Below are 57,671 nucleotides of genomic sequence, written 5' to 3'. Positions count from 1 at the left end.
CGGCCATGCCGGCTGTCGGTTCGGACAGTCTCCCCTGCCGAATCAAGCCGCGGACTTCTTCCGGGCGCATCATTTGTAAATTTCGCAATGAAATCATCCCCATAATTTTGGAATTTCATTGATCAGTGTATAGCCTCCCATAATCGCCATCACAATCACGACGATTATGCCGGGAATCGTCAGCCAAACCGGATGTCTGTAATCGCCGACAACGTTCTTTTTATGGGCGCCGATTAAGAGGGAGCCGAGTGCGATCGGCAGGATCAGCCCATTTAGGGCACCGGCAAGAACGAGCAGGTTGACAGGCTTTCCGATTGTTATAAAGCAAAGCGTTGAAATCACAATAAAAGCGATAATAATGACGTTCGAATTTTTTTCGATTTTCGGCGAGAACGTTTTAAAGAATGAAACCGATGTATAAGCGGCGCCGATAACGGATGTTACAGCAGCCCCCCACATGACGAGACCAAAGATTTTATAGCCGACATTTCCTGCGGCAAGCTGGAATACGGAAGCCGGCGGGTTATCAGGATTAATCTGCAAGCCTTTCGATACAACGCCGAGGACAGCCAAAAAAAGCGCGATCCTCATGATAGATGTAATTAAAATGCCGGAAACAGAGCTTTTCGTCACTTCAGGAATGGAATCTTTTCCTTTCACACCTGCGTCAAGCAAACGGTGTCCGCCGGCAAACGTAATGTATCCGCCGACCGTTCCGCCGACAAGCGTGACAATTGCAACAATGTCGATTTTATCAGGCATCACCGTTTTTGTGAGCGCTTCGCCAACGGGCGGTCCCGTCGTGACAGCGACATACACGGTTAACAAAATCATGACAAAGCCCGCAATCAGCGTAAACCGGTCCATCGCTTTACCCGCTTCTTTGATGACGAAAATAAGAATGGCAATGACGGCGCTGATAATGGCTCCTGTCTTTGGTGAGATTCCGAATAAAACCTCAAGCCCGAGACCCGCGCCCCCAATGTTTCCGATATTGAAGGCAAGCCCGCCGAGGACGACGAGGAAAGCGATCACATAGCCGAGACCCGGAAAGACAAGGTTGGCGATTTCCTGGCCTCTTTTTTCAGAAACAGCAATAATTCTCCATACGTTCGTTTGAGCGCAAATATCTAAAATAATCGATACCAGGATGACAAAACCGAAACTTGCGGCCAAACTTTGGGTAAATACTGTTGTCTGTGTAAGAAAACCGGGTCCGATTGAGGACGTGGCCATTAAAAATGCCGCTCCCAATAATAGTGTCCAGTTGCTTGAAGCGGCCTTCGTTTTTTTGTTTTGCTTCAAATTGTATTCCTCCTTTTGTCGGCAATCATGTTGAGAATGCTTGTACTTTTATATCTGATAATTCCAGTTCACGGCGGATTTTTTGCGCAAATTGAAGCGCATGCGTACCATCGCCGTGAATACATACGGTATCTGCTTTCAGACTGACATCCGTTCCCTGCAGACTGCGGACTTTTCCTTCCTTGACCATACGGATGACTTGAGCGACCGCTTGATCATCGTCTTGAATCAGCGCGTCATCCTGCAGGCGGGAGGTCAATGTCCCGTCTTCCTGATATGTACGATCGGCGAACACTTCATGAGCCGTTTTCAAACCGGCTCTTTCCCCGGCGAGTACGAGCTCGCTTCCCGCCAATCCGAACAAAATCAGCTCGGGGTCTGTGTTATAGACGGCTTGAGCGATCGCATCCGATAATTCCCTGCTTTTTGCCGCCATATTATAAAGTGCACCATGCGGTTTAACATGCTGCATGTTGACACCTTCTGCTTTTAAAAAGCCGGACAGTGCGCCAATTTGATATACCACGAGATCATATGCTTCATCAGGTGTAATGGCCATATTGCGGCGGCCAAATCCCGCCAGATCCGGAAGTCCGGGGTGAGCGCCGATTTGAACGCCTTTTTCCGCCGCCATCGCCACGGTTTTCCGCATAACACCCGGATCTCCGGCATGAAATCCGCAAGCCACATTGGCTGATGTGACAAATTCGAGAATATCCTCGTCCAAGCCTATTTGATAGGCGCCAAAACTCTCTCCGAGATCACAGTTTAGATCCACTAGATTCATGTTAATCCCCCCTGTTTATTGATGCCGCAATTCGCCGATTTTTAGTATATCCCCTTTTTGTTCCGATTTTCGGAACCTTTATTCCGAATAATCAAACTTAACATAGATTATAACAGGGATTTACCGTCTTGGCATCATATTGTTAAGAAACCTGACATATGTCCTAATCATATACCGGCCGAAAGGGCGCTATCATAAAGGATTTTCAGGATATTTTATTTTTCGAAATTTTTTATTTCTAAATAAAAAAGAGCCTGTCCGGCCCTTTTTTTCATATATTCATCCTCTATGACAATACCCAATGTCTGATCGCTTTTGCGACACCATGTTCTGTATTGGCATCCGTAATCCAATCAGCTGTTTCTTTGACGATGTCCTGGGCGTTTCCCATGGCGACACCCAGCCCCGCTTCTTTGATCATGGCGATATCGTTTAAACTGTCGCCAACCGCCATCACATGTTCCATTGTAAAGCCGAGGCGCTCGCAAACCTTCGCCAAAGCCGCCGCTTTATTGATGCCGATGGCGTTGACTTCGATATTGGTCGGGCTGGAGTTGGTGACTTCCAGTTCCTTGTTTTTTTTCAGCTCCTCGAGCACCCGGTTTCTGACTTCGTCATCCGGAATGTCAAACCCGAATTTCAGCCATTCATACGACTGTATATCATCAGGAAACTCGCCTCTCCACACTTTATCGACGCTGGCCGCCCAAAAATCGGTTTGATGTGTATTGCGCAAATCCCACATCATCTGCACATGATCGGGGTGAAGCAGCTGGCGTTCAACCAGCTGAAAGGAAGAATCCCAGATTTCACTGCCATTAGCCGTGATCAAAAATGAAGACAGCTCCAACGACTCCGCCAATTCGCGGCACGTCATCAGCGTCCGTCCAGTGCTGAGCACGACATATACCCCTTTCTCTTCGGCTTCTTTAATCGCTTTTCTGTTTTCATCTGAAATGGTCTGCTCATCGTTCAACAACGTCCCATCCATATCCAATGCCACTAGCTTCACATCGACTCGTTCTGTTTGATTGACTGACACGATATTAAGATACCTCCAGTTTTTATAGGCTTCTATCTATTCTAATATAAAAATCGGCCAGGACAAAGAAATCGTTAAGTCTATTCACTTGGATAAAGATGTTATCATCTTGTCAAATTATTCTAAAAAAATAAACGTAAGCAGCGCTACAATAAGAATTGATCGTGCAGTCCATCAGGAAAATCGGAGGTCATAAAAAAAGTATTGATAGTGGTTGCAATCGGTACAGCCGTTTTGTTCGGAACCTGTTCAGCAGGTATTCCAGGACTTCCCGGCGCACACGCTCAAGTCGCAAAAGCAGCCAACAAACTGCCTAAAGGAATCGGGGGCCGCGCCTATTTGAACAGCACAGGTTCGATTTTTACTGCAAAAATCCAGCTTCCTAACACAATGAAAGTCTCTAACGCAACTGCTTATATTTATTCGGGCTTTCGTGCAGTCAATGGAACTGAAGCAGATATCGGTCTTCAGTACAGCAGCACCTATAACATTTGGAAACCGGTGATGAAGGTCGGGGCAAAAAATGAGGAAACCTATATTGAAGGGGAAAAGCAATTTACATACAAAAAAGGCTTCCGTCCTGGCAGCACAGTGCAAATGACCATCTATAAAAACTTGAATGGCAATACACGAGCTACATTTTGGGGAACAAACAACCACGGCTATACCGGACGCATTATAGCGGAAATCAAGGGATCAAACATCGGCTCCATCTCGAAATGGAAAACACCCGCCACCGCAGCCGTCTCAACTGAAAGTCAGCGATCCGCCATTATCGCGAACTTTTCAACCTCTTTCACTGGGATCAAGATCGATCATAAAACGGTCACACCTGTTGTGGACATTGAAGACTGTGCAACGGTTAACGCTTCTGCCGGCAGTGTCAGCATAACCGTCAAGAAAACGAAATGAACAATAGCGCCGAGCAATGCGGCTCTTAAACAATCTAAAACATAAAAAACGGTGAACTGCCTTAAGCGGTTCACCATCTATTTGTCGGGACATCCCCTAATATCCTGTTATCCAAATGTAAGCTAGCATATAAAGCAGACTTGATAATATGAAATATATCGTTGTTGGAATCGCTTTTTTCTTAGAGCCATCGTATTTATGATTCATGAATAACTCAAAAGAAAATATGTTCAATACCATTAAAATAAACAATATCAAAGTAGGGTATACATCTCGTGTACGATACAAAAGAGTTAAACAGGTAAAAAGTGCAATAGGAGTAAAATTAACAGTCAGTTGGTATCTTTTTAAAACAGGCTTTAGTTTGGACATGCAAGCGAACCTAGGTCATAAGCTGTTGCCATGCCAGTGCCGACTGCCCAACCTGCTGGTCCTGATGCTCCTAATAACACTCCAGCCCAGCGCTACAACCCAAAACCAAAGACAACGTGACGACAGTTAATTTAAATTTTCTTTTTGAAAACAAAACATCATCCTCTAGTCTAAGATTTAATAAACAGAAACCCCAATACAGAATTCTACCATTTTAGTAACAAATGTCATTTTATCATATATTTTAAAACTACAAAACAGATTAAAAAAGAGGAGGCACAATGCCCGCTCCTGTATTTTGCAATCATGTCATTCTCAGCAATCAGTCATCACTTGAAAAGCTTCATTTGCATCCTCATCTGTCTTCCTCTTCACATGATCACCGTTTTCAGCATCCTTTGATTCACTTGCCGCTCTCCATAAAGATTCCCAGCTCAGCTTCCGCTACTTTTGTTCCGTTAACAGAGGCCATTCCTTTTCCGAATAAAAATCCCCGTTTATAACGGGCAACTTCAAAATACAGATCAAGCTTGTCTCCCGGAACCGCCCTGCCGATGCATTCGGCTTTTTTCACAGAAGAAAGAAAGCCGATCCCAGTGCTGTCTTCCTGTGCGGTAAATGCAGCAACCTGAGCGAGAGATTCAACCATGATGGAAAATGGCATGTCCTGTTGGCTCTCCGTGATAAACCAGTCATTTTCCGTGATCAATTTATACCCTCTCGCCCATTTTCCCGGCTCAGTATCAACAATGCAGTCGACAAATAAAAATGGATATTGATGCGGCAGTCCAGACTTGTTCACGCTTATCATCCTTTTTTATCATGATTATACCGCAATTTGGTTTATTTCTCCTGTATTTGCATCAACCTAAATATGTTGATCCGAAAAAAGGAGGGACTTCCATTGAAAAGCGCAAACCCTTATCTCTTTATTGAGAATTGCAAGGAAGCGCTCAGCTTCTACCAGGAGACACTGGGCGGAGACATTCAAAATGTGCTGCTGGCCGATGACATCGAGATGTTTAAAGGAGATGAAGGAAAATTATCTGCACGCCGAACTTCATCTCGGAAACAGCATCATCCATTTTTCTGATGTGTTCGGAAAGGAGAACAGGGACATGCTGAAAAGCCATCGAAAACAAATTGCGGAGGACATTGGCAGACTGCAGGCCAATTTAGAAAAAATCGATGCCAAAGTCGAATATTATGAGTCTCTTCAAAAAGAAAAAGACAAACACGAATAAAGCCGGGCTTATGTCAGCCCGGCTTTTGTTTACCGCTTCAACTGGTCGGGAAAGATGGTCAGATCGACTCCCCACAGGTGAGGAAGGATATAGAACACAGCTCCGACAATTAATATCAGTGTGAAGATGTTAATGATAAATCCCGTCCTGACCATTTCGCTGATTTTTATTTTTCCCGAAGCGAAAATAATCGCATTCGGCGGTGTCCCTACAGGAAGCATAAACGCGCAGTTCGCCGCCATCGCCGCAGGCACCATCAGCGCAAAAGGATGGACGTTGAGCGCCAGCGCAAGCGACGCCAGCACCGGCAGAATCATCGTGGCCGTCGCCGTATTGGATGTGATTTCAGTCAAAAACAGCACCAAAGCCGCTGAGACGACGACGATAATAACAAAATTAAATCCGTCTAATATTGTCAGCCGTCCGCCGATCCACTCGGCCAAACCCGTTTCTTTAAAGCCTGTCGCAAGGGCGAGACCTCCGCCGAACAACAGGAGGATGCCCCATGGCAAGTCTTTTGACACCGTCCAGTCCAATACCCTTCCGCCTTTATTCAATGATGGAATGAGGAAAAGCAGTGAAGCTGCAAAAATTGCGATCATCGTATCAGAAATGCCTGGTATGCGATCGTCCCATAAAAATGTTCTTGTCACCCACATAAACGCGGCGAAGCCGAACACGAGCAGCACCATTGTTTCTTCAAAGCTGATCGTTCCAAGCTTTCTTTTTTCTTCAAGAATCAATTCTTTTCCGCCCGGCAGCTGTTTCATTTTGATCGGGTGGGCGACCTTGGTCAAGTAAAGCCATACCGCCACAAGCAAAATCACAACAACCGGCACGGCAAAGGCCATCCAGCCGGCGAAAGAAATTTCCGCTCCGTACAGCTTTTGAATATTGGCCGCCAAAATAATGTTCGGCGGTGTACCGATCAGCGTTCCGAGTCCGCCGATCGTTCCCGCGTACCCGATGCTGAAGATGAGGGCCTTGGAAAATTTCTCTTCCTCGCCGGCGAAATCTTTTCCTTCGGATTTCATAACCGCAGACACCTGATGGATAATGGCCGTTCCAATCGGCAGCATCATCATCACCGCGGCCGTGTTGGAGACCCACATCGACAAAAAGCCTGTCGCCGCCATAAACCCAAGAACAATTCTTGATGTGCTTGTGCCGACGATGGATATAATGTTGAGCGCGATCCGTTTATGCAGATTCCAGCGCTCCATGGCAAGGGCAATCAGAAATCCCCCTAAAAACAAAAACACAATCGGATCGCCATAGCTTGCTGTGACAGCATCTCCTTCCAGCGCTCCCGTCAGCGGAAGCAGCACAATCGGCAGCAGGGATGCTGCAGGAATCGGCACGGCTTCGGTAATCCACCAAACCGCCACCCATAATGTGGTCGCCAAGACCATTCGGCCTTCATAGCTCAACCCTTCGGGAAAAAAGAACAAAATAACGGCGAAAAACAGTGCAGGGCCAAGCAGCAAGCCGATTTTTTGCGGCGTTTTATAGCCTGGCGGTTTCTCTTCCCGCGTGAGCTGATCCGCCTTGAACGGCAATCCGGCATCCTTTCCGGATTTGGCGGGTACGGAGAACATCAGCAGCCTTTTGGCTTCCCTGTGTGACCTCCAAAGCATATCCCAAGCTGATGCAACATTTGATTTCATTAATATTTCCCCCTTCCCTTCTATCAATAAAGCGCTTACAATAGTAATCAATGAACAACCCGCCGACTGTCGACAGGTATAATTTAAGTATAACGGACACGGAATAGCAGTCAACACTTTTTTGTCACAAATTGATCAAGATTATGGAAATATAAGGTTGAAGGTTTTTGAAGATTTTTGCTAGACTATTAATGATTTCGGCAGTGAAAAACAAACGAGGTGAACAGCGTGAAATTTTCCATACAGCGTGCAGTCTCTTACTATGATCAAGTCCACCATTATTTAAAAGACATGATTATAAAAGGGGAATATCAGCCAGGGGAACGAATCTATGAATCGCAAATTGCCAGAGAACTGGAGGTAAGCCGCAGCCCTGTCAGAGAAGCGATTCGGACGCTTGAACAAGAAGGCCTGCTTTTCGTTGACGACAAATCGAGAATAACCGTATACGAGCCGACAATCAAAGACCTGGAGGATATTTATCAATGCCGCCAGGCGCTCGAATCACTGGCCGTAAGCTTGGCGACGCGCCTTGCATCCGCTGAAACCCTTGACCTTATAGCCGATACATTGCGCGAAGCGAATCACCAATTTGAAAAGCAAAACGGGGAATCGGCCAATGCCCTGCTTCACTTGAATACGAAGTTTCATGATTTGATTATAGAAGCGAGCGAAAATGTACGCCTGCAAAAGCAGCTTCTCGATTTGCGGTCTCTCACCTTTTTTTATCGAAGCAAAAACCTTGAAAAACGGGAGCGCAGTTTGGACATCATCGGCCAGCATGAGGAGATTTTTAAGCATATGCGGGACAGAAACCAACAAAAAGCGGCCGAGTCGATGAAAAGGCATATAGAAGCTGACCTTGATTATTTAAAAACCGTTTTGTTCGGTTAGCCATGAAAAAGGGCAGAAAGCGTTTTAAGAGAAAAGCTTGGTGGATGGTCCTCTTATTCATTACCTTTATCTATTTCAACAATTCTTCTTTTCTCGCAAACGACCGAAGCGGAAAGCCGGTGCTGCTGGCGCATCGGGGACTGTCACAGACCTTTCCGATGGAAGGGGTTGAAAGCGATACATGTACGGCAGAGCGGATTGACCGGCCTGAACACTCTTACCTTGAAAACACATTGCCGGCAATGGAAGCAGCTTTCCGGGCCGGGGCCGATGTTGTAGAACTTGATATTAAGCCGACAAAAGACGGACAATTCGCCGTGTTTCACGATTGGACGCTCGATTGCCGGACAAACGGCACAGGGATGACAAAAGATTATACAATGGCAGAATTAAAAAAGCTTGATATCGGTTATGGCTATACCGCCGATCATGGAAAAACACATCCTTTTCGCGGCAAAGGCATCGGCCTTATGCCGTCCTTCACCGAGGTTCTCGAACATTTTCCAAATCGCGAGCTCCTCATTCATATCAAAAGCCATGACCCGAATGAAGGGGTTCAGCTGGCCAAAATACTCGACAGCCTCCCGCGAAAACGGCTCCGCAAGCTGACTGTATACGGCGGCGATGGACCGATTGCAGCGTTAAAGAAAACGCTTCCTGAGCTTAGGGTGATGTCAAAAAAAACGATGAAAGCCTGTCTCATTCGATATATGTCTGCCGGATGGACGGGGTACATTCCGGACGGTTGCAAACACACACAGCTGCACATTCCTGAAAAAGTTGCGCCCTTTTTGTGGGGATGGCCGGACCGCTTTTTCAATCGGATGGATAAAGCAGATACGCGGGTGATTGTGACAGGCGGAAGCGGACTTGGTTTTTCAAGCGGATTTGACACGGTTGAAGACATCAAGCGACTGCCTGAAGATTACACAGGGGGAATCTGGACAAATCGGATTGACCGGATTGCGCCTTTATACGGGAAACCATAACAAACAGCAGAAAGCAGGGGAATTCCCCTGCTTTTTTACCGATTTGCGATAGATACTTGCGGTCTGGCAGTATTCAGCTCATGTAAATAGTCTTCCAGGGGGACATCCTCTCCGGGCACATGAACGAGCTTAAATCGAGCCTCGATAGCAGCTCTTTCCGCTTCATGACTGAGGCAGACAGCATGGATATGATCAATGGCATCGTCAGGCGATATCCCGATCTCTTTTGCCTCGCTCATGAAAAGCTCGACACATTTCCGATTCGCAAACAGGATGATGTCGATGGAAAATTCATTGATTTCCCTTTTCATCATCGAGGTGAAGCGGTTATCGATCATCTGCTCATGTGTGATAAACGTCTCGCATTCAGGATGCGGTTTTGCTTCAACCGCCTGAGGGCTGCCGATCAATAAACATCTGCCTGAATCGGGCAAATCTTTCTGCTGGTCAGCCATAAGCCCCCGTTCTTGGAGTGCGGCTTGGACAAGCGGCTCTGATGCGTAAAGCCGGGCGCGAATCCGTCTGATATCGATTTTCAGGGCGTTCAGCCGGCTAAAAAACAGACGCACCGATTTCTGTGATGTAAACAGGATGCTGTCAAAGCGGTCGATCCCGTTTAAGACGGCATCATCAGCGGCCGTTTCAAGCGGTTTCCACCTGGGCCATTCCATGACTTCAGCGCCCCGTTCCCGCAGAAGGCCGGTCGGCAAGTGTTCTTCTTCTCCGCTTTGTACGGCCAAAATATTCATCCCGATACAAGGCTTTTCCTCAAACCAGCTGTGCTGCCGGAATGAGATGATATCGCCGATGACGATGATCGCAGGATTTTGAATATGATGCGCCGCGATTTTTTCCCGGATGTCGCCCAATGTTCCTTTGACGCTTCGCTGACGGCCCCATGTGCCCCATTGGACCACCATCACGGGAACGAAAGGGGACTTGCCGTTTTTGATCAGCTGCTCGCATATATAGCCGAGGTTTTTGATACCCATATAAAAGACGAGGGTTTGAACGCCTCTGACAAGGCCTTCCCAGTCCATATCTGGTTTGCCTGACTTGTCATGAGCGGTCACGACAGCAAAGGATGAAGCAAAATCGCGGTGGGTCACAGGCAATCCGGCATACAGAGGCGCCGCGATTCCAGAGGTAATCCCAGGCACCATTTCGTACGGGATGCCGTGTTCAGTAATGGCGGCCGCTTCTTCGCCGACTCTGCCGAACACGCTGGGATCCCCGCCTTTCAGCCGGACGATATTGAGACCTTGTAAGCTTTTTTCGATCAGGAGTGCGTTGATTTCACTCTGCTTCATATAGTGCCGGTTTGGAAGCTTTCCGCAATAGATGAATTCACACGTTGCTTTTGCATGCTCAAGCAGCCGGGGGTTAACCAGTCTGTCATACAAAATAACGTCGGCCGACTCAATCAGCGCCTTCCCTTTCAATGTGATCAGCCCGGAATCTCCCGGACCGGCTCCCACAAAAAATACTTTCCCATTCCCCATCAACTGTCATCCTTCCATCTGCCGATTCTGTGAATGCGTCCGCTGGCCGTGTAAGCACAAACCAGCCATCAACTTAATATACGATAAACAGGTCTTCCCCTTCAATCACTGTCTCATATGTCTGGATGCAGCCTGTATCCGGCTCTTGAACTTTTCCGTCTTCAAGGCTGATCTTCCAGTCGTGCATTGGACAGAATACGAATTCGCCGCTTACCATTCCTTCGGCAAGCACCCCTCCTTTGTGGGGGCAGCGGTTTTCAACCGCGCGGACGCCGCCGTTTGAAAGCCTGAAAACCGCGATTTCCTTTCCTTCAACAACCACTGTCTTTCCGAGCTGATTCGGCAAATCGCCGACCTTTGCCACATATACCTTTGTTAAGCCTTTGTTCACCATGCGAATTCCTCCTTAAGGATTATTTAAGAAGTGACGACATTTTCAAAAAGCTGCTTCGTTGTCTTTTCATCTTCCAAAAAGTTCTTCCACGGATCTTTGTGGATAGACAGCGCTTCATTCATCCGGTCATTCAATTCTTTGCGTTTCTCTTTATCATTCAAGACGGACTGGACATGGGACAGGCCGACCCGTTCGAGCCATGCGGACGTCCGTTCTAAATAGTTGGCCGTTTCTCTGTAGTATTGGAGATAAGCGCCTGTGATTTCAATGACTTCCTCAGACGTTTTGACTTTCATCAGCAGATCGCCGGCGCGAAGATGTGTACCTCCGTTTCCGCCGACATAGATTTCCCAGCCGCCGTCAATGCCGACGACACCGAGATCTTTGATGCCGGATTCGGCGCAGTTTCTCGGACATGCTGAAACCGCCATTTTAATTTTGTGAGGGGTGTAAAGGCCTTCGAATTTTTTCTCAAGGTCGATCCCGAGAGCCATTGAATCCTGCGTTCCGAAACGGCAGAACTGTTCACCTACACATGTTTTTACCGTTCTGAGCGTTTTGCCGTAAGCAAATCCAGAAGGCATATCAAGATCAGCCCATACTTTCGGAAGGTCTTCTTTTTTGACACCGATCAGGTCGATCCGCTGTCCGCCCGTCATTTTCACAAGAGGAATGTCATATTTATCGACGACATCGGCGATGCGCCGCAAATCGTTCGAATTGGTGACACCGCCATACATCCGCGGGACGACGGAATATGTGCCGTCTTTTTGGATGTTGGCATGCATCCGTTCATTGACGAATCGGGATTCTCTCTCATCTTCGTATTCTTTCGGATTGATCATGCCAAGATAGTAGTTGAGCGCAGGGCGGCATTTGGAACAGCCTTCCGCCGTTTTCCAGCCGAGCACATTCATAACTTCTTTCGTATGTGTCAAACCTTTCTCTTTGATTTCTGCCACCACTTCATCTCTGGACAGGTCGGTACATCCGCAAATCGCTTCTTTTTGGGCGGCTGCGTCAAAGTCTGAACCGAGCGTATGCTGAAGAATCTCGGCCACAAGCGGTTTACAGCCTCCGCATGAACGGGATGCGCCCGTGCATGACTTGATTTCATCCACTGAAGAACAACCCTGCTCTTTAATGGCCTGCACGATCATTCCTTTTGAAACACCGTTACAGCCGCAGACGATCTCATCATCGCTCATGGCCGCCGTGATGCTCATGCCTTCCTCCTGATTCAAAGGCTGCAAGATTGAAACTTTGGAAGTTTCTGAAATGTCTGCTCCTTTTTGAATCATCGAAAACAGCCTGTTTCCTTCACTGCTGTCGCCGAACAATACGGCCCCGATGATTTGATTTCCGCGGAGCACGATTTTTTTATAGATGCCATCCTGTTCGTCAAACACCTTGAGCGCTTTTTTGCCTTCGTCATCATCCTCATTGAAGTCGCCGGCAGAGAACACTTCGACTCCGGAAACCTTTAACTGTGTTGACAAAACAGAACCTTCATACGGTTTCGTCTCAATGCCGCAGATTTTTTTGGCCATTACTTTGGCCTGCTCGTAAAGAGGAGCGACAAGTCCATAGGCAATTCCTCTATGTTCGGCGCATTCCCCGACGGCGTATATGTGAGGGATTTCAGTCTCCATATAATCATTGACGATCAGCCCTCTGTTGACAGGGACGCCGCAGTCTTTTCCAAGCTGAACGTTCGGCTTGATCCCGACCGCCATGACGACTAAATCTGCCTCAAGCGTTGATCCGTCTTTGAATTTCAATCCTTCTACACGTTCGTCTCCGCAGATTTCTTCCGTCTGCTTTTCAAGCAAAAACGTCATGCCCTGTTTTTCCAATTCTTTTTGCAAAAGGCGTCCCGCTGTCGCATCAAGCTGACGTTCCATCAGATATGGCGCAAGGTGGATGACGGTGACGTCCATGCCGAGGTTGAGCAGCCCGCGCGCGGCTTCCAGACCGAGCAGTCCGCCGCCGATAACAGCCGCTTTTTTGTACGTTTTCGAAGCCTCAAGCATGACATCGGTATCCTTGATATCACGAAAAGCTGTCACACCTTCTTTATCCACCCCGGGCAATGGCAGGATGAAAGGGAGAGAGCCGGTCGCCAAAATCAATTCATCATACGGCTGAACCCTGCCGGAGTCAGTCGTTACCGTTTTGGCTTCAGGATCGACTTTGACAACCTCTTCACCCGTATATAGCTGAATACCGTTTTCTTCATACCAAGCCCAATCATTCAGTGTAATGTCTTTTACGTCCGTATCTCCCTGCAGCACCTTGGAAAGAAGAATCCGGTTATAGTTTGGATGCGGTTCTTTTCCGAAAATCGTAATCTGGAATTGGTCGTTTGAAATGTTGAGAATCTCTTCGATGGCCCTGACCCCGGCCATACCGTTCCCCACAAGAACCAGCTGCTTTTTTTCCACTATGATCCTCCCCTTTTTTTAAACAATTCACGCGATCGTCCAAAAAATGTATTTCATCTACATCTTTAAAACTATCACAAATTATATTTAATTTTGTTAACTTTTTATGACTTTTTATGACAGTTTATTCACAATTTTGTCATCAGCAGGGCGAATGCGGACAGAAGTGACCTTAAAACCCGGCATTTTGCAAGACGGGTCCAAATCTTCCGCCACCAGACTGTTCACATTTTGCGAATCGGCCCAATGCATCGGTACAAAAACGGTGTCCGGCCTGATCGACTCTGACCATTTGCTTCTGACGACCATGCTCCCTCTTTTTGATTCAACCTTTACCAAAACGCGGTCTTCAATCTTATACTTGGCCGCTGTTTTCGGATGGATTTCCATAAATGATTCAAAGTGCCTCGCCCTGAGCGCAGCGCTTTTTCTTGTCTGCACACCTGTTAAATAATGGGACATCACCCTTCCCGTCGTTAAACAGAGCGGGTATTCTTCAGTCGGCTCATCTTTTTTGACCGCCGGTTCATTAGGGACGACACACATTTTTGCTTTTTTGTCCGGATGGGCGAATTCCGTTGCAAACAGGCGCTCTGTCCCCGGGTGCCCCTGTTCGGGACAAGGCCATAAAATGCCGCCTTCCCGTCTGAGCCTGTCATAGGTGATGCCCGAATAATCGGCGATTCCGCCACGGCTTGCTCTCCGCAGTTCATTAAAAATCTCCTCGGCAGATTCATAGGAGAAAAAGCGGCCTTTTCCTAAAATCTCAGCAATGTCGCAAATGATTTGCCAGTCATGCCTCGCTTCCCCCGGGCAAGGCTTTGACGCCTCCCTTAATGTGACCCTGCCTTCTACGTTTGTCATCGTCCCTTCGTCTTCAAGGTAGGACGAAGCGGGCAAAATGACATCGGCCAGCCTTGCCGTCTCTGACATAAACAGGTCAACGGCTGCAAAAAACTTGAGCTGTTTTAAAGCGGCTTTGACGAAATTGGCGTTCGGGCTGGATACGACAGGGTTTGAACACATGAAAAACATGCCGGTGATCCCACCCTCATGAATTTTTTTCATCATTTCGTAAGCGGAGACTCCTTTTCGCGGCAGCTCATCTTCCGCGATTCCCCAGACATCTGCTATATAGGCGCGGTGTCTTTCGTTTTCAATGGAACGGTATCCGGGAAGCTGATCCGCTTTCTGGCCGTGTTCCCTCGCTCCCTGTCCGTTTCCTTGACCGGTGATCGCTCCGTAGCCGCAGCCGAATTTGCCGATCTTCCCAACTGATATTAGAATATTCAGTAAATTCCTGACAGCCGCTGTTCCATCTGTCTGCTGTTCAACTCCTCTTGCGGTAAACAGCATCCCCGTTTCCTCGCGGGCGAATTTCACGGCAGCTTTTCTGATCTGATCGACCGGCACACCGGTCTTTTCTGATATATCCGCCAATGACAATGAGGTCACATAGCGCTTCACATCCTCAAAGCCTTCCGCCCTCTGCCTGATGAATGTCTCATCTGTCAGCCCTTCTTCTATAACGATCTTCAGCATGCCGTTTGCAAGTGCGGCATCTGTCCCGGGCTTGATGTTCAAATGCAGATCGGCGATGCCCGCCGTCGCCGTTTCGCGCGGGTCAATGACGATGATGTAGGCTCCGTTTTCCTTCGCTTCTTCAAAGTAAGGCATGATCGTCGGCTGGCATTCGGCAATATTCGTCCCGGCAAGGATGATGACTCTCGCGTGGGGAATTTCGGAAAGCGCATTTGTCAGCCCCCGGTCCATCCCGAAGGTTTGATTGGCTGCCGTGGCCGCGGCTGACATGCACAGCCTGCCATTATAGTCTATATGCTTCGTTTTCAAGGCGACGCGGGCGAATTTACCGAGCAGATATGCTTCTTCGTTTGTCAGTGACGCGCTTCCGTAGACACCTACGGCATCACAGCCGTTTTCACGTTGAATGTTTGTCACTTGCTCCCTGATGTATTGAAGCGCTTCTTCCCACGATACACGCACGAACTCGCCGTTTTGTTTGAGCAGCGGATGTGTGATGCGCTCCGGATGGAATGCATGCTGATGGGCGTTCATTCCTTTCATGCATAAGCGCCCCTTTGTCGTCGGATTGTCTTTCCCAACCGCACTGTACTTTTTCCTGGTCACAATCGTTTGTTCGATGAGCTGTATTTTGCATTGCATGCTGCAAAACGGGCATTGCGTGTCATACGTTTTTTCCGCTTGCACTTCCTTCTGCTTTTCGCGAAAGTATTTCAATAATAATTCTGTCACTTCAGATCAGCCCTTTTATCATTTCTTGCTTCAGCAGCCGTTTCTCCCCTTCAAGCCGTTCGATCAGCTGCCTTCTGAGTCCGTTGTCAAATAGAACTTCCCGAATATGAATGATGCCGGCGCGTTCGATCCATCGCCCGATGTCTTCAAGATAATTCGCTGTTTCCCGGTAATACTGCAGAAAACCTTTAATGAAGTCACCCGCTTCCTCCAGCTGATCGGTCACAAAAATCAACTCCCCGGCAGCAGCGTTCGGTCCTCTTTGACCGCCGGCGTATATTTCCCAGCCCATGTTCGCCTTCAGAATGCCGATATCCTGTACCGCTGCACGAATACAATCATCCCGGCATGCCGATATTCCGATCGAGACCTTTGCCGGAATCAGCAGCGACCCGGCCGTTTTCTCCAAATCGGCAGCCGCTTTATGAACCATCTCCATATGCCCGCAAGTGCATGCTTTCACAGCGGCGATTGTCTGTTTCTCCTGCGGGACAACCGGCAAGTGGAGCTCTTCTTTTATGCTTTGGAGATCCTCCTGTCTGATCCCTGAGAGCCTCAATCTTTGATCATGTGTGATAAACACCTTGGGAATCTGATATTTTTCCATCACGCCGGCCAGCCGTTTCAGCTCATCTGCACTTGTCAGACCGCCGTACATTTGCGGAACGAGCGAGCATGTGCCATCTTCCTGCTCCTGTGCCTCCGCCAGGAGACCCTCATTGACCTCCGGCCTGATCATCCTTAAATAATAGTCAATCGCCGGCACGCAAACAGAGCACCCGCTGCTCTTTTTCCACCCCAGAGCCGTGATGACGTCCTGAACGGAAGAAAGATGCTTCATCTGTATTTCGTTCACGACTTCATCTTCCGTTAATGATGTGCAGGAGCACATCGCTTGTTTCAGCGTCTGCTCCTCAAATTGCTGGTCTGCAGCCACAGCCAGCAATTCTTCTATTAACGGTTTGCAGCCTCCGCAGGAGCCGGAAGCCTTTGTACAGCGCTTCACATCGTCGGCCGTTTTTAAACCGCGGACGCGGACGGCCTCGATGATCGTTCCTTTTGTAACCGCGTTGCATTGGCAAATCGTTTCCCCAGGCGGCATGGAAGCGACTGAGCTTTTTTCATCCCCCGCTTCAAACAACGCTTTTTTTATAACTGAAATATCCCTTTGTTTGACGATGCTTTCCAGCAGCTTCTCTTTGCCGCTGGTATCCCCGTATAAGATCACACCGGCCATTTTGTCGGCTTGAAACACCGCCTTTTTATAAATGCCGGCTGACTCGTCTATCAGTTTGATAGCGGTTGTCGTTTCATCTTCTTTGATTTTGCCTGCTGAAAATGCGGCGATGTTTGAGATTTTCAAGGCTGTGGATTGAACGGACCCTTGATAGCCGCCGCATGCCAAACCGCAAATATGCTTTGCCAGCACTCTTCCCTGCTCATATAAGGGATTAATCAGACCGTAAACCGTTCCATTATGCTCCGCGCACTCCCCGACGGCATAAATGTTTGGAACATTTGTCTGCATATAGTCGTTGACAATGATGGCTTTGTTTACTGAAATGCCGCTCGTCTTCGCCAGCGCGACATTCGGCCTGACGCCGGCCGCCATGACGATCAGATCGGCGCGGGTCTCCGTCCCGTCTTTGAACCGCACCCCCTCGGCGCGTTCTGCTCCCAGAATCTCTTCCGTATCTTTTTCTAAAAGAAAATGAATGCCTTGGCGTTCTAGATCATTCTGGAGCATAGTTGACGCTGGGCGATCAAGCTGATGTTGCATGATATAGGAAGAATGATGAATCACTTCAACATCCATGCCTAAATTCGCAAGCCCTGAAGCCGCCTCAAGTCCTAAAATGCCGCCGCCGATGACGGCGGCTTTTTGGTACCGCCTTGATGCATCTATAAACGCCCGGCAGTCTTCAATCGTCCGAAATCCGTACACCCCTTCTTTGTCCGCACCCGGAACCGGGAGGATAAACGGGGAAGAACCTGTTGCGACAATCAGCTTGTCATAGGCGATTTGACGGTTCTGATCAGTTGCCACCGTCCGGTTTTCGGTATTGATCATGACAGCCGTTTCTCCGGTATAAAGAGTTATCCCGTTCTCTTCATACCAGCTGTGGGTGTTCAGGAAAATATCTTCCATTCGAGCCTCGCCCTGAAGAACGGAAGACAGCAAAATCCGGTTGTAATTCAAATGGGGTTCGCTTCCGATAATGACGATCTCAAACCCGCTTTCAAGCTTTAAAATCTCTTCAATCGCACGAACCCCGGCCATGCCGTTCCCTATTAAAACCAGCCTCTGTTTCCCCATGTTCTCCCCTCCCCTCTGTGATTATTATTCCACATTGCTTCGCTAAAGCGTTCAAACCTGTGATATTTCCTGACAAAGGAATTTCGAAACAGTGCGGTTTTACTATTTCCCAATCAGGTCATGCGAACTAAAAAAATACCATTTTAACTTTTGTTAAAGTTCAACATTTCATCACATTTTTTATCATCATCCCGCTTGTTTCTTTTCCTTCAATTTAATAGGCTTATACATATACGAATCAAGAATGGAGGGGGAGAATGCTACCAATCAAACGGAGGCAGCAAATTTTGGTGTGGATCAAAGAAGAGGAAACCATGCGGATTTCCGACATTTCAAAAAGGCTGAACGTCTCTGAAATGACGGTGTACCGCGATATCAAACCGCTTATTGAAAACGGCCAGGTCATCAAAACGGCCGGCGGGATCGCTTTAAACCGGCCGAAGCAGCCGCAGGGCCAGCTCTGTCTCGTCTGCGGAAAACCGGCGGCGAATCAGAGGCTGTCCGTCCAAATCGTGAAAGCCGACGGCGGAGTTGAACAATTTTGCTGCGCCCACTGTGCCATGCTCCGCTATGAAAAGGTAAAGGATGATGCAGCACAGATCATCTGCCGCGATTTTTTATTGGACACGACAATCAGCGCCAAAATGGCCGTTTTTCTGCTTGATGCCGATCTTCATTTGCATTGCTGTGAGCCGCAGGCAATCGCGTTCGCCTCAAGATCCGACGCGGAGAAATTTAAGAAAGGGTTTGGAGGCAGGCTTTTGTCGTTTGATGATGCGGCACAGGAGATTCAGAAAAACATGAAGGAAGATTGCTGCCGCCTGAAAACATGAAATTTTTAATGAAAGATTGGATGAATATGAAAAAAAGAGCTTCACTTTGGACAGTCATGGCTGTTCTCTGCTTCTTCATGGTGCCAAAAGCCGCCTTTGCCCATGCTTATATCGTCGATTCGGCGCCGGCGGCGAATCAGGAGCTGGAAAAAGCGCCGAAAGAGGTCAAAATCGAATTCAATGAAGTGATTCAGGAAGGATTTCACTCGATAACGGTCAGAAATTCTTCGGGTGAGCGCGTCGATTCAGGGGAAACGCAAATCGATCCGGACAACCGAAAAATCATGACCGTCAGGCTGAAGCAAAATATCAAGAATGATATTTATTCAGCTGAATGGCGTGCTGTATCGGCTGACGGCCATCCCGTCTCAGGCACGATCCCCTTCAGTGTCGGCAACGTTCAAGGCGGTTTGGCAAATGAGCAAACAAGCGCCGCAAAAAGCCTGCCATCGGCCGATACCGTTATGAATCGAGTTCTTCTTTACACAGGTTTTTCCCTTTTCATGGGCGCTGTTCTTTTCAGGCTCGTCTGGCACCGCCCTGAAAACGGATGGCCGGCCAACAGGCGCCGCCGCGTGAACCGGGTCAGGAACATCGCGCTCCTGTTCATCAGCGCAGCTATCATCATTCAGCTGCCGCTTGAGACAAAGGCAAATGCGGGAGTTTCATGGACGGAGGCTTTTCAGCCTGGACTGTTAAAGGAAACGCTTTTTCATACAACAAGCGGGATGCTGTGGATCGTCAACATCGTCCTCGTCGCTCTGCTTGCCGTTTTCTCGCTGAAAAACGGACGATTGAACAGCATTTTAGGGTTGATCCTGTTCATAGGGCTTTTATTTGTCAAATCGTTTTCCGGCCATGCCGCTGCAACGAGTTACAGCTATATGACGACAGCGATGGATTTCATCCATTTGACAGCAGCATCCGTTTGGACCGGGGGACTTGCCTCCATTGTGCTGTTCTTCGGGAAAGACTGGCTCAAGCCTGATAAAGACCCCATATGGGCGACGATCCGGCGCTTTTCGCCGTGGGCGCTCGTTTCAGCGGGGCTCCTGATGTTTTCGGGATTGCTAAACAGCTTTTTCATTGTCCATACATTGAACAACCTGTTGGAGACCCTTTACGGGAAAACGCTTCTGCTCAAATCAGGGCTCGTCCTGTTGATGATCGGCTTTGGGGCGTTTCATTATGTCCGCTTCAGAAAAAAACCGAAACACTCAAGGCACACGATCAAAGCCGAATGGGCAGCCGGTCTTCTCATCCTTTTGACAACAGCGGTTTTCACCAACATACCAAGCCCGCCGGCGCCGCTTCCGCAGCCATTTAATGAAACAAAGCAGCTGACTGACGGTCAAACTCTGTCACTAAGAATCAGTCCGAACATGCCCGGAGCCAATACATTTGAAGTCGTTGTCAAAGACCGAAGGGGAGAAGTGATCAAAGATATTCAGAAAATCGACTTAACGGTCTCCAAAACAAGTCTTTTCGGCGACAGCAAGGAAAGCACCTTCACCCTTTCCAAAAAGGAAAAGGGCGTATTCCGAGCGAAAAATTTAAACCTGAATGAAGAAGGCATCTGGAAAGTCCGGGTGCATGGCTTAACAGCATCATTTGAGGAAATCAGAACGGTTTTTAATGCAAAAGTCAATAAAAAGGAGTCTTGATAGCATGTTTAAACAAAACTTGTTTTTAAGCGCCGTATGCGCAGCACTTCTGCTTTTTGCCGTACCGGTGAGCGCACACGTCACCGTCAAGCCCGCCGAATCCGCGGCAGGATCATGGGAAACATATACGATCAAAGTGCCGGTTGAAAAAGATATCGCAACGACTAAAGTCGTTCTCAGCATGCCTGATGGCGTTGAGTTTCAGCAGTATGAACCTGTTCCCGGCTGGAAAACGAGCACCGAAGAAAAAGACGGAAAGGTCACAAGAGTGACATGGGAAGCTGAAGACGGAGGCATTCAGCCGGGAGAGTTCCAGCAGTTTACCTTCACGGCGAAAAACCCCGACAAACAGCAGCAGGCCGCATGGGACGCCTACCAGTATTATAAAGACGGAAGCATTGTCGAATGGACCGGTGATGAAGACGCCGATACCCCGCACTCGATCACAAACATCGTCGATGCTTCCAAGCTCGGACACGAAACCGTTGATGAGCATGGAGCGACAACAAAAGAGACACCGCAAGAAGCTCAGGGAAATTCAGGGATTCAAACCGCTTCTCTCATTTTGTCAATCCTTGCTGTTTTACTCGGGGGAACGGCACTGTTCGTGACAGTGCGCAGAAAGAAATCGTAAAAAGACTTATGCTGCCTGAGAGGATCTCGGGCAGCTTTTTTTGCGGAAAAGAAAACCCCCGTTATCACGTCGTTATGATTGGTTCACCAGGGGTTTAGTGATTCTGCCAAAATATAATAGGACATACCCGTTTTTTCTTCCGTTTCAAGTAAATTCCGGCCGATCGGCAACTCCTGTGTACAGCTTTTCGGTATGCCTTGAATGGCTTCATCCGCTTCCTCCATGAATGGATTGATCACCTATGATATGATTTCGCCAAGGGTGTTGACCAGTTCCTTTTTCAGGAGCGGAGTAATCGCATTGCACATCATCATATGATTTAAAAAACGGCAAACTTGTCATACAATAGAAAAAGTGAAATTGATCGGTATTTTGACCTGAGGGAGAGATCGGAGCATGAAACTATCGATTCTATTTGTCTTGCTGGCTGCGGTTTTATGGGGAACGACAGGAACAACCCAGGCGTTTGCGCCAAAGGAAGCGGCGCCTCTTGTTTTCGGTGCCGTCAGAATGGCGGTCGGCGGCTTAACCTTGCTGCTTTTCGCGGCCGGACGCGGGCGGTTGACACGCGCAGGCTGGCCTGTACGGCCGTTGGTCATCGCAGCCTTGAGTATGGCATTCTATCAGCCTTTCTTTTTTTCGGCCGTCAGCTTATCCGGGATTGCCGTCGGAACGGTGGTCGCCATCGGCAGCGCACCGGTTCTCGCAGGTTGCCTTGAGTGGCTGACCCACCGCAAGATTCCCGGCAAAAGATGGTGGATTGCGACGATGGCGGCGATCTGCGGTGTATCCTTGTTATTTATCCCATCCGCTTCCTCAAAAGGCAGCTTCTTCGGCATTTTGCTGGCGCTTGGGGCGGGGCTCTCTTTTGCCGTGTATACCTTGACGAGCAAACAGCTCCTGCAAAGGCAGATGCCCGAGGCCGTAACCGGGGTTGTCTTCTCCTTAAGCGCTGTGATGCTCTCTCCGTTATTGTTTCTGTATGATCTGAGCTGGATCTTTTCCGCCCGGGGTGCGGGGGCCAGCCTTTATATCGGAGTGATCGCGACTGCTGCAGCATATCTCTTGTTTACAACAGGCCTGAAAAAAGTGCCCGCTTCAACGGCCGTCACCCTGTCCCTGGCCGAACCGCTCACCGCTTCGCTGTTGGGGACCGCGCTTGTCAGAGAGTCCCTTTCTCCCGTGTCATGGGCGGGGATCGCGCTTTTGTTGCTGGGGATTTTTTATGTATCGTATACACCTAAAAAGAAACGGAGTTTCGGAGTCTATGAAAACGTATAGCGGTGTGCGTTTTCACAGCACATCAATTCGTCCGAAGGTATCGATCGTAAAACGCGCAAGCTCCTCCATATCATCTTGAGAAGTGACGTCTGTTACTTTATATTCAACTGTGCCGCCCTGTTTTTCAAGTGCCAGCTTAAGATTCCGCAGACGGCCTTCACGCCTCGCCGTAAGCACAACCTTGGCACCATTGCTTGCAAGTTCTTTGGCAACAGCTTCTCTGATTCTGCTGGATGCTCCGGTTAAAATAACGACTTTCTCTTCAACTGTCTTTATACATCAAAAAACTGCACTTCACATGATGATCTGTAGCCGTCGAGCTGCATTTGGTTTCCAAAATGAAAGCCCTGTATACTTGATTGTACACAGGGCTTTCTTTTGACACATATCGGTGAGGTTGTCGTCTTTTAATCACCCAAACCGATGGACAAATATTTCGTTTCAAGATAAGGTTCGATTCCCTCAATTCCGCCTTCACGGCCGATGCCGCTTTCCTTCATGCCGCCGAACGGTGCCTGTACTGCAGACGGGCCGCCGTCATTCCAGCCGAGAATGCCGTAATCAAGGTTTTCCGACAAATAGATGCCGCTGCGATAGTTTTCCGTAAAGAAATAAGCCGCTAACCCGTATGGCGTATCATTGGCAAGCTTGATCGCTTCATCCAATGTTTTGAAAGACGTAATCGGTGCAACAGGACCGAATGTTTCTTCATGCATGATCGTCATCGAAGCATCGACATCAGTCAGCACTGTCGGATGTACAAAATAACACGATTTCTCATCATCGCTGTCATATTCCGCGCCGATTAAAACCTTTGCACCTTTTTCGACCGCGTCATTGATTTGATCGACGATTTTTTGGAAGCCTTTTTTATTGATGATCGGTCCGACTGAAACGCCTTCGTCAAGACCGTTCCCCACTTTCAGCTTGGCGACTTCCGCGCGGAGTTTTTCCGCAAATTCGTCCTTGATCGATTCATGAACGATCAGACGATTGGCGCAGACACAGGTTTGTCCGGCGTTTCTGTATTTTGACAGCATCGCCTGTTGAACGGCAAGGTCAATGTTGGCATCCTCAGCAACGATCAGCGGCGCATGCCCGCCAAGCTCCATTGAGACATGCTTCACTGTATCAGCGCTGTTTTTAATCAAATGTTTGCCGACAGGCGTTGACCCGGTAAATGTGATTTTGCGGATCAACGGATGACTTGTGAAAATAGAGCCGATTTCTTCCCCGTCGCCGATCACACATTGAAGGGCGTCTTTCGGAATGCCGGCTTCATGCCCCAGACGCACAAGCTCAAGCGCTGTCAGCGGCGTATCCGGTGCAGGCTTGATGATAAAGGTGCAGCCCGCTGCCAGCGCAGGCGCGGCTTTACGCGTGATCATCGCCGCCGGAAAGTTCCACGGGGTAATGGCCGCAACAGGACCGACCGCCTGACGGGTGACGACAATCCGCTTATTGGTGACAGATGCGGGAACCGTTCTCCCGTAGACGCGCTTTGCTTCTTCTGCGTACCACTCAATATAACCTGCGGCGTACATCACTTCACCCTGTGCTTCCTGATAAGGTTTTCCATTCTCAAGCGTAATCAGCTTGGCCAGCTCTTCTTTTTGCTCAACAATGAGATCAAACCACTTTTTCAGCAAGCCCGCTCTTTCAACAGCCGACGTTTTCGACCATGTTTGAAACGCCTCATGTGAACGCTCAACCGCTTCTTCGACTTCCTTTGCGGATTGCTGGGGAACCGATTTGATTTTTTCTCCGGTTGCCGGGTTAAACACTTCTAGCATGCTGGTCATCTTGAATCTCCTCCCCTTTATGCTTTGAATTGCTGTTGTATAAAATAATGCCGATCAATGTCCATCCCGCCAATATCAGCCATTCATACGGCCACACGAGCGCAGCCGGCATGCCCGGCAAATAAAAGGCAAGGAAGATAACACTTAAGAGGATAGCAGATAAACCCGTTGTTTTCCACTTATTGATTTTGTACGGTCGGTGTAAGTGGGGCTCTGTTTTTCTCAGCTTCATAAACGCAATTGACACGATCAAATACCCGACGATAATGCCGGTTCCTCCGGCATCAACAATCCACACGAGAGCGGGGCGTCCCAGGAGAGGCGCGAAGAATGCCAACGCGCCAAGAAATAAAATCGCATGTGTCGGCGTTTGATACTTGGGATGAATATAGCTGAACCATTTCGGAACCATCCCTTTTTCAGCCATGGCAAACAGGATGCGGCTCGCCCCGATGATAAACGCGTTCCAGCTTGTAATGATGCCGGCCACACCTCCAAGTACAAGGACAGTGCCGAACAGCTGACTGCCAAGCAGGTTAACCATGGCGTCTGCCGTTGCCAAAGAAGTCTCCGCAAGCTCGCTTTCAGATAAACCCATCGTCACCCCGAAGACGATCAAAAGGTAGAACACAACCGCGCTGACAATCGAGATGATTAAAATGTTGCCGATGATTTTTTTCGGTGCTTTGATTTCGGCCGCCACCTGAGGAATGACGTCAAATCCGACGAACAAAAACGGGATCATGACGAGCACGGACATCATTCCGGAAAATCCGTCTTTAAAGAGCGGCTTGACATTTTCAAAATCACCGTTGAACAAGGCGCCGCCCAGAAGCAGAAATCCGGTTGCAATGATGGCAATCGTAAAGACCGATTGAAAAATCGCAGCCGGCTTCACTCCGAAGTAATTGAGGGCGGTCAAAACGACGGCGCCTCCTGAGCCGATCAAAACCCAAGTCAAATAAACATCCCAGCCGCTGAGCGACCATAAAAACCCTTGGTGTTCAACAGGCATCACATAATCAATAACAGTCGGCAGTGCGACGGCTTCAAAGGTAATGACTGAAACATAGCCGAACAGCACACCCCAAGCGGCGATAAATGCCGTCTTCCGCCCAAATGCCCGATAGACGAAAACCAGTCCGCCTCCCGTTTCCGGGATCGCGGAAGACAGTTCCGCATACGTTAAACCGATCAATATCACAAGAATCCCGCCGATGACAAACGCGATCGTGCTGCCCAAAAAGCCGGCCGTCGAAATCCAGTCGCCGGAAAGGACAACCCAGCCCCAGCCCAGCATGGCCCCGATCGCCAAAAATAGCACATCCGTCTGCGACATTGATTTTTTCATTTTCTGTTTTCCCATGAACATCCGCCCCCTTTGTTGGTCAATCTAGAGTTGTTCCAGCGCTTCTTCGATGATGCCAAGCCCTTCTTGCAGCAATTCGTCCGTGATCACAAGCGGCGACAGAAAACGGATGATATTGCCGTTGATCCCCGCCGTTAATAAAAGCAGCCCGTGTTCATTGGCATACTTGGCGATATTGGCGGCTGACGCTTTGTCCGGCTGACGCGAGCTTTGATCTGTGACGATTTCGATCGCCGCCATCGCCCCGAGCCTGCGGACTTCACCGATCATCGGGTATTTCGTCTTCCATTCAAGCGCTTTCTCTTCGATCGCTTTTCCGATTTCTTCAGAACGCTTATTCAGCTCTTCCTCTTCAATAATGTCGAGCACGGCAAGCGCGGCGACACAGCCGAGCGGACTGCCGGCATACGTCCCGCCAAGCTCGCCGGGGGATGCGGCATCGAGCATTTCCGCCTGTCCGATGACACCGCTGAGCGGAACGCCTGCGGCAAGGGACTTCGATACCGTCACAAGGTCAGGTACAACATCGAAGTGTTCAATCGCAAAGTATTTACCTGTGCGGGCAAAGCCTGTTTGAATCTCGTCAGCCACAAAGACGATTCCGTGCTGTTTGCAGAAACGGGCGACATGCTGGACAAACCGTTTGGAAGGAATGATAAAGCCGCCTTCCCCCTGCACCGGCTCCATGACGACACATGCGACCGTCTCGGGAGCGACAGAGGAAACAAAGAAATCGTCAAAAGCCTGAATCACCATGTCATCATAGCTTTCATCCGTCATGCCTTCCGGCTTCCTGTAATAGTAAGGGAACGGCGCCTGATAGACCTCAGGTGCAAATGGCCCGAATCCGAACTTGTACGGCTTGACCTTGCTCGTCATGCTCATCGTCATGTTGGTGCGGCCGTGGAATCCGCGGGTAAAGGATACGACCGCTTGACGATTGGTATATTTTCTGGCGATTTTTACGGCGTTCTCAACGGCTTCAGCCCCCGAATTTAAGAAAATGGCTTTTTTATCGTGTGTGCCTGGTGCAAGCCGGCACAGCTTTTCCGCCAGTTCCAGATATGCAGGATACATCATCACATTGAAGCCCGGATGGATTAGCTGTCCGGCTTGCCGCTTGACCGCTTCAACAACTTTCGGATGGGAATGCCCGACGTTTACCGTACCGATCGCTCCTGCGAAATCGATAAAACGCCGGCCGTCTATATCATATAAAACCGCACCTTCTCCTTTTGCTGCCAGCTGGCGGTTGCCATTGGCAACCCCTCTTGCCACAAATTGATCCCGTTTGGCCTGCCAGTCTTTCGTTGTCAACTCTGTTGTGTTAAGACTCATAAATGATCTCTCCCCTTCATTATTTCTTACTATTCTGAATATTTTTTGGTATGATGAAAAGTACCAACTTTTAATTTTTCATGGTACCAGAAGGAGGGGCTATGATTACAATACCGATTGACCGCTCTGGGGACGCGGATTATATTTATCACCAAATTTATCAGAAAATCAAAGAAGAAATATTCAACCGAAATCTTTTGCCGGACAACAAACTGCCGGCAAAACGCGAGCTTGCCAAAGCGCTGAACGTCAGCATCAATTCCGTCAATGCGGCTTACCAGCAGCTTCTTGCCGAAGGGTACCTCTATTCAAAGGAAAGAAAGGGTTTTTTCGTGGAGCAGATCGAAACATTTCACGCCAGCCGGCACTCAGAACCGCTCCGGCTTGATGCAGAATTGGCTGAAGAAGCGGAAAAAGGAGGCGGCTGGATTTCTTTTTCGCATATGAACGTGGATACAACTCATTTTCCTTTTAAAACATGGCTTCGCTGCGAACAAAAAGCTGTCGCTTCCCATACGAGTGAACTCGGAGAAATGACGCATCCGCAGGGCGTATACGGAGTGCGTCAGACCATCGCCCGCTTCATCGCGCTGACAAGAGGTGTCAAATGCCATCCCGAGCAGATCGTGATCAGCGCCGGCACTCAGCCGCTCATCCACACCCTCCAGGACCTGCTTCCGGAATCTGCCCTTTATGCAATGGAGGAGCCCGGATACAGCCGCATCTACCAATTGCTGAAAAATGAGAACAAGCGGGTCGCAACGATCGAGCTTGATCATAAAGGCGTGCGGATCAGCGATATTCAAGCGCTGAACCCCGATGTTCTGTTTGTGACGCCTTCACACCAGTTTCCAACAGGCATCATCATGCCGGTATCAAGAAGGATTCAGCTGTTGAACTGGGTGTCCGACGGTGAAGACCGCTATATTGTTGAAGACGATTATGACAGCGAATTTAAATATGGCAGCGACACCATTCCGGCTTTGCAAAGCCTTGACCGCTCTGAAAAAGTGATTTACATCGGAACATTTTCCAAGTCGCTTCTCCCCGGCCTGAGAATCAGCTATATGGTGCTGCCGCAAAAACTGTTGAAGCGATATAGAAAACGGCATCATTTCTCCATTCAAACAAGCAGCGTCCTGACGCAATTCGCCCTTCAGGAATTCATTGAATCGGGAGAATACCAAAAACACATCAAGAAAATGAACCAAATATATGAAGAAAAACGGACAAGGCTGATCGAAAGCCTTGAGAACACCTTCGCGCACCGGCTGAAGATCAAAGGAGCAAGCGCAGGGCTGCATTTTGTGGCCGACTTTGAAACAAACCACAGTGAAGAGGAGGTTTTACGGCGGGCCGGAGAAAGACGGGTGGAAATATACGGGATGAATCGCTTTATATTAAATGGAAAAAAAGAGAAGCAACCCGGTGTCGTCTCTCTTGTTCTTGGATTTGCGAAAATCGGCATGGAGCAGATTGATGACGGGGTGGCAAAGCTCTATGAGGCGGTCTGCGGATAAAACAAATACACCGGCAGCGCTATCTGCCGGTATTCCCGAAAATGAGCTTCGATATGTTTTAATTAAGGTTTACCACCGTTCTTTGCCGACTTGAAGGATCGCATCGATCAATCCCGGAAACTGCTTATCCAGTTCATCCTTGCAAAGGGAATAATAATGGTGCTTTCCTTCAATCCGCACTTTGAGAAGACCGGCTTCCCGAAGCACTTTGAAATGGTGGGAAAGCGTCGATTTGGCCACTTTGAAATTGCTGCATGAACCGCACGTTTTTTCCGCCGTTTCAGCCAAAGCTTGGACAATTTCCAGCCTGATCGGATCACTCAGCGCCTGAAGAACGGAGATTAACTTCATGTGATGTGTTTTCATGGGTTAAATGTATCATAATCCTTACTTCAAGACAATTAGGCAAATTGTTTGCCGAAGAAAGCTCCTCATGATACGATTCAACTGTTCGATGATTTTCGAACAATAAATTCAAATTGAATAACGGAGGTCATATCCGATGATCGTATTACAAGCTTACATGAAAGTAAAACCGGAAAAACGAGACTCATTTTTAGAAAGCATTCAGCCATTGCTTAAACATTCAAGAGCTGAAAGCGGAAATGCCCAATACGAGCTCTTCGAGAACACCGAAGAGGCCAATACATTTGTTATGCTCGAACAATGGAAAGACCAGGAAGCGCTTGACGCCCATAATCAAACAGAGCATTTTCAAACGTTTGTTAAACAAGCAGGCGACCTTTTAGCTGAACCGCTCAATGTGGTGCGCACGCAAACAACGTAAATGAAGAAGGGATAGATGAACATGAATGAAGTATTAAAAACACTGACAGACCACAGATCGATCCGCAGCTATACAGATGAGCCTGTCAGCCCTGAACAGCTGGACAGCATCATCCAAGCCGTCCAGGCCGCTCCGACATCGATCAACGGCCAGCAGGTCACCGTGATCACCGTCCAGGACCAAGAGAGAAAACAGAAGATTGCCGAACTGGCCGGCGGACAGGCCTGGATCGATCAGGCTCCCGTTTTCCTCCTCTTCTGCGCAGACTTCAACAGGGCGAAAATCGCGCTTGAGAAAAACGGACAGAACCTTGCCATAACAGACGGAATGGAATCGGTGCTCGTCGGGGCGGTCGATTGCGGCATCGCCATCGGCACTGCCACGGCTGCCGCCGAATCTATGGGACTCGGCACCGTGCCGATCGGCGCTGTCCGCGGCCGGGCCGAAGAACTGATCGGACTGCTCGAGATTCCCGAGTACGTGTTTCCGGTTGCAGGCCTTGTCGTAGGCCACCCGGCAGACCGTTCAGCGAAAAAACCGCGCCTGCCTGAACAAGCGGTAAGGCACAGCGAAACATACCGACGCGATTTGAAACCGCTGATTGACACATACGACGAAGAGATGTCCGAATACATGAAACAACGCACAAACGGACAGGAATCACGAAACTGGTCGCAAGGCATTTCAGCTTACTACAACAGCGTGTATTATCCGCACATTCGGGAAATGCTTGAAAAGCAAGGATTTAAACTGAAATAGAAAAAACATGGGCTATCGCGTTCGATAGCCCCTTTTCAACATTCCGCAATCAAAAGCTCCATCATCAGTCTGCGCAATGTGGCAAACTGCGGCATCCCCCCCTTTTTGAATCGATCAAACCAGCCGCCAAATAAACTGAAACAAAATCGTTGACCGTACCGGTCGTGTCTGCTAATATTCTTTTATGAAAACTCATGAGTTTTTTTATGACTCATGGGTTTTATCATTGTGAGAGAAGGATCAAGGATGAAGGATAAGAAAGCAGACATCATAAAAGCCGCCAAAAAACTGTTTGCCGAAAAAGGTTACCTCAATGTTTCGATGCAGGCGATTGCTGAAGAATGCAAAATTTCCAAGGCCTCTATTTATAAAATCTTTCAATCAAAAGAAGAACTGCTGCTGGCATTAATCAACTTCAGAAAAGAAGAAATGCTGAAGAAAAGCGCCAAAATCAATACGGAATCCTCTTTGACGCCGAAAGAGAGATTCGCAAAGAAAATCGCCCTGGAAATCATGGAGTTTAGAGAAAACCGTCAATTTATCAACTTCATGTCCAACGACGGGGCGTCTCCTGATACGGCCCTTATTCGAAAGCATCTCAAACAGACGAAGTCGATGATTATCAGCTGGCACAGAGATTCGATCATTCAGGCGTACGGAGAAGAGGTGAAACCGTACATTTGGGAGCTCGTGATCATTTACCACGGCTTGATGAGGGAATTCCTTTTCTTAGTCGCAGCTAAAAAATCTCAGCCTCATGTCGAGTCGATTCCGCCATTCATTATGTCTTTGTTGGATTTGTACATCGAGAAAAAACAGACCGGTGAAATGAAACCTTCATTAAATGAAGACATTATAGCCAGCTATATGAATATGGCCATTCCACACCCGCCCAAAAAGGAAGAATTGCTGGCCGGGCATTTACAAACACTGAAAGATGCAATCCGCTCGCTGTCAAACGATGACTTTGACGTCAAGGAACTGCAATCTGCCGCGGGCATGCTGTGCCAAGAAATGTTCGAAGAAGAGCCGCGTCCGTTTTTGATTCAGGCTCTCCTCGATTACCTCGGAAAAATCGAGACGCTGGAACAGACAATAGCACAAATCAAAACAATATATACGAAAGAATAAGAGGGATTTCACATGAATACAGAAACTGAACAGCAAACCTATAATCGAAAGATCATCGTCGGTTTGCTTATTGCCGGAGCCTTTATCGCGATCTTGAATCAGACGCTTTTAGTTACCGCGCTGCCGCATATTATGGCGGATTTGAATATCGATGCGACACAAGGACAATGGCTGACAACGGCCTTTATGCTGACGAACGGGATTCTGATTCCGATTACCGCCTTTTTGATTGAGCGGTATTCAAGCCGGGCGCTTGTCATTGCAGCGATGGGAATCTTTACAGCCGGTACGATCGTCGGCGCGTTCGCGCCTAACTTCCCGATTCTATTGACTGCGCGGATCATCCAGGCCGCGGGCGCCGGAATTATGATGCCGCTTATGCAAACGATCTTTTTAACGATTTTCCCGGTTGAAAAACGGGGATCGGCAATGGGGATGGTCGGCCTTGTCATCGCCTTTGCCCCGGCGATCGGTCCGACATTGTCAGGCTGGATCGTTGACAGCTTTACTTGGAGATACTTATTCTATATCATTTTGCCAATTGCGCTCATTGACCTTGTATTGGTCATCATTCTGATGAAAAACGTAACGAAATTGAGAGAAACATCTGTTGACATCCTCTCCATCATCCTGTCCAGCTTAGGGTTCGGCGGATTATTGTACGGATTCAGCAGCGCCGGCTCAGAAGGATGGGGAGACAATACCGTTATCACTTCATTTGTCATTGGCGCCATTGCCTTAATCGTCTTTATTATGAGACAGTTGAGGATCAAAAGACCGATTCTCGAATTCCGCGTCTTTCAATCATGGACGTTCAGCATAACCACATTGCTGGGAATGATTGTTTTCGCCTTAATGATCGGTACAGAAACGATTTTGCCGCTTTATACACAGAACGTCAGAGACGTTACCGCTTTTGATTCCGGTCTGATGCTTCTGCCGGGAGCGGTCGCTATGGGGATTATGTCTCCGATTATCGGCAGGATTTTTGACAAGATCGGCGGAAAAGGGCTGGCGATCATCGGATTTGCCCTCCTGCTCTTGACGACGATACCGTTTGCCGATCTGAAAATCGATACATCACTGACATTCATTGTCGTCATTTATACCGTGCGCATGATCGGAACTTCGATGATCATGATGCCGCTGACAACAGCCGGCATCAACGCTTTGCCGAATCATCTGATTCCGCACGGAACAGCGATGAACAATACGATGCGTCAAATCGGCGGTTCGATCGGTACGGCTGTATTAATTTCTGTGATGAGTACGTCGACGAAACACGCCAGCACTTCAAATCCGTTGAACGCAGTCGTACACGGAATGAACTCAGCCTTTATCGTCGCAGCCGTCCTCGCCTTGATCGGATTTATTCTCTCATTTACGCTGAAAAAGAAGCCGCAGAAGCAAGAGCAGCCTGCGCGCTGAAGGAAAGACACCAGTTCGAACTGAACTGGTGTCTTGTCTTTTAATAAAAAACAGCCGGACTGTGCCGGCTGTTCCGTTTGTCGAAAATCCGTGTGAGAAAATATGACGGTTTATTCCAAATTTGTGAAGTCTTCAGCAGGTAAGCTTGGATAAAAAGAAAAAATGATCTATCGTCACTTTCGGGCCGAAACGCTTGCATCCTTTATTATGATAGCTATCGAACTGCAAGTGCTGTTCAGCGCCGGAGAATCCATTTTTTTTGCTAAACAAGACGCCGGATATGATTGCGGGACGGCAGCGGGCGATTTTAGTGAACGAAAGAGAAAGATTGATAGAACAACAAAAAGAAATTGAAGAATATGAAGATGTTATTTTAACAAAAGAAAGAGGACTGGCATTATCTCGATAAGTTTCGTATAGAAGACTATTCATGCCAACAATTTCTCATTACAATCATAAGAGCCCGGCTATATTGAGGCAGCAGGCTCTTATGATATATGACACTATTTTTTTGTATAACGCACCCAGTCGTAATGAGCGTATAGCGGTGTTACACCATTGTAGGAACCGAGCCATTCATCGACACCAGTACCATTCCACAAGTTCATCATGATCTTTCCTGGTGTTGTCGGAATATGGCTTGTCGCAGTATGTTTTAATTGCCCATCGACATACCATTTAATAGAATTTGGCTGCCAATCGAACGCATACGTGTGATAGGCATTGGCTGCATCAAATCCGAGATTCACAAGCTTCTCATGGTTTCCTATACCATTTGTATAATAGTTAAATTGAACCTTTGTTGTGTCTTTTCCTAAAAATTCGATATCAATCTCATCCCAAGGCGTTCCATCTGTTGGACCTGTGTAAGTGAAGAACGATGAAACGATCCCTGTGTTTTTAGCTGGTTTCATTTTGACTTCATAAAGTCCATAGCCATATGTTTGAACAGAACGGTTTTCCCCGCAGTCAAACTTGTTATAGGATGGACTTGTTAGCGCCAAACGCATTTCACCCAATGACGTCATTGATACATTATTTGCACGCCAAGTGCAGTTGAACATATTTCCATTCGAATAACCATTTGCTTTTTGCCATAAACCGGGGTTATAGCTGTTAAAAGGGTCAAAAAACGATCCGCCTGCTTGAGCCGAGGCAGTAGAAGTGAATGCAGACAAACTCATAAACAATCCAGTGATAAGAAGCAACAACACTCGTTTCATACGATAAGGCATGTTGGCAGTCCCCTTTTCTTGAAAGCGTTTTCTTTATCGATCATACATGATCCTTTTAACAGGGAACATCGGTCAAAATAATGATAATAAAGAATCTTACTTACTAGAATCCTGTACCTATCTTTTAGATTGAAAAGTCATTTGGCTTTGCACATTCTTTGGATTATACTTAGACTCAACTTTAATTGATATGGTCACGGCGTTTGTGAATTGGTCTTCTCATTTCAAAAAACGGGATGGGATATTGTTAAAGATTCATCCGGCTCTTTAACAGATGGCTTCGTGTTAAGGACATTTCAGATAAGAAAACGATCGAAAAGCTCTCACGAGATACTTGGGCAGTAGGGTCTGCGTTGATGTAGCGGCTGAAGTATCCGCTGATTTAAATATGACGGAAAGCCGCGATATCGCCAATGCAATTGAGCGGGGAATAAGGAGGAGCATGCGGTTGATTATTCGCATGTTCATATGGAGCCTATAGAACGGAAATAATTAGCTTCCTGCCACAGGAAGCTAAGATTAAAGAGAAAGTGGGGTTTTTAAAGACTGATATCAAAGAAACCCTCATTTTTATTTTCTCATACACAATATAAAGTGTATCTATAGGACGAACTCAATATATTGTATAGATAACATTTCAAAAAGGCTGTCGGGATTTTCTCAACAGCCTGAACAGCCGGACTGTGCCGGCTGTTTTTTATTTCAATCCGTTTTCGACTTCTTTCACCATTTCTGACACAGACTCAAGTCCTCCGCCTGATAAGTACCAGTAGCCCGGGTCAAGGTATGTGATATGACCGTTTTTATACGCGTTTGTCGATTTGACGATTTCGTTTTCAATCACTTCTTTGGCTGTTCCTTTTTCCCCGATGGCCGCGCTCCGGTCGATGACAAACAGATAGTCCGGATTTTTTTCTGAGATATATTCAGAAGAAACGCTTTGGCCGTGAAGGGATACTTTGATGTCTTGATCAGCAGGCTCAACGCCAAGTACATCGTGGATCAGGCCAAATCTTGAGCCGCTTCCATAAGCGCTGATTTGTTTGTCGCTTGTCAGGACGACCAATCCTTTGCCGCCTTTTTCTTTAGCCAGTTTGTTGACTTTCTCTGCCTGGCTATCAATTCTCGCCAGCTCATCCTTTACAGCATCTTCTTTGCCGAAGATTTTGCCGATGTTTTCGGTATTTTCTTTAAAGCTCTTCATATAGTTCTTCTGGTCAAGCTGAATGTCGATCGTCGGCGCGATTTTTTTGAACTCATCATATTGTTCCGACTGTCTGCCTTCGATGATGATCAAATCGGGCTCAAGTTCAGCAATTTTTTCAAAGTCAGGCTCTTTTAGTCCGCCGACACTTTCATACTTATTATCATTATATTTTTTAAGATAAGCCGGAAGACTTTGCTTCGGAAGGCCGACAACGCGGTCGCTTAATCCGAGCTCATCAAGTGTGTCAAGCACTCCGAAATTGAAGACAACGACTTTTTTCGGATTTTTGGGTACATCTGTTGAGCCGCTCGCATGTTTGATTGTGACCGTTTCTCCTTTTTTCGCACCTGAATCAGCGGATTGGCTTCCGCACGCCGCGATGACAAGCACTGTCACCAGCGCCATTAACAATAATGATAGTTTTTTCAAGATAATCACCTCATCCTTTAAAATAAACGCAAATTTTTTGGTCTCCGATTTGCTCAATCGGGATATCCATGTCATAGATGTCTTTCAGCACCGGTGTTTGAATGATCTCATCCACAGGCCCCTCTTTGACGATCCGCCCGTTTTTCAGGGCGACGATCCTGTCGGAATAAACCGAGGCAAAGTTGATGTCATGAATGACAATGACGATCGTTTTGCCGAGCTTTTCGACGAGATTTTTCAACAGTTTCATAATCTCCACCGAATGTTTCATATCAAGGTTATTCAGCGGTTCATCAAGCAAAATATAATCGGTATCCTGCGCGATGACCATTGCGATAAAAGCCCGCTGGCACTGGCCGCCGCTCAGCTCTTCCAAATGCTTATGTTCGATGTCTTTCAGTTTCATATATTTGATCGCTTCATCAACGTATCTCCAGTCCTCTTGCGACAGCCTTCCCTGTGAATAGGGAAATCTGCCGAAGCTGACAAGCTCTCTGACGGTCAGCCTGATGTTGATCTGGTTGGACTGTTTTAAAATGCTGATTTTTTTAGCTAAGTCATGGCTTTTGTAAGCACCGATTTCTTTGCCGTCGATCAGCACTTTTCCGGAATCCATGCCGGTCAGTCGGCTGATCATGGAAAGCAGCGTGCTTTTTCCCGCTCCGTTCGGCCCGATAAAAGAGGTGATGTTCCCTTTTTGAATCGAAAGCGATGTACTCTCAACAACGGTTTGGCCTCCGTATTGTTTGCTGACATGTTGAACTTCTATCATCCTTTACGCTCCTTCAGCAGCAGGTAAATAAAATAAATCCCGCCGATAAAATCAATGATCACAACCAAAGTCGCCGTTAAACCAAACAGCTTTTCAACGATGAACTGGCCGCCGACAAGCGCGATGATGGAAAACAAAACCGCTCCCGGAATCAGGATGCTGTGCTTATATGTTTTAAACACTTCCCTTGCGACGTTGACGACGAGAAGTCCCAAAAAGGTAATCGGCCCGACGAGCGCTGTTGATACGGATACAAGCATGGCGATGACGACCAGCATTTTTTTCACCGTCCGGTCATAGTCGATGCCAAGGTTAACGGCTTGGTCTCTGCCGAGCGACAGCACGTCAAAATACGGGTTGAACCGCCAGGCATAGAGAAGAACCGCCACAATCAGCACCGAAGCGATCAGCAGGATGTCCGTATTCAAATTGTTGAAGCTGGCGAACATTTTGCTTTGCACGACCTGGAATTCGTTCGGATCAATCAGCATCTGCATAAAGGAAGACAAGCTTCTAAATAAAGTGCCGAATATGATCCCGACAAGCAGAAGCAAAAAGATGTGCCTGCCTCCGCGGCGGAACATCAGGACGAACAGCACAAATGAAAAGCAGATCATCAAGGCCGTCGACAATAGAAAGTTGCCGTTTTTCCCAAGGTCGGCCAATCGCGCTGCACCGAAAAAGTAAATAATGGCCGTTTGCAGCAGCACATAAAGCGAATCAAGTCCGAGAATGCTCGGCGTTAAAATTCTGTTGTTTGTGATCGTCTGGAAGATCATCGAAGAATACGCGATCGCCGTCCCGACGACGATCATCGCCAGCACTTTGGCTATTCTTCGCGGCAGGGCATATTCCCAGACGGACGGCAGGCCGTAAAACAGAAATACGCCGATGCAAACAGCCGCGATGATGATCAGGATCAACATTTTCTTTTGATCACGCATAGGCTTTTCTCCTTAACAGCAAATAAAGAAATACGCCGCTCCCGATGATGCCGACCATCAAACCGACGGAAATTTCATACGGAAAAATGATCAGCCGCCCTAATATGTCGCAAAACAGGACGAATACGGCGCCGAGCAATGCCGTATGAGGAAGGCTGTTTTTCAAATGGTCCCCGCGGTAAATCGAGACGATGTTTGGGATGATCAGACCGAGAAACGGAAGCGTCCCGACCGTCAAAATAACGACGGATGAGATCACCGACACGATGATCAGGCCGATGTTGACCACTCGCTTGTAATTCAGCCCCAAGTTGACGGCAAAGCTCTCACCCATTCCGGCTACCGTAAATTTGTTGGCGTACAGATAGGCGATGATCACGAGCGGAATACTCAGATATAACAGCTCATACCGCCCTTTCATGATCAGTGAGAAATTACCCTCAAACCATGCATTGAGATTTTGGATGAGATTATACTGATAAGCGATAAACGTCGAGACCGCGCTGACGACGCTTCCGAGCATCAAGCCGACAAGAGGGATGAACACGGCGTCTTTAAACTTGATTCTGTCCAAAACGTTGACAAACAGAAAGCTGCCGATCAGTGCGAACACGAAGGCAAACAGCATTTTCACCACAAGCCCGGCCGAAGAAAAAAACATCATGGCAATGATCACGCCAAGTCTCGCCCAATCCATCGTTCCGGCCGTCGTCGGTGAAACAAATTTATTGCGTGTCAGCTGCTGCATCATCAGCCCGCAGATGGCGAGGCTCATGCCTGCGAGCACGATGCTGATCATGCGGGGGATCCTGCTTATGTAAAGCGTTTGAATGTCGTCCTTATCCAAATGAAAAAGATCAAAAGGCGATAATGGCTTCACGCCGATGAAAACAGAACAGAAAGAAAGAATGATAAGCAGTAGCCATAAATACCGTAATTTCATGCTGCAAAAGCCTCCTTGCCAAACAAAAAACATACCCCCTCAGCCAACCACAAATGATTATCATTATCAATAAGACCCATCCATCATCTTATCACTTTTTCTGACATAGTCAATATGATGCAGCTCATTCAATCAAAAAGTCCTTCTGAAAAACACATTTGTTCTTTTAGAAAAGAAAAACCTTGATTCTTCTTGTAAAAAGCGTGATAATAAAAATTAAATTTATTGTGAAAATTTAAACTTTAGGAGATGTCTTGAATGAAAGTCGTTAAATTTGGCGGCAGTTCGCTTGCAACAGGAGCACAGCTTGAAAAGGTTTTTCAAATCGTCACTTCCGATCCCGAGAGAAGAGCTGTCGTCGTATCAGCCCCCGGGAAACGCCATGCACAAGATACGAAAGTAACCGATCTGCTCATTGACTGCGCCAGGCAGTATTTATTATCAGGGGAAGCGCCCGAGCTTGTCGAAACGATTGTCGGGCGATATGCCGACATCGCAATGGAACTGGGGCTTGGCGGTGACGTGGTCAGCCGCATCCGCCGGGATCTGCTTCATCTGCTTGAAGGCGATAAGCAAAATCCCGAACGATTTATAGATGCGATCAAAGCAAGCGGAGAGGATAACAACGCCAAATTGGTCGCGGCATACTTCCGGCATCGGGGAATTGAAGCCGAATATGTCAGTCCAAAAGACGCCGGCCTTTTTGTAACGAGTGAACCAGGCAACGCCCAGGTGCTGCCCGAATCATATGACAACCTGTTTCGCCTGAGAGAGCACAAGGGGATCATTGTCTTTCCGGGATTTTTCGGTTTCAACCAGAAAGGCGAAGTCATTACGTTCTCGCGAAGCGGTTCCGATATTACAGGTTCGATTTTGGCAAACGGCCTGAAAGCCGAGCTTTATGAAAATTTCACTGACGTTGATGCCGTTTATTCCGTCAATCCGTCAATCGTTTCCAACCCGAAAGAAATTCGCGAACTCACCTATCGGGAAATGCGCGAATTGTCTTATGCCGGCTTTTCCGTTTTTCATGATGAAGCTCTGATCCCGGCTTTCCGCGCCCGCATCCCGGTTCAGATCAAAAATACGAACAATCCGGCCGCAGAAGGGACAAGAGTTGTAGCTGAGCGGGACAACACCAACGGTCCGGTCGTCGGAATCGCCAGTGACAGCGGCTTTTGCAGCATTTATATCAGCAAATATTTGATGAACCGTGAAATCGGATTTGGACGCCGCGTTCTGCAAATCCTTGAAGACGACGGTCTGACATATGAGCACATCCCTTCAGGCATCGATGACATCACGATTATTTTGCGGCAGGATCAAATGGATGAAACGATTGAAGAGCGGGTCACCAGACGGATCAAGAAAGAACTGGACGCCGATGAAGTGACGATCGAACACAATATCGCTTTGATCATGGTGGTCGGTGAGGCGATGCGCCATAATGTCGGAACGACGGCGAGAGCTTCAAAAGCTCTGTCTGACGCACATGTCAATATTGAAATGATCAATCAGGGCTCATCAGAAGTCAGCATGATGTTCGGTGTCAAAGAAGCGCAGGAAAAGCAAGCGGTCCGCGCCTTATATCAAGAATTCTTCGCGAAAGTGCTCGTGTAAAAAACCCCTTTTTTTATGGGGTTTTTTTGTTGTGAGAACATATTCCCGTTCCTTTATTTGCATATCGGAAATTTCATATGAGTTCTCTTCACAACCGCTCTTCACAGACCGATATCTATAGTAAATAAACGACGGGAGAAAAAATATGAACCTGCTAAAAAACATCAAGATTAGAAGCAAGCTATTTATTATCATCATCATCTCCGCGCTTGCTTTAGCCATCGTCGGCATCCAGGGCATCAGAGGATTGAACAAAATTTCAAATGGCTCGGAGTTGATTTATCAAGAGCAATTAATCCCCAATCAGTTATTTGCAAAATTAAGAGCCAACAACCTTGAACTTGATACGTACAACTTTGAATTGATGGTTACGAAAGACAAAAACCGAAATGAAACCTTGCAAAAAAACATCAATGAAAAAAACGAAGAAAACACGTCCATCATGGAAAAAATCAATCAACTGAATTTAATGGACAATCTATCGGAAAAGTATGAGAGCTTTAAAAGCGAATATACGGATTTGCAAAACATCAGCAAGCAGATGCAGAGCCTTGCAATAGATAACAAAAACAAGGAGGCGTATGACGTCTACTTGAAAGATATGGAGCCTCAGAGAGAGGCTGTCGCTAAACAGCTTGAAGAGATTCAAACGCTGAATGCTGAGAACGCAAAAACGATTTATCAGCAAGATGCTAAAGAAGCCAGTTCGCTTACCATGCTTCTCATCGCTGTGATTGCTGCTGCTCTTATTTTATCTGTCACAATCGGCCTTTTAATCACAAGGCTGATCGCCAAGCCGATAAGAGACATTCAAAAATTGTTTGCCAAAACAGAGCAAGGTGATTTTACAGTTGAAGGAACGTATCAATCAAAAGATGAACTGGGCTTATTGACATCTTCATTCAACAACATGGTGGCGGGCGTCCGCTCGATCATTGAAACGGTTGGTGAAACGTCTCATCAAGTGGCCTCCTCTTCCCAAGAGTTAAGCGCGAGTGCTGAGGAAAGCACGAAAGCAAGCGAATATATTTCTTCGACCATTCAAGAGCTTGCAGCAGGCTCTGACAAACAGGCGGAAAGTGTCGAAAACAGCAGAACCATCATTAAAGTAATGACGGAGTTTGCCGGAAGAATTTCTTCCAATGCAGAAACAGCGGCGGCAACCGCTGATCAAACCGCGCAAATGTCGCTCGAAGGAACGGCGGTCATGCAAAAAGTCAGCTCACAGATGCAGTCCATTAATGAAACGGTTGCCTCACTCTCAGAAGCATTTAAGCATTTGTCAGACCGTTCAAATGAAATCGGGAATATTACTGAAGTCATTACGAGCATCGCAGAACAGACGAATCTGCTCGCATTAAACGCGGCCATCGAAGCGGCCAGAGCGGGGGAACAAGGTAAAGGGTTTGCCGTTGTCGCTGATGAGGTCAGAAAGCTGGCGGAACAATCCGCACACTCCGCAGAACAGATTACAAAATTGATCACGATTATTCAAAATGATACAAAACAAACGATGAATACGGTTGTTTCGGCAACCGGCGAAGTCAAAGAAGGACTTGTCGTCGTCAATGAAGCCGGCGGCGCGTTCCATAAAATCGAGAATGCGATTAAAGGAGTGGCCGCGCAGATTAACGGTGTGACAGACCTGGTGAAAAACCTGACGGCCGGCACAGAGGAAATCGAAACCGCGATTAACGGTGTGAAAGAAGTGGCGGAAACAGCCGCGGAAAGCACGCAAACAGTCAGTGCGGCAACACAGGAGCAGCTCGCTTCAATGGAAGAAATCGCAGCTTCATCCCAGATCCTTGCGCAAAACGCCGAAGAATTGCAGGATCTCATTCAGAAGTTCAAAATCAAAGCTTAGCTTGCCAACCCTTAAACGTTCCAGTTTAGGGGTTCTTTTTTTCAGCAAAAAAAGCAGCCTGACGTTGTCAAAGCTGCTTAACCATCATCCCTCGATGTCAAAGGGAGACGGATCACAAATTTCGTTCCTTTGTTTTTCTCGCTCTCAATTTCGACGGTCCCGTTGTGAAGGGCGACAAGCTGTCTGACGATGGACAGCCCCAGTCCATACTCTCCGTAAGGGGTGTTCGTCCGCGATAAATCGGCTTTATAAAAACGATCCCAAATGTTCTCGATATCGTTCTGATCGATGCCGATTCCGTTATCCTCCACTTCAATGACGGTTTCTTTGTAGTCTTCCCTTCCCCTCAGCCAAACGGTTCCGTTTGAGGTGAATTGAATGCTGTTTTTCGTCAGGTTGACAAGGATTTGAATGAGCCTGTCATAATCGGCATTCACCATCACATGATCCTCCACATCAAGGATCAGCTGATTATGTTTTTCTTCCGCCTGGATCGCCAGCTGTTCTTTAATGATTTCAAACACTTCGATCAGCGGATAATGCAGTTTTTCCAATGTTATTTGGTTGGAGCGGATTTTCTCATAATCCAGATTTTCGTTGACGAGGCGAATCAGCCTTTTCGTCTCCTCCGTAATCAGCTTCAAACATTTTTCCTGCTGATCTTCCGGAATGGTCTGGCTGTTCATCCCTTCCACCAAACCGCTGATCGTCGTCAAAGGTGTCTTTAATTCATGGGACACATCTGTGATAAACTGCCTTCTCCGTTTTTCCAGCCGGTCGATTTCTTCGCTGGAGCTTTTGAGCTTCCGGGCCATCGTATTAAAGTCGGTGCCCAGACTGCCGATTTCATCCAAATTGCGATTTTCGATATGAATGTTATAATCCCCTGCGGCGACTTTTTTCGTCGCATCGCGAAGCTTTTGTATGCGGCTGACATGGAACTTGGACGTCAGCCAGCTCAAAAGAAAGGCAATTAAGATCACACCGGCTGCCGTATAAAGCATAAAGCGGTTCATTTCGCCGATCATTTCCTCCGTCCCGCTGATCGGTGCCGTCAGAAGAATGCCCCCCTGAAATTCATTGTTGACGATGTTGGGCAGCGCCACGACCGATACTTCCTCATTAAAACGGTTCATATCGGTTTTGACGACAACGGCCTTCCCGTCTTGAAGCTCTTTCCACTCTTCATCGCTCAGCAGCAATTTTCGCGGCCGCAAGTCTTGGGGAGTCATCAGAACTTCTTTTTTTTCATTAAAAAGGAAGAAACTGATCTTCCTGCTTCTTAAAATTTCTTCAAAAGGTTTCATAATGGCCGGCGCCCCTTTCGGCCGCATCTCCATTTCGCCCATGATCCGGTAGCCGTAGGACGTCAGTTCGTCAACCTTGCTTTCGTATGCAAAGTTTTTGACAAAGTGTGAAAATACCGCTCCTGTGATGAGAAACGCCAATATTAAAATACTGATATGGCTGGCCAGCAGCTGATAGAGATATTTAATCTTCATCGAACTTGTACCCCACTCCCCATACGGTATACAGAAATGGGCGTGAATCGCTGCCAAGCTTTTTCCTCAACCTTTTAATATGAACGTCAACCGTCCGCTCATCTCCGTAGAACTGGTAGCCCCACACCTGCTCAAGCAGCTGCTCTCTTGAAAACACCTGTTTCGGACTCTGCACCAGATAATACAATAAGTCAAACTCTTTCGGGGTCAAGTTTTTAATTTGCTCTCCGTTTAAAAATACCTCTCTCGTCTTTTTATTGATTCTAAAATGCTCGGTTTCAAGGATATCATCATCAGCGGGAGCCTGCTGCCCGGTGTTTTGATATCTGCGGCTCACCGCTTTGATTCTCGCCACAAGCGCCAAAGGGCTGAACGGCTTTGTCACATAATCGTCAGCACCGAGTTCAAAACCGAGCACCTGATCGGACTCCGTATCCTTAGCCGTCAGCATGATGATCGGTACGGTGCTTTCTTCCCTGACCTTTTTGCAAATCGTAACCCCATCCATTGACGGCAGCATGATATCAATGATCAATAAATCCCAATTGCCCGATTTAAAGCGGTTATATCCTTCAAGTCCGTCATGGACAAATTCCGTCTCAAAGCCTTCTTTCGCAAAAAACATTTCCGTCATCGTGCATACGCTCAAATTATCTTCTATCATTAATATTTTCATTGTCAACGGCCTCCGCTAGTCAAACATTAGATTCATTTTACACATCGTTCTCTGAATTCTCAATTCTCTCCTGAACATTTAAAGGACTGGCAACAGTTTGGTCATAATTTTTTCATAAGTTGCGTCTAATATGAAATCAGGCAGTAAGGAAAAAGTCCTGCTGCCCCGAATGGACAATCACCACAATCATATAAATGGGGGAATAAAATGCTATGAATTTTTTCAAGCGCGCCTTTTGGAGCATGAAATCGAAGAAAGGGAAAACCCTTTTGCAACTGTTTGTCTTTACGATGATTTGCGTTTTGGTGCTGACGGGACTTTCGATCCAGTCAGCCGCTACAAAGTCGAGTGAATTGGCGAGAGAACAGCTGGGAGGCAGTGTCACTTACCAAGTGGACAGAGAAAAAATGATGAAGGAACAGCAGGAATCAGGAACCCGTAAAAGGTTTGCATCCACACCTGTTTCCGTCAAATCAGCTGAAACACTGGCAAAGCTTGACCATGTCAAAAGCTATAATTTTATCTCCTCAACATCTGCTTTAGCGGACAATTTCGATCCGATTGAAAGCGGTGATGAGGATTCCGATTCATCTAATACTGACAGCCAGCAGTCTGCCGGACCTGGCGGCAATGAACAAGGCGGACGTCAGATGATGCAGGCGGACGTATCGATCGAAGGTGTCACAAGCACGGCACTGGTTGACGAATTCTCCGACGGCACTTCAAAAATCACGAAGGGACGCGCTTTGACAGAAGATGATGTGAAGCAAAAGGTTGCCGTGATTGAAGAAACGCTCGCAGATGAAAATGATTTGGAAGTCGGTGACACGATCAAAGTCAAAGCAAGCACAGATGAAGACACAACAATCACATTGAAGGTTGTAGGTATTTACAAAACGACGTCTTCAGGAGATAACCAGGCGCAAAACTTCGCCTTTTTAAACCCGTACAACAAAATCTATACACCGTCTACAGTTGCGTCAACCTTAAAAGGAGACGATTATAAAAACACGATTGACGAAGCCGTATACAACATGGACGATGCTTCCAACATCGACGCGTTCATCGCGGCGGCCAAGAAAACCGGCATCGATTTAGATACATTCACATTGGATGCAAATGATCAATTGTACCAGCAGATGGTCGGTCCGATCGAAAATGTGGCCTCCTTCTCCAAAAATGTCGTCTATCTCGTCACGATTGCCGGAGCGGTGATCCTCGGGCTGATCGTGATGATGTCGATCAGGGAAAGAAAATACGAAATGGGCGTCTTGATGGCGATCGGTGAGAAGCGCTGGAAACTGATCGGGCAATTTTTGACCGAAATTTTGATGATCGCAGTCCTGGCCATCGGCATTTCCGCATTAACCGGCAATTTTATTGCAGGTCAAATCGGCAATCAGCTCTTGTCCCAGCAGCTTGAGCAATCAGACAGCCAGTCCGCGGGCGAAATGGCAGGCGGCGGTATGCCTGACGGCGGATTCTTTGGACAAAGCTCCGCACAAGTCGAAGCGATTGACCAGCTGAATATTCACGTATCACTCAGCGATATGATGGCGCTGGGCGGCATCGGCCTGTTAATCGCTGTACTTGCAACATTGCTGCCGTCGATCTCTGTTTTACGATTCCATCCGAAAACGATTTTAACAAAACAAGAATAGAAAGAAGGGAAAAACATGAGCAATATTTTAGAATTTAAAGATGTTTGCTACTGGTACAAAGATCAAGAACAATCTCTGTTCGAAGACGTCAATATCGAATTTAAGCAAGGCCGGTTTTACACGATTGTCGGAACTTCCGGTTCCGGCAAAACCACCTTTTTATCTCTTGCCGGAGGGCTTGATGTTCCAAAAGAAGGCGAGATTCTTTATAAAGGAAAAACGATTTCCAAGATCGGACTAACCAATTTTCGCAATCAATATGTATCAATCGTTTTTCAGTCCTATAATCTTTTGCCATACATGACGGCCCTGCAAAATATTACGTCAGCCATGGAGATTACGCGCTCAAAAATCAAAAATACGGAGCAGTACGCTTTGGAGATGCTGGAGAAAGTCGGCATCAGCGAAGAGAAAGCGCGGCAAAAGGTGCTGACGCTGAGCGGCGGACAGCAGCAACGGGTTTCCATCGTCCGTGCATTCTGCTGTGACGCCGATCTGATCGTCGCCGATGAACCGACGGGCAACCTGGATGAAGATACATCGAAAGACATCGTTCGCCTCTTTCAAAACCTGGCCCATCAAGAAAACAAATGCGTCATCATGGTGACCCATGACGAACAAATCGCAAAAGTATCTGACGTCAACATCAGGCTTTCAAGAGGCAGCTTTACGATCAAGCATAGACAAACGGCCGGCTAAAAGCTTCGCAGGCTTTGACCGCACATACCCGTTTTACACACCTCGTTGAAACGGCGGCGTTCTCATGCCTTGAGAACGCCGCTTCTTGGATCTTGATGACGACGATTAATGAAAACGGCCCGGAAATAGCATTCAAAAAAACAACTGCCGCCTTTCCGCTTCTTAAGCGAGGATCTGAAAAACGGCCAACATTTTTCATTCTGGTTTTATCTTAATTGGGCCTGGCAGCTGTTTTGTTCGGGTTTTTAAATTCAGGAGTGATCTTACATGAAAACACCAGCACGGCATTGCGCAAAAAGGATTTCACGACGAGGCTGGAAAGCAGCAAGAAGAGAAAAAGCCTGGAAAGTTTAAACACTTCTAAAAAGGAAATCGCGGTAAAATGCATAGAATGCGATGAAATCTTAATAAATGAACCTTAACTGATAGGCCCCCACCTTAAAAAAGGATGGCGGTCTTTATTTTAAAATGTCACACTCTGCTCATATATCTTAATGAGACTCGATAGAAGTAAAAAATTTTTACACTTAATTTCAAAAAACTTTGTTTTGAAAAAAAGGAGGTGAGATCACGAAATTTATTTTGAGAGGAAGGGACTGCATTTCAATTAATTCCGTTGTTCGGGACATTGATTGTAATGATACTGACACTAACACACAGCTACCAAAAGGAGGATTCAGGGACACTACATGAAAAAAGAGAGGGTCTTTTATTTATTTGCAGCTTCCTTTAAAGTTAAATATAGAAATAGATCGGCTTCTTGCAGGGGTGTTCGGCTCACCTCCAGTTTAGCAAGAGGGAGGTGAGAACATGGATGTGGAAAGCGCAATTCAGTTAATGATGAATCTTGATTGTAGGGATTCTGTCGCTTGCCCATCGTTTCTCGAAAAAAAAAGTAAGAACGCCCCAGACTCCGACATCTAGGCGTTCCTACCCTTGATTGGACAAAAGCCGACTCCCTTACAGGAGCTATTCTATTGCCGATCGGAGATGTAGCGAGCATCTTCGATCTTTTTGTATTTACAATATACTCTTCAGAATAAATTATATTCATGTCTGCTCGATCTGTGTTTGAGAATAGAAGTGTATACTGATTGTATATTGATTATACATTATGATTTAGTTTCATTGTAGCAACAAGAATAGTGGGTATCTACCCTGAGAGGGAATGAAATATGCCCCTCAGCAGGAATTTAAGAATCTGTTTGCAACATCAAGATCAGATGAGAACCCCGCCTCATACGGGACACCGCTTTTTTTAGACGGCAAACGCTTCTGCCGCCGCCATCATATAATAGGACAGTCCTGTCTGCTGGCTTTCAAGCACACCGCGGTGAAAATCGTCTTCTATAAAGAAACGGGTCTGCGCCTGAAAGTCTTGCGCCGTGATACCTAAAAAACCGATGTGCTGTTTAATCGAAGCCTGCACTTGTTCATGGTCGTGTTTTAAACCGTTCTTTAGCGCCTCAGCCATCCCGCTCATGAAACGGCTGGCTTCCTCGGCTTTTTCGTTCATCTCTTCCGCTATGATCGGCTCACCTTTCAGAATATCCACATCATACATCTCTTGCAAATACTGCCTCTGCTCATCGAGCGCTTCCTCCCATTCTTCACTGCTGGAAAAACCTTTAAACATCGCTTCCTGATCCATCATTTCTCCTTTCCCGGCGTGCCTGATCGATTGCTCAAGCGTCTCCAAAAGCTGTTCCATCCTCTTCATTTTGGAGAGGAAAAGCTTTTTTTGCTCCCGTAAAAGTGTCAATCGATCAGCTTCACCGTCTAAGATTTGTTGAATTTTTTTGAGGGGAAATTCCAGCTCGCGATAAAACAGGATCTGCTGCAGCCGTTCGAGCTCTTTGATTCCATACAGGCGGTAGCCGGCTTCCGTCACCTTAGTCGGACACAAAAGACCTATTTTATGATAATGATACAGCGTTTTGATCGTGATATTGGCCAATCTTGCAACCTCTTTTACCGTATAAAGCATGTAAACTTCACCTCGGTATGTAATCTTAAGGGGTGACCTAAGGTTGAGGTCAACATCAACTTTACACTTTTTTTCGCTTTCTTGTTTTAAAATACACAAAAAGGCACATGAAAGCCGGAAATATCACTTGCATCGGCAAGTGTATGTATAATGGCACAAATTGAATTCCTTCTTTGACATGCTCAGAAATGTTGCTGGCTATGGAGACCGACAAAATTAATATCACAATCCCGACGGCGTGAACGACTTTTGACGAATGCTTCACTTTGAATAAGATGGAGATTCCTTCAGTGACGGCATACATGAAAACGCTCATTTTAAAGAAGCCGCCAATGACGAGAACAAGCATAAAAATGACATCAAGCCGATCCAAAAACTCAGCCACTTGAATCGTTTGGATCGTGCTGAGCAGCGGAAAGCGGAAGCGCATATTCAGATCGACGCCGAGCACGCTGATGTTCATGGCCACATTGAGGGACAAAACAGCTCCGCTGATCGCGATCGCCCACAAACCGGCTTTTTTGACTTTTTTCGGCTCGCTGATGTACGGCATGATGAGCGTAAAAACGATGATCTCTCCAAACGGAAAATACAAGGTTTCCGTCAGCGCGGCATTCAACATTGGTTTGATACCGTCTCCAAGGATGGGCAGCAGCTGGCGCGGATCGATCAAACCGGAAAAAACGATCAGAAGAAAGCCTGCGACCGCGATCACAAACATGATGCCAAACAGCAGTTCACCGGCTCTCGCTAATACTTCGATCCCCTTTCTGACGGTATAAATGCAAACCGCAATCAAGAGTCCGTTTGCAAAAACGATCGGCGTGTTCGGATAGGCTGAAGTAAGCAGCATTTCGCCAAAATCGCGCAACACGCGCGCTGCAATGTAGCTGTAGTAAATAATGTAAAGAAATGAAATGGTCCAGCCGATCGGCTTTCCAAACATCTGCATCACTGTATCATAAGGAGTCATATCCGGATTGACCTGATAAAAATAATGATGCATTAAAAACAGAGCAAGGCCGCCGACTGTTCCAAACAGAATCGCCAGCCATGCGTCCTGCTCTGCAGACTGGCCGGGGAATATCAGCAGGGAACTGCTGAGTTCAAACAGAATAATCAGCACAAACAGCTGGCTCGCACTGATTTTTGCTTTTTCCATCTAAAATCCCCTCCTTTTTTCGTCATGAACGGCCTTCCCTATAATTCAATATGTTCGGGTCGCTTCTTAATCCCGTTCTGCGCACATAAGCATTTACCGTAATATCGACATCCAAATCAGGAAAATAGCGGTTGCTCCACTCGGGCTCGATTTTATTCCAAAGCGCCGGATATGATCGATAGACGACATCACCGAATTGAAGAACATCAGTTTTATGCTGTTTGACGATATCGATCGTGTGCTGCAGTTCCTTTTTTATTTTTTTGGCTGTCCGCTTCTCAATTCGATCAAGGACATTCGGATCTTCCAGGCTGATGGGAACGCCGACTTCGCCAATATCCCCCTCCACTTCTACATGAACGGAAATGGCCGGCCGGTTGTTTTTCAGCCTTGCCGAGACATTGGTCTTCTGGCGAATGACATCGTAAGTGACAGACTGCTCTTCATTGTCTAATGAAAGCGTAATATAGGTCCGTTTTATTTTGTTCCGAATCCACAGAACGCCTCTTGCGGTTTTACCATTAAGGTAATCAACGAGCTTTCCCTCTTTGATCACCGCTAAGCCGTCGGCTTCAACCGTTGCTGACGGGGCGGTGGACTGAACATTTTCCATCTTTTCGGCTTTCTGTGTGCTGCCCACCAGTTTGAATGACGGAATGACCGGATGCCTCGCTTGAGAGGTTAAACATTTGATCACATCTTGAACGCTTGTCTTCATATGCTCTCCAAGATCCTGTTCCGTGAATTGCAATGTTTTGTTCACTTTGTTTGAGGGAATTTTATCGATCGGTGTCAGCGCCTTGATTAAATCTCTCGCTTTTTTTCCGTGTGAAATGATAATCGTCGCTGTTGCGCGAAAATCGGTGTCACGGTCAAGAACGTCAAGTATTTTAATGATCCCTTCATCTTTAGCAAGTGCTTCATCGACGACAACAAGGTTTGTATGGGAATAATAGAGCTCCCTGGAAATTTTCGTCGAAGCATGGCGGCTCATTTCCGTCAGGTTGTTCCCGGCGACCGAATAGTTTGATACGGGCGGCCTGTCTCCCCCTTGTCCACCCTGCAGTCCGCCGGCGGCGCTATTGGGATTGACGATCTGAAAGCTCATCACATATTTCGATTTTTCACCCTTGTCAATACCGATAGCTGAAACGAGCGACAAGTCGGTCAATTCCCGTTTATCCCAGCAGCCCGTCAAAAAAAGGGAAACGGCAGCAAGCATGAACAAGATGGCCAGCCTACGTTTCATTTTGGTCACCTTCTTTTTGCTTTATCTTCATTTCGCTTGAATCCGGTGCATTGGGCTTCTGATCTTTTCCTTGGCGGAGCTTATTATCATTGCCGATCAAATCAGGCCTTTCCTCATGCGTCCACCAAGGGGCGCGGACAATAGAATCTCCCCAATTTTTGGAGACAAACGGCGCAAAAGGCGTCATATATGGAACACCGAAGGAGCGAATGCTGCATAAATGGACAAACATGACGATCAGCCCTAAAATAATCCCGAAAAAGCCTGTCGTCGACGCGGCCAATATGAAGAAAAAACGAATCAGCCTGGCGGAGATGGCCATCGCAAAGGATGGTGTCGCAAAACTTGATATTGCGGTGATGGCGACGATGATAACCATCGCCGGAGACACGATCCCCGCTTGAACCGACGCCTGGCCAATGACGATGGCGCCCACAATCGAGACCGCAGAGCCGATCGCTTTCGGAAGGCGGATGCCCGCTTCACGCAAAATTTCAAATGATACTTCCATGATCAAAGCTTCCACCACAGCCGGAAAAGGAACATTTTCACGCTGTGCGGCAATGACGACGAGAAGCTGTGTCGGAATCATTTCCTGGTGAAACGTCGTCGCACCGACATATACGGCGGGAGCGATCAATGATATAAAAAAGATGAGAACGCGCAAAAAACGGATAAATGTCGCAATATCAAATCGGGAGTAATAGTCTTCAACAGATTGAAAAAATTGAATAAAAACAGCCGGAACAAGCAGGACAAACGGTGTTCCGTCAACAAGAATCGCGATTCTTCCTTCAAGCAGGTTTCCCGCCACCATATCCGGTCTTTCAGTGTGATAAACCGTCGGAAAAGTCGTGAAGGAGACATCCTCTATAAACTGTTCGATATAGCCTGATTCGAGAATGCTGTCCATCTCGATTCCCGCGAGTCTCTTTTTCACTTCTTTGACCGTTTTTTTATTGCAGATTCCATTGATGTACATGATTGCGACATCCGTTTTGGTGACGCTGCCCATGTTCACTTTTTCGACCCAAAGATTGGGGTTTTTGATGATTTTCCGAACCATTGCGATATTCGTATCAAGCGATTCAATAAAACCTTCGCGCGGCCCGCGAAACGCCTGCTGGTTTTCCGGTTCTTTGATGGAGCGCTTTTCCCCGCCTTTTGTGCTGGTGACGACCGCGCTCTGCGTCCCTTCAGCAAAAATGACCGTGCTTCCGGCCATCAGCGAATTCAGAATGTGATCGAGCTGTTTCTCCCGCTTCACCCCGCCAAGTGCGACGGCGTCCCCGGCAATCACCTCAAGAACCTCAAAGCCGCTCTCCTTCTCCTTCAGCTCCGCGGCATTCAGGATCGATTCAAGCAAAAAATCGTGTATCGCTTTCTCATCGGTAATGCCGCCGATATACACCACGGCTACTTCTATTTCTCCATCGACGCCTGTTTTCACCTTGCGGGTGACGACATCCGCGCTGTTTCCGGTGATTTCTTTGATAACATCGAGATTTTCGGCAAGTGAAAACCGAACTAAGCCATGGACATGGCTGCTTTCCGGCGTTTTATCATCGCTCATCAGAGATTCTCGTTTTTTTTCTGTTTTGGGACGACCTTTAAAAAAGAATGGCATGGCTGTCAGAATCCCCTTTTTTGTTTTTCATATGTTTCCTTGACAAAAGTACATTTATACTATTCCCTGCGAATAACGCTTTATGAAAACAGAAAACATAACGGAGAACGGAGCGTGGTCGAAAGTGAAACTCATCGGTATAACGATTTTGCTGTTCTTTTGTCTGATGACTTTTTCCGTCTTGCTTGACATATGGCAGGGAATGAATCTGCCTGAAGCCCTGCACAATAATCTGACGTTTGCCATATTGGAAGTGGGCGAATGGGTCCTCTTTTATATATTGGTTGTTTTAGCGGAGGCGATCGATAATGCGATGAGCAAGAGAAAAAAACAACCTAAAAAATAAGCTCCCCGACAACAGGGAGCTTATGTTGTCATACCTCGATATTGCCGCTGACCGTATCGGTCGGATGGGAATGGATCATCCCATTGATGATCGTGTTCCCAGCGATCAGCGAATTTCTTGAAGTATCGGTTTGGATGGCTGTGATCCTGCCGGCCGTTTGACTCTGGATGGTGTTATCTATGATAGAGGAGCCTTGCGACTGGCTGAGATAGAGGACCATCGCCGGTCCCGACGGTCTGGCGAGCGTAATCGAGTTGCCTGTTATTTCATGGGAGCCTGCGGAAAGGAACACCGTCACGATGAGCGGTGAATCTTCAATGATATTGCTGATGATTTTCGTTTTCTGATTTGTCGTACAGTAGATCGGGAAGTTTTTAAAACGGGAGATGGTGTTATGCCGAATGGTGACAGAGGCCGTGTTTGTAACGGAAATGGCATATGATTCGGGGGCGATTTGAAACCCCGCCGGGGAAATAGAATTATTTTCGATGACCGCGTTTCCCTGTGACACCCAGATGCCTCTGGAAAACTGCCTGATGACGTTGTCTTTGATCTCGACATCAGTGCCTGTGCTTCTCACCGCCAGCATGACATGATGGATCTTATTGTTGGAAAAGATGATATTGTCTGACTGTGTGATGCCAAAAGCAGTGCCGTTCTTTGTTTCCCCGATGCCGTTTTCAATATCATTACCTTCAATAAAAGTATCCGAGGCTTGATAAGCAAGGATTCCGGTGTTTTCAAAGCCTTGAATCTTGTTTCCTGTGACGAGAATGCTTTTTCCGCGAAGGTCCATACCTGTCGAGAACCCGGAAATCAAGTTACCTGTGATCACCGCGTCACTTCTTTCTTCCAAAACCCCGGTCCCCAAACCGGCAATTCCTGTTGTCTGCTCTCTGTTTTCAGCATTTTTCTTGATCACATTGTTTGCGATCGTCGTCCGGGTCCCATAGCCATAAGATATCGTTCCGTCGGCAAAGTTGCCTTCGATTAAAACGGATGTTCCATTGTAATTGGAGACCGCGCTTTTGACATTGCCTTTAAAAGAATTGTTTCGTATCGTCACATTGACGGGTTCTTCATACACGATGTCTCCTTCACTGTACCCTTCGATATCGATGCCAAAGCGCGGAGCTGTCCCATTGCCTGTTCCGGCATCCTCGATCCTGCATCTCTCGACAAGGACAAAATCACAGCCTGTGATCGAGATGTTATTTCTTCGCGAACGCCTGATGTCACAATCGATGACCTTGATATGCTCGGAAGGTTGATAGTTCTGGCCGCCGGAGCTGATAATCAAGCCGTCGCCTGTGAAATCGGCGATTCTTACATGTTCGACCAGCACATTTTTAGACCCTTCGATACAAATGCCAAAGCCCCATTCATGGGTCGGCCTCGGTGACGGGGTATACGTGTGTTCATCTCTGTCCCCTATGATGTTGCCCCCGGAAATTTTAATATTGGATCTTCCGCCTATATAAAAAGCAGAGTACCCCCATGAACGGTTAGGTTTGACTTTGATAACGGCTTCAGCATCCATTAGAATCGTGATATCGCTTGGAACATTGATTCCTGCATTCCGAAACGGAAACGCCTGATCCCCATTGAGCGTCCCGTCGATCAAATACGTGCCATTTGGGATCCAGACAGTGCTGTAGCCCATAGACTTTGTCCACCTTAAGCATTCATTGATTTCCTCTGTACAATCCGTTTGACCGTCGCCGACCGCTCCAAATTTGGTCACATCGACAACAGTCATCCACATCTCTTCGGGTTGCTGCTGCAGCACGCTGCTTTTACCTCCTTCCTGAAAACCTTTTCTTAACATGTATATGCAAATTGAGCAAATTTGCTTGTACAAAAATAGATAAAATTTTATTAAAAAATCTTTTAATATAGACTTTCTTGGAAAACTTTTTTAAGACTTGGTATAAAGCGCTTCTAAAGCATGTCTCGCCATCTACTGAATGACAAATCATTCGAAGGTGTATTGACACGAACATTATATAAGAATATGATTTTTATAAGCTCAGAAAAGAAGGAGTATTGCGAATGTCAAATCATCAAAAAGAAATTTTTCAAAACATTCCGCAAAAGGGGTTTTTTGGACATCCCCGCGGTCTCTTCACTCTATTTTTCACCGAATTTTGGGAGCGCTTCTCATACTACGGAATGAGAGCCATCCTTATCTATTACTTGTATACCGAAGTGACGAAAGGCGGTCTCGGCTTTAGTGAGACGACAGCCAACTCAATCATGGCCGTATACGGCTCCCTCGTCTATATGTCGGGAATTATCGGCGGCTGGATAGCGGACAGGCTCCTTGGAACGGCAAACACCGTATTTTATGGCGGTGTATTGATCATGTTTGGTCACATTCTTTTGTCTTTCCCGGGAAGTGTTACAGCTTTCTTCATCAGCATGTTCCTGATCATTATCGGAACGGGCCTTTTGAAGCCAAACGTTTCAAGCGTTGTCGGCGACCTGTACAGCCCTGAGGATACACGTCGCGATTCCGGTTTCAGTATTTTCTACATGGGCATCAACCTTGGCGGATTCCTCGCACCGATCATTGTCGGAACCGTCGGCCAAACCTATAACTACCACCTTGGATTCAGCCTTGCTGCCATCGGAATGTTTCTCGGACTCGTCACTTACATCGCGACGAGAAAGAAAAGCCTCGGACCTGCGGGACGAACAGTACCGAATCCGCTGACACCTGCCGAAAGGAAAAAAGTGTTCGGGGGCATCGGAATAGGCGCACTGATTATCGCTGTGGTCTTTGGCTATTTAATCATGACCGGCGTTATGACAATCAAATTATTTACTATGATCGTCAGCGTTTTGGGTATTTTGATACCGCTCATTTATTTCATTGTGATGTATAAGAGCTCCAAAACGACAATTGATGAACGTTCACGTCTAGTCGCCTATATTCCGCTCTTTATCGCGTCCATGATGTTCTGGGCGATTCAGGAACAGGGTTCAAATATTTTGGCTACTTACGCGGATAAACGCACTCATTTAGAATTTTTAGGGATTCAATTGCATTCATCCTGGTTCCAGTCGTTGAATCCATTGTTCATCGTCGCACTGGCGCCTGTTTTCGCCTGGATCTGGATGCGGCTTGGAAAACGGCAGCCGGCAACACCGACGAAATTCGCTCTCGGCCTCGTGTTCGCGGGCTTGTCATTCATCGTCATGATTTTCCCTGCCTACATCAACGGCACTGAAACACTGGCAAATCCTATGTGGCTTGTGCTCAGCTTTCTGATTGTCGTGCTTGGAGAATTGTGTCTCTCGCCAGTCGGTCTGTCAGCAACGACAAAGCTTGCACCGGCGGCTTTCTCGGCGCAGACGATGAGCTTATGGTTCCTGTCAAACGCCTCCGCACAGGCCATCAACGCTCAGGTCGTCAGATTTTACAGCGAAGATACGGAAATCGCCTACTTCGGCATCATAGGCGGCATAGCGATTCTATTAGGCGTCCTTCTCTTTATGCTTTCACCGAAAATTCAGCAGTTTATGAAGGGTGTAAAATAAACAATCTAGCAGCCTGTCATTGCGGCAGGCTGCTTTTTATTGTCTATTTGAAGGATTCGCTTTTTGTTTAGAGAATAATTGAATGATATTTTAAAGAATGGGAGGAGCTGGCTTGGACATCAAAAAAATAGAAAAATGCGGATTTACCGGTGTCGGCTTTACACAAACCGTTACATTTAAAGAAGCCCGCGCGAAAAAGCTGCACGGCATCATCCGGCGCTTGAGGAACCGTTACGGAGAAATAAGCGGCATTCGGGAGGACAGGGGGATGTGGGCCATTTCAAACCATCAAGGCGGAGAAGGATTCACTTTCTATATCTTAATGGAAACGGATGGGCGGGCTGACACCCTTCCGGAAGGAATGATCAGCTTTCAAGTCCCTCCTCAGACATACGCACATACTTGGCATCCCCGACACGAGCTTCCAGAAGCAACCTATCAAAAAGCCTATCAATGGGTGAGAGATCAGGGCTATGAAGTAAACACAGAAGCTTTCACACACATGGAATTTTACCCGATGAATCAAGATTTAAATGAACCTGAATTTGATATATACATCCCTGTCACATCCGAGAAGACACACTGAACATGTACGGCCCGGCCTCTTGAAAAAAGGCCGGGCTTTCTGAATCATTTTTTGAAACGCGCCATTGCTGCAAATTTCATAGACGGTTCTGCTTGATCCCATCGATTCGTTTTTTAGCACTTAATGAAAAATTCACAATTTCTCAATCTGCTATTTGTATAAATTTGCTATTATCGAACATATCAAAAAGGAGGTAATAGTATGAATTTTTACAAGACACTTACAGCATCAGCGCTCACAGCAGCTTTATTGACCCCTTCATACCTCAGCCTGCAAAAGGCAGAGGCAGCCTGGCATCATGAGTTTACAGTGACGGCCGATTGCGAGACGGAGCCGGTGGAAACCGCCGATGACGCCGCAGACGATCCCGCCATCTGGGTTGATGCGAAACACCCTGAAAACAGCAAACTCATCACAACGAATAAAAAGTCTGGATTAATTGTTTACGACCTGGATGGAAAACAGATTTCATCCTTTGCGTTTGGAAAATTGAATAATGTCGATCTTCGCTACAATTTTCCGCTCGGGGGCAAAAAAGTGGATATTGTCGGCGCTTCCAACAGGTCGGACGGCAAAAACACGGTTGAAATTTACTCGTTTAACGGAAAGCAAGGCGAGCTGAAATCAATCGTCAATCCGAAAAAACCGATTCAAACATCCATTGATGAAGTCTATGGGTTCAGCTTATACCACAGCCAAAAAACCGGGAAATTTTACGCGATGGTGACGGGGAAAACCGGTGAATTTGAACAGTACGAGCTGATTGACAACGGCAAAGGTCAAGTCGAGGGCAAAAAGGTACGCGCCTTTCAAATGAATTCGCAATCGGAAGGACTTGTGGCCGATGATGAATACGGCACCATGTACATCGCCGAGGAAAATGTAGCTATATGGAAATTCAGCGCCGAACCGAACGGCGGTGAAAACGGG

General features: G+C 47.1%; 52 protein-coding genes and 2 pseudogenes (2 of these 54 running past the window's edge). 24 read left to right on the top strand and 30 right to left on the bottom strand.

Going from position 1 to position 57,671, the window contains the following annotated elements:
* The 4 genes from P3X63_RS02815 to P3X63_RS02800 form a co-directional block, all read right to left on the bottom strand.
* Positions 1 to 103 carry the beginning of a putative hydro-lyase gene (locus tag P3X63_RS02815; protein WP_277692444.1) on the bottom strand. The gene continues 704 nt to the left of window position 1, outside the view, so 103 of the gene's 807 nt are visible here — the first part of the coding sequence; its start codon is at positions 101 to 103; its stop codon lies off the left edge, out of view.
* Positions 94 to 1,305, bottom strand: a complete 1,212-nt coding sequence (locus P3X63_RS02810) for an NRAMP family divalent metal transporter (protein WP_277692443.1) — start codon at positions 1,303 to 1,305, stop codon at positions 94 to 96. Before P3X63_RS02810 ends, P3X63_RS02815 begins: the two co-directional genes overlap by 10 nt.
* A 25-nt stretch (positions 1,306 to 1,330) precedes the next feature.
* Complete coding sequence (gene pxpA, locus P3X63_RS02805; RefSeq protein WP_277692442.1) at positions 1,331 to 2,092, bottom strand: 5-oxoprolinase subunit PxpA; 762 nt, start codon at positions 2,090 to 2,092, stop codon at positions 1,331 to 1,333.
* Positions 2,093 to 2,378: 286 nt separating this feature from the next.
* Positions 2,379 to 3,134, bottom strand: coding sequence for a Cof-type HAD-IIB family hydrolase (locus P3X63_RS02800; RefSeq protein ID WP_277692441.1), 756 nt, complete (start codon positions 3,132 to 3,134; stop codon positions 2,379 to 2,381).
* 192 nt (positions 3,135 to 3,326) lie between these two features.
* On the opposite strand from P3X63_RS02800, the gene P3X63_RS02795 reads away from it, so the two are divergent.
* A complete protein-coding gene (locus tag P3X63_RS02795; RefSeq protein WP_277692881.1) occupies positions 3,327 to 4,046 on the top strand; it encodes a YrpD family protein in 720 nt (239 codons plus the stop codon).
* 775 nt (positions 4,047 to 4,821) lie between these two features.
* Here P3X63_RS02795 and P3X63_RS02790 read toward each other — a convergent pair.
* A complete protein-coding gene (locus tag P3X63_RS02790; protein ID WP_077735702.1) occupies positions 4,822 to 5,220 on the bottom strand; it encodes a 3-hydroxyacyl-ACP dehydratase FabZ family protein in 399 nt (132 codons plus the stop codon).
* A gap of 102 nt (positions 5,221 to 5,322) precedes the next feature.
* Here P3X63_RS02790 and P3X63_RS02785 point away from each other — a divergent pair, with 102 nt between their 5' ends.
* Together P3X63_RS02785 and P3X63_RS02780 are read left to right on the top strand one after the other, a co-directional pair.
* Complete coding sequence (locus P3X63_RS02785) at positions 5,323 to 5,511, top strand: hypothetical protein (RefSeq protein ID WP_051290335.1); 189 nt, start codon at positions 5,323 to 5,325, stop codon at positions 5,509 to 5,511.
* 25 nt (positions 5,512 to 5,536) lie between these two features.
* On the top strand, positions 5,537 to 5,662 hold the full coding sequence (locus P3X63_RS02780; RefSeq protein WP_256860220.1) for a MerR family transcriptional regulator: 126 nt from the start codon (positions 5,537 to 5,539) through the stop codon (positions 5,660 to 5,662).
* Positions 5,663 to 5,691: 29 nt separating this feature from the next.
* On the opposite strand, the gene P3X63_RS02775 is transcribed toward P3X63_RS02780, so the two are convergent.
* Positions 5,692 to 7,329, bottom strand: a complete 1,638-nt coding sequence (locus tag P3X63_RS02775) for an SLC13 family permease (protein WP_026585934.1) — start codon at positions 7,327 to 7,329, stop codon at positions 5,692 to 5,694.
* A gap of 228 nt (positions 7,330 to 7,557) precedes the next feature.
* Here P3X63_RS02775 and P3X63_RS02770 point away from each other — a divergent pair, with 228 nt between their 5' ends.
* Both P3X63_RS02770 and P3X63_RS02765 read left to right on the top strand, forming a co-directional pair.
* On the top strand, positions 7,558 to 8,223 hold the full coding sequence (locus P3X63_RS02770) for a GntR family transcriptional regulator (protein WP_026585933.1): 666 nt from the start codon (positions 7,558 to 7,560) through the stop codon (positions 8,221 to 8,223).
* 2 nt (positions 8,224 to 8,225) lie between these two features.
* A complete protein-coding gene (locus P3X63_RS02765; RefSeq protein WP_026585932.1) occupies positions 8,226 to 9,212 on the top strand; it encodes a glycerophosphodiester phosphodiesterase family protein in 987 nt (328 codons plus the stop codon).
* A 35-nt stretch (positions 9,213 to 9,247) separates the two neighbouring features.
* Here P3X63_RS02765 and cobA read toward each other — a convergent pair whose 3' ends face one another.
* From cobA to nirB (P3X63_RS02740), 5 genes are all read right to left on the bottom strand, one after another.
* Entirely contained in the window at positions 9,248 to 10,714 is a 1,467-nt protein-coding gene (cobA, locus tag P3X63_RS02760; RefSeq protein ID WP_277692440.1) for a uroporphyrinogen-III C-methyltransferase, read from the bottom strand.
* Positions 10,715 to 10,787: 73 nt separating this feature from the next.
* Positions 10,788 to 11,108 carry a nitrite reductase small subunit NirD gene (nirD, locus tag P3X63_RS02755; RefSeq protein ID WP_026585931.1) on the bottom strand — a complete coding sequence of 107 codons (321 nt, stop codon included), beginning with the start codon at positions 11,106 to 11,108 and terminating at the stop codon, positions 10,788 to 10,790.
* Between the two features lie 23 nt (positions 11,109 to 11,131).
* The gene (nirB, locus tag P3X63_RS02750; protein WP_277692439.1) at positions 11,132 to 13,552 is read right to left on the bottom strand and encodes a nitrite reductase large subunit NirB; all 2,421 of its coding nucleotides are present in this window, start codon (positions 13,550 to 13,552) and stop codon (positions 11,132 to 11,134) included.
* A 114-nt stretch (positions 13,553 to 13,666) separates the two neighbouring features.
* Positions 13,667 to 15,826 carry an assimilatory nitrate reductase catalytic subunit NasC gene (gene nasC, locus P3X63_RS02745; RefSeq protein WP_277692438.1) on the bottom strand — a complete coding sequence of 720 codons (2,160 nt, stop codon included), beginning with the start codon at positions 15,824 to 15,826 and terminating at the stop codon, positions 13,667 to 13,669.
* Between the two features lies 1 nt (position 15,827).
* Positions 15,828 to 18,143 carry a nitrite reductase large subunit NirB gene (gene nirB / locus P3X63_RS02740; RefSeq protein ID WP_026585928.1) on the bottom strand — a complete coding sequence of 772 codons (2,316 nt, stop codon included), beginning with the start codon at positions 18,141 to 18,143 and terminating at the stop codon, positions 15,828 to 15,830.
* 257 nt (positions 18,144 to 18,400) lie between these two features.
* On the opposite strand from nirB (P3X63_RS02740), the gene P3X63_RS02735 reads away from it, so the two are divergent.
* From P3X63_RS02735 to P3X63_RS02725, 3 genes are read left to right on the top strand one after another with little or no spacing between them, the layout of a single operon-like run.
* Complete coding sequence (locus tag P3X63_RS02735) at positions 18,401 to 18,976, top strand: DeoR family transcriptional regulator (protein WP_077735709.1); 576 nt, start codon at positions 18,401 to 18,403, stop codon at positions 18,974 to 18,976.
* A gap of 20 nt (positions 18,977 to 18,996) precedes the next feature.
* Positions 18,997 to 20,640, top strand: a complete 1,644-nt coding sequence (locus tag P3X63_RS02730; RefSeq protein WP_026585926.1) for a copper resistance protein CopC — start codon at positions 18,997 to 18,999, stop codon at positions 20,638 to 20,640.
* A 4-nt stretch (positions 20,641 to 20,644) separates the two neighbouring features.
* Positions 20,645 to 21,274 (top strand): YcnI family copper-binding membrane protein, encoded by a 630-nt coding sequence (locus P3X63_RS02725; RefSeq protein WP_026585925.1) that lies wholly within the window; start codon positions 20,645 to 20,647, stop codon positions 21,272 to 21,274.
* A gap of 83 nt (positions 21,275 to 21,357) precedes the next feature.
* Here the strand turns inward: P3X63_RS02725 and P3X63_RS02720 are convergent, their stop codons facing one another.
* Positions 21,358 to 21,498, bottom strand: coding sequence for a hypothetical protein (locus tag P3X63_RS02720; RefSeq protein ID WP_163170573.1), 141 nt, complete (start codon positions 21,496 to 21,498; stop codon positions 21,358 to 21,360).
* A 172-nt stretch (positions 21,499 to 21,670) separates the two neighbouring features.
* Between P3X63_RS02720 and P3X63_RS02715 the strand changes: the two genes are divergently transcribed.
* Positions 21,671 to 22,555: a DMT family transporter gene (locus tag P3X63_RS02715; protein WP_026585924.1), complete on the top strand. Its 885-nt coding sequence runs from the start codon at positions 21,671 to 21,673 to the stop codon at positions 22,553 to 22,555.
* A gap of 12 nt (positions 22,556 to 22,567) precedes the next feature.
* Here the strand turns inward: P3X63_RS02715 and P3X63_RS02710 are convergent, their stop codons facing one another.
* From P3X63_RS02710 to gabT, 4 genes are all read right to left on the bottom strand, one after another.
* A complete protein-coding gene (locus P3X63_RS02710) occupies positions 22,568 to 22,804 on the bottom strand; it encodes an SDR family NAD(P)-dependent oxidoreductase (RefSeq protein ID WP_268884459.1) in 237 nt (78 codons plus the stop codon).
* Between the two features lie 158 nt (positions 22,805 to 22,962).
* Entirely contained in the window at positions 22,963 to 24,357 is a 1,395-nt protein-coding gene (gabD, locus tag P3X63_RS02705; RefSeq protein ID WP_026585923.1) for a succinate-semialdehyde dehydrogenase, read from the bottom strand.
* Entirely contained in the window at positions 24,332 to 25,723 is a 1,392-nt protein-coding gene (locus P3X63_RS02700) for an APC family permease (protein WP_026585922.1), read from the bottom strand. The genes gabD and P3X63_RS02700 overlap by 26 nt, the downstream gene beginning before the upstream one ends.
* A 27-nt stretch (positions 25,724 to 25,750) precedes the next feature.
* A complete protein-coding gene (gene gabT / locus P3X63_RS02695) occupies positions 25,751 to 27,064 on the bottom strand; it encodes a 4-aminobutyrate--2-oxoglutarate transaminase (protein ID WP_026585921.1) in 1,314 nt (437 codons plus the stop codon).
* A 101-nt stretch (positions 27,065 to 27,165) separates the two neighbouring features.
* On the opposite strand from gabT, the gene gabR reads away from it, so the two are divergent.
* Positions 27,166 to 28,584, top strand: coding sequence for a MocR-like transcriptional regulator GabR (gabR, locus tag P3X63_RS02690; RefSeq protein WP_277692437.1), 1,419 nt, complete (start codon positions 27,166 to 27,168; stop codon positions 28,582 to 28,584).
* Positions 28,585 to 28,653: 69 nt separating this feature from the next.
* Here the strand turns inward: gabR and P3X63_RS02685 are convergent, their stop codons facing one another.
* Positions 28,654 to 28,950, bottom strand: coding sequence for an ArsR/SmtB family transcription factor (locus tag P3X63_RS02685; protein ID WP_026585919.1), 297 nt, complete (start codon positions 28,948 to 28,950; stop codon positions 28,654 to 28,656).
* Positions 28,951 to 29,086: 136 nt separating this feature from the next.
* Here P3X63_RS02685 and P3X63_RS02680 point away from each other — a divergent pair, with 136 nt between their 5' ends.
* The 5 genes and pseudogenes from P3X63_RS02680 to P3X63_RS02660 form a co-directional block, all read left to right on the top strand.
* A complete protein-coding gene (locus tag P3X63_RS02680) occupies positions 29,087 to 29,371 on the top strand; it encodes a putative quinol monooxygenase (protein ID WP_077735715.1) in 285 nt (94 codons plus the stop codon).
* 21 nt (positions 29,372 to 29,392) lie between these two features.
* Positions 29,393 to 30,130: an NADPH-dependent oxidoreductase gene (locus tag P3X63_RS02675; RefSeq protein WP_026585917.1), complete on the top strand. Its 738-nt coding sequence runs from the start codon at positions 29,393 to 29,395 to the stop codon at positions 30,128 to 30,130.
* Between the two features lie 246 nt (positions 30,131 to 30,376).
* Complete coding sequence (locus P3X63_RS02670) at positions 30,377 to 31,261, top strand: TetR/AcrR family transcriptional regulator (protein ID WP_026585916.1); 885 nt, start codon at positions 30,377 to 30,379, stop codon at positions 31,259 to 31,261.
* A gap of 12 nt (positions 31,262 to 31,273) precedes the next feature.
* Positions 31,274 to 32,689, top strand: a complete 1,416-nt coding sequence (locus P3X63_RS02665; RefSeq protein ID WP_277692436.1) for an MDR family MFS transporter — start codon at positions 31,274 to 31,276, stop codon at positions 32,687 to 32,689.
* Between the two features lie 168 nt (positions 32,690 to 32,857).
* Positions 32,858 to 32,978: pseudogene (locus tag P3X63_RS02660) on the top strand (transporter); the annotation flags it as partial.
* A gap of 214 nt (positions 32,979 to 33,192) precedes the next feature.
* Here the strand turns inward: P3X63_RS02660 and bglS are convergent.
* Positions 33,193 to 33,924 carry a beta-glucanase gene (gene bglS / locus P3X63_RS02655; protein WP_026585914.1) on the bottom strand — a complete coding sequence of 244 codons (732 nt, stop codon included), beginning with the start codon at positions 33,922 to 33,924 and terminating at the stop codon, positions 33,193 to 33,195.
* Positions 33,925 to 34,108: 184 nt separating this feature from the next.
* Between bglS and P3X63_RS02650 the strand changes: the two are divergent.
* Positions 34,109 to 34,416: pseudogene (locus P3X63_RS02650) on the top strand (cation transporter dimerization domain-containing protein); the annotation flags it as partial.
* Positions 34,417 to 34,621: 205 nt separating this feature from the next.
* Here P3X63_RS02650 and P3X63_RS02645 read toward each other — a convergent pair.
* The 4 genes from P3X63_RS02645 to P3X63_RS02630 are packed head-to-tail and all read right to left on the bottom strand — an operon-like array spanning position 34,622 to position 38,219.
* Positions 34,622 to 35,560 (bottom strand): siderophore ABC transporter substrate-binding protein, encoded by a 939-nt coding sequence (locus P3X63_RS02645; RefSeq protein ID WP_277692435.1) that lies wholly within the window; start codon positions 35,558 to 35,560, stop codon positions 34,622 to 34,624.
* A 10-nt stretch (positions 35,561 to 35,570) separates the two neighbouring features.
* On the bottom strand, positions 35,571 to 36,332 hold the full coding sequence (locus tag P3X63_RS02640; RefSeq protein ID WP_077735718.1) for an iron ABC transporter ATP-binding protein: 762 nt from the start codon (positions 36,330 to 36,332) through the stop codon (positions 35,571 to 35,573).
* Positions 36,329 to 37,276 carry an iron chelate uptake ABC transporter family permease subunit gene (locus P3X63_RS02635; RefSeq protein ID WP_026585911.1) on the bottom strand — a complete coding sequence of 316 codons (948 nt, stop codon included), beginning with the start codon at positions 37,274 to 37,276 and terminating at the stop codon, positions 36,329 to 36,331. Before P3X63_RS02635 ends, P3X63_RS02640 begins: the two co-directional genes overlap by 4 nt.
* A complete protein-coding gene (locus P3X63_RS02630; RefSeq protein WP_026585910.1) occupies positions 37,269 to 38,219 on the bottom strand; it encodes an ABC transporter permease in 951 nt (316 codons plus the stop codon). The genes P3X63_RS02635 and P3X63_RS02630 overlap by 8 nt, the downstream gene beginning before the upstream one ends.
* A gap of 258 nt (positions 38,220 to 38,477) precedes the next feature.
* On the opposite strand from P3X63_RS02630, the gene P3X63_RS02625 reads away from it, so the two are divergent.
* Together P3X63_RS02625 and P3X63_RS02620 are read left to right on the top strand one after the other, a co-directional pair.
* Complete coding sequence (locus P3X63_RS02625) at positions 38,478 to 39,839, top strand: aspartate kinase (protein WP_026585909.1); 1,362 nt, start codon at positions 38,478 to 38,480, stop codon at positions 39,837 to 39,839.
* 145 nt (positions 39,840 to 39,984) lie between these two features.
* On the top strand, positions 39,985 to 41,703 hold the full coding sequence (locus P3X63_RS02620) for a methyl-accepting chemotaxis protein (protein WP_277692434.1): 1,719 nt from the start codon (positions 39,985 to 39,987) through the stop codon (positions 41,701 to 41,703).
* Positions 41,704 to 41,780: 77 nt separating this feature from the next.
* On the opposite strand, the gene P3X63_RS02615 is transcribed toward P3X63_RS02620, so the two are convergent.
* A complete protein-coding gene (locus P3X63_RS02615; protein ID WP_277692433.1) occupies positions 41,781 to 43,205 on the bottom strand; it encodes a sensor histidine kinase in 1,425 nt (474 codons plus the stop codon).
* A complete protein-coding gene (locus tag P3X63_RS02610; protein ID WP_277692432.1) occupies positions 43,195 to 43,881 on the bottom strand; it encodes a response regulator transcription factor in 687 nt (228 codons plus the stop codon). Before P3X63_RS02610 ends, P3X63_RS02615 begins: the two co-directional genes overlap by 11 nt.
* A gap of 212 nt (positions 43,882 to 44,093) precedes the next feature.
* On the opposite strand from P3X63_RS02610, the gene P3X63_RS02605 reads away from it, so the two are divergent.
* The gene (locus tag P3X63_RS02605; RefSeq protein WP_277692431.1) at positions 44,094 to 45,542 is read left to right on the top strand and encodes an ABC transporter permease; all 1,449 of its coding nucleotides are present in this window, start codon (positions 44,094 to 44,096) and stop codon (positions 45,540 to 45,542) included.
* Between the two features lie 15 nt (positions 45,543 to 45,557).
* Positions 45,558 to 46,241, top strand: a complete 684-nt coding sequence (locus tag P3X63_RS02600) for an ABC transporter ATP-binding protein (RefSeq protein WP_026585904.1) — start codon at positions 45,558 to 45,560, stop codon at positions 46,239 to 46,241.
* On the opposite strand, the gene P3X63_RS02595 is transcribed toward P3X63_RS02600, so the two are convergent.
* The 5 genes from P3X63_RS02595 to P3X63_RS02575 form a co-directional block, all read right to left on the bottom strand.
* Positions 46,216 to 46,440, bottom strand: a complete 225-nt coding sequence (locus P3X63_RS02595) for a hypothetical protein (protein ID WP_277692430.1) — start codon at positions 46,438 to 46,440, stop codon at positions 46,216 to 46,218. The two genes, P3X63_RS02600 and P3X63_RS02595, sit on opposite strands and share 26 nt — an antisense overlap.
* Positions 46,441 to 47,499: 1,059 nt before the next feature.
* Entirely contained in the window at positions 47,500 to 48,228 is a 729-nt protein-coding gene (locus P3X63_RS02590; RefSeq protein ID WP_277692429.1) for a MerR family transcriptional regulator, read from the bottom strand.
* 61 nt (positions 48,229 to 48,289) lie between these two features.
* Entirely contained in the window at positions 48,290 to 49,390 is a 1,101-nt protein-coding gene (locus P3X63_RS02585) for a GerAB/ArcD/ProY family transporter (protein WP_277692428.1), read from the bottom strand.
* Positions 49,391 to 49,412: 22 nt separating this feature from the next.
* Positions 49,413 to 50,639, bottom strand: a complete 1,227-nt coding sequence (locus tag P3X63_RS02580) for a Ger(x)C family spore germination protein (RefSeq protein ID WP_277692427.1) — start codon at positions 50,637 to 50,639, stop codon at positions 49,413 to 49,415.
* Positions 50,629 to 52,266, bottom strand: a complete 1,638-nt coding sequence (locus tag P3X63_RS02575; RefSeq protein ID WP_026585898.1) for a spore germination protein — start codon at positions 52,264 to 52,266, stop codon at positions 50,629 to 50,631. Before P3X63_RS02575 ends, P3X63_RS02580 begins: the two co-directional genes overlap by 11 nt.
* An 82-nt stretch (positions 52,267 to 52,348) precedes the next feature.
* On the opposite strand from P3X63_RS02575, the gene P3X63_RS02570 reads away from it, so the two are divergent.
* Positions 52,349 to 52,612: a YczF family membrane protein gene (locus P3X63_RS02570; protein ID WP_256860222.1), complete on the top strand. Its 264-nt coding sequence runs from the start codon at positions 52,349 to 52,351 to the stop codon at positions 52,610 to 52,612.
* Positions 52,613 to 52,640: 28 nt separating this feature from the next.
* Here the strand turns inward: P3X63_RS02570 and P3X63_RS02565 are convergent, their stop codons facing one another.
* Complete coding sequence (locus tag P3X63_RS02565; RefSeq protein WP_026585896.1) at positions 52,641 to 54,377, bottom strand: right-handed parallel beta-helix repeat-containing protein; 1,737 nt, start codon at positions 54,375 to 54,377, stop codon at positions 52,641 to 52,643.
* Positions 54,378 to 54,664: 287 nt separating this feature from the next.
* On the opposite strand from P3X63_RS02565, the gene P3X63_RS02560 reads away from it, so the two are divergent.
* The 3 genes from P3X63_RS02560 to P3X63_RS02550 form a co-directional block, all read left to right on the top strand.
* Complete coding sequence (locus P3X63_RS02560) at positions 54,665 to 56,155, top strand: peptide MFS transporter (protein ID WP_026585895.1); 1,491 nt, start codon at positions 54,665 to 54,667, stop codon at positions 56,153 to 56,155.
* Between the two features lie 112 nt (positions 56,156 to 56,267).
* Complete coding sequence (locus P3X63_RS02555) at positions 56,268 to 56,741, top strand: GyrI-like domain-containing protein (protein ID WP_026585894.1); 474 nt, start codon at positions 56,268 to 56,270, stop codon at positions 56,739 to 56,741.
* Positions 56,742 to 56,942: 201 nt separating this feature from the next.
* A protein-coding gene (locus P3X63_RS02550) for a phytase (protein WP_026585893.1) crosses the window boundary here: on the top strand, positions 56,943 to 57,671 show its 5' portion. 417 nt of this gene lie beyond the right edge of the window; the window shows 729 of its 1,146 coding nt (coding positions 1–729); its start codon is at positions 56,943 to 56,945; the stop codon falls past the right edge of the window.

This window comes from Bacillus sp. HSf4 (assembly GCF_029537375.1).
Classification (GTDB): domain Bacteria; phylum Bacillota; class Bacilli; order Bacillales; family Bacillaceae; genus Bacillus; species Bacillus sonorensis_A.
This window is presented reverse-complemented; position numbering and strand designations above follow the sequence as displayed.

Coding starts and splice junctions, on each gene's coding strand:
- P3X63_RS02640 (WP_077735718.1), bottom strand. CDS start 36,332: ATGATAGAAGTTCAACATGTCAGCAAACAATACGGAGGCCAAACCGTT.
- gabR (WP_277692437.1), top strand. CDS start 27,166: ATGATTACAATACCGATTGACCGCTCTGGGGACGCGGATTATATTTAT.
- P3X63_RS02715 (WP_026585924.1), top strand. CDS start 21,671: ATGAAACTATCGATTCTATTTGTCTTGCTGGCTGCGGTTTTATGGGGA.
- P3X63_RS02580 (WP_277692427.1), bottom strand. CDS start 50,639: ATGAAACGTAGGCTGGCCATCTTGTTCATGCTTGCTGCCGTTTCCCTT.
- P3X63_RS02735 (WP_077735709.1), top strand. CDS start 18,401: ATGCTACCAATCAAACGGAGGCAGCAAATTTTGGTGTGGATCAAAGAA.
- P3X63_RS02780 (WP_256860220.1), top strand. CDS start 5,537: ATGCTGAAAAGCCATCGAAAACAAATTGCGGAGGACATTGGCAGACTG.
- P3X63_RS02600 (WP_026585904.1), top strand. CDS start 45,558: ATGAGCAATATTTTAGAATTTAAAGATGTTTGCTACTGGTACAAAGAT.
- nirB (WP_026585928.1), bottom strand. CDS start 18,143: ATGGGGAAACAGAGGCTGGTTTTAATAGGGAACGGCATGGCCGGGGTT.
- P3X63_RS02725 (WP_026585925.1), top strand. CDS start 20,645: ATGTTTAAACAAAACTTGTTTTTAAGCGCCGTATGCGCAGCACTTCTG.
- cobA (WP_277692440.1), bottom strand. CDS start 10,714: ATGGGGAATGGGAAAGTATTTTTTGTGGGAGCCGGTCCGGGAGATTCC.
- P3X63_RS02635 (WP_026585911.1), bottom strand. CDS start 37,276: ATGCGTGATCAAAAGAAAATGTTGATCCTGATCATCATCGCGGCTGTT.
- P3X63_RS02670 (WP_026585916.1), top strand. CDS start 30,377: ATGAAGGATAAGAAAGCAGACATCATAAAAGCCGCCAAAAAACTGTTT.
- P3X63_RS02585 (WP_277692428.1), bottom strand. CDS start 49,390: ATGGAAAAAGCAAAAATCAGTGCGAGCCAGCTGTTTGTGCTGATTATT.
- gabT (WP_026585921.1), bottom strand. CDS start 27,064: ATGAGTCTTAACACAACAGAGTTGACAACGAAAGACTGGCAGGCCAAA.
- nirD (WP_026585931.1), bottom strand. CDS start 11,108: ATGGTGAACAAAGGCTTAACAAAGGTATATGTGGCAAAGGTCGGCGAT.
- gabD (WP_026585923.1), bottom strand. CDS start 24,357: ATGACCAGCATGCTAGAAGTGTTTAACCCGGCAACCGGAGAAAAAATC.
- P3X63_RS02665 (WP_277692436.1), top strand. CDS start 31,274: ATGAATACAGAAACTGAACAGCAAACCTATAATCGAAAGATCATCGTC.
- P3X63_RS02590 (WP_277692429.1), bottom strand. CDS start 48,228: ATGCTTTATACGGTAAAAGAGGTTGCAAGATTGGCCAATATCACGATC.
- P3X63_RS02575 (WP_026585898.1), bottom strand. CDS start 52,266: ATGCCATTCTTTTTTAAAGGTCGTCCCAAAACAGAAAAAAAACGAGAA.
- P3X63_RS02720 (WP_163170573.1), bottom strand. CDS start 21,498: ATGGAGGAAGCGGATGAAGCCATTCAAGGCATACCGAAAAGCTGTACA.
- P3X63_RS02680 (WP_077735715.1), top strand. CDS start 29,087: ATGATCGTATTACAAGCTTACATGAAAGTAAAACCGGAAAAACGAGAC.
- P3X63_RS02625 (WP_026585909.1), top strand. CDS start 38,478: ATGAAAGTCGTTAAATTTGGCGGCAGTTCGCTTGCAACAGGAGCACAG.
- pxpA (WP_277692442.1), bottom strand. CDS start 2,092: ATGAATCTAGTGGATCTAAACTGTGATCTCGGAGAGAGTTTTGGCGCC.
- P3X63_RS02595 (WP_277692430.1), bottom strand. CDS start 46,440: ATGAAAAATGTTGGCCGTTTTTCAGATCCTCGCTTAAGAAGCGGAAAG.
- P3X63_RS02700 (WP_026585922.1), bottom strand. CDS start 25,723: ATGGGAAAACAGAAAATGAAAAAATCAATGTCGCAGACGGATGTGCTA.
- P3X63_RS02620 (WP_277692434.1), top strand. CDS start 39,985: ATGAACCTGCTAAAAAACATCAAGATTAGAAGCAAGCTATTTATTATC.
- P3X63_RS02610 (WP_277692432.1), bottom strand. CDS start 43,881: ATGAAAATATTAATGATAGAAGATAATTTGAGCGTATGCACGATGACG.
- P3X63_RS02565 (WP_026585896.1), bottom strand. CDS start 54,377: ATGTGGATGACTGTTGTCGATGTGACCAAATTTGGAGCGGTCGGCGAC.
- P3X63_RS02765 (WP_026585932.1), top strand. CDS start 8,226: ATGAAAAAGGGCAGAAAGCGTTTTAAGAGAAAAGCTTGGTGGATGGTC.
- bglS (WP_026585914.1), bottom strand. CDS start 33,924: ATGCCTTATCGTATGAAACGAGTGTTGTTGCTTCTTATCACTGGATTG.
- P3X63_RS02560 (WP_026585895.1), top strand. CDS start 54,665: ATGTCAAATCATCAAAAAGAAATTTTTCAAAACATTCCGCAAAAGGGG.
- P3X63_RS02730 (WP_026585926.1), top strand. CDS start 18,997: ATGAATATGAAAAAAAGAGCTTCACTTTGGACAGTCATGGCTGTTCTC.
- P3X63_RS02775 (WP_026585934.1), bottom strand. CDS start 7,329: ATGAAATCAAATGTTGCATCAGCTTGGGATATGCTTTGGAGGTCACAC.
- P3X63_RS02570 (WP_256860222.1), top strand. CDS start 52,349: ATGAAAACAGAAAACATAACGGAGAACGGAGCGTGGTCGAAAGTGAAA.
- P3X63_RS02685 (WP_026585919.1), bottom strand. CDS start 28,950: ATGAAAACACATCACATGAAGTTAATCTCCGTTCTTCAGGCGCTGAGT.
- P3X63_RS02605 (WP_277692431.1), top strand. CDS start 44,094: ATGAATTTTTTCAAGCGCGCCTTTTGGAGCATGAAATCGAAGAAAGGG.
- P3X63_RS02675 (WP_026585917.1), top strand. CDS start 29,393: ATGAATGAAGTATTAAAAACACTGACAGACCACAGATCGATCCGCAGC.
- P3X63_RS02615 (WP_277692433.1), bottom strand. CDS start 43,205: ATGAAGATTAAATATCTCTATCAGCTGCTGGCCAGCCATATCAGTATT.
- P3X63_RS02630 (WP_026585910.1), bottom strand. CDS start 38,219: ATGAAATTACGGTATTTATGGCTACTGCTTATCATTCTTTCTTTCTGT.